Raw genomic sequence first — 57671 nt, forward strand, 5'->3', positions numbered from 1 at the left:
CCTTATTGAAGTATCTGTAAACGCTCTCTCTGATACAGATTCTAACTTGCTTTTAAGGATATCGCCAAGTTTAGCGTCTGGATTATGTGCTAAATCCTTAAGTTCGTTATACGTTATTACTTGTTCCAGAAATTCTTCGTTAGTTTTTTTATCTATGTTTTTAAGAACTTCAAATGTATAGGCCGCTACTTCTTCGGGAGTTTCAAATGCTTTGTCATTTGTTAAAACAGCGTTGTCTTTTTTATAAGATAAGGAAGCGAAAATTGTTACAACAAATAAGATTTTAAGGATTTTCATTTTGGGTTGCTTTTGAAATTATATTTGATTTTAATGTAAATTTTAAGATTGAATTTTTATTTATAACCCTAACGCTGTCCGAAGTCTCCCGACTTCGTACCCGCAAAGATAATCGATTCTATTATTTAATTTATATTGTCGAATATTTGAAAGAGGCGAAGTCGGGAGACTTCGCACAGCGTTCGCAGTATTTAAGAAACACTGTAGTAGAGCGGGGGCATAGATTGCAAATCCACACTATAGGGATGTTTTTGCACATTTTTTTATTCTAAAATAAAATCAAGTAAAATGCCTATAAAAATTGTAAACCAATTTTTCTTTTTTGGTTTTGTTTCGTTCATTTTTCAAAATTTTTATATTGGATGTGAATCAGCTTGTGTTTAAACAACAAAGTTTTGAATTAATTAAAATGTAAAAGTCAGAGACTTTTTAGGCGTTTACAATTTCTAAGAAATTATGGGTCTGCGCGAAGTCGGAGACATTCGCGCAGCGGTTATGAGGATACTTTGCGGAGCGGGGACGTTTTATTTTATTTATTCATTATTTGATAATTTTCAAACGTTCCTACGGAACGAATTGCAAACGGGATATCGTGCTACCAACCAAATGTTTCTCCGAAACAAATGTATAATCTGCATAAAAAATGTTCCATTGGAACATTTGGTCGGTAGAAAAAAAATGTATAACATGATTTTACGTTCCGTAGGAACGTTTGATTTTTATTTATTCATTATTTGATAATTTTCAAACGTTCCTACCGAACGAATTGCAAACGGGATATCGCGCTACCGACCAAATGTTTCTCCGAAACAAATGTATAATCTGCATAAAAAATGTTCCATCGGAACATTTCATCGGTAGAAAAAAAAATGTTTGCCGTGATTTTACGTTCCGGAGGAACGTTTGATTTAAAGATTGCAGAGATACATGTGAAGATTATGCATCGCAGATTTTACAAATCTTTTATCAATTCGCTTGGATGAATTTTTAAAGCTTGTGCAATTTTAAACAATGTGCTGATTTTCATTTCCTGGGAACCTTTAATATATTTTCTTAAACTCTCCACATCCATTTCAGCATCATGAGCTACCTCTCTTCGTTTGAGTTTATTGTCATTAATCAGATCTTTTATCTTGATTCCCAATTCTTTTACGACTTCTGGAATTTCACTTTTTCTTTCTCTTTTCATAGAAATGAAAGTACAAGTAATCGATTGTTTTTAAGTGAATGTAAAAAAGGGGGTGTATGTCACTGATTTTTTTATATATTTGCTTTTATTGTAAATTAAATCGTATAAAAAAATGAAGATAGAAAATGTAGAACAAGCCGAAACAATATTAGAATTAGTAAAATCAAACTATTTTGCGAAACTAAAACCAGAAAACAAAAAAGATCATTCTTTTACGATTCCGCTAAAAGTATCCGGTTATAACGAATTAAATCTAATGGTTTCAGATTTGCTGAAAGCCAGTATCGTTTTGCTCAATCCAGAAGCAAGTAGTTTGTCGATTATTACAGAATACAAAAATATTAACGTAATGACTTTACTCGAAATCGCTTTACAATTACTCCCAGAAGAAGAAATGGAATTGCTGGATGATTTGCATAAAATACATTTGAAAATGGAGTAGGTTCTCTGAGCGTTCGGTTCAGGCAGAAAGAGGTGAGAATGGATATTAGGGGAAGTAGATTTTTTCTTTTTTAATATAAAGGAAATGCGCAAAAGTGGTTTAATGCTTTTGCGCATTTTTTTATTTCCACATTAAAATAAAATCAAGTAAATTTTCTACAATTATTTTTAACCAATTTTTCTTTTTTGGTTTTGAATTTTTCATTTTAGCGATTTCTTCTCTTGAATTACGTGTATTAGCAGGAATTCTATATTGAATTGTTTGTATAATTAATATTAATTTTAATCAAGTCATCATTTTTCAAAATTGTAGTCCTTTTCGATTTTAAATTATAAAGAAATAAGAAATGTTCTGTTTTACCGACGTATTTAAGATTTTTATCGGTAAAATAAGTTTTTTCTTTAAATGCAATTATGTAACTTAATTTGTCTTTATTTTCGATGATTTTATAAGCGTCGGTATATCCATACATTATTGTGTATGAGATAGTACTCATCATTATATATAATAAAAAAGGTAAATTTACTTTTGTAGAAGACAAAAATATGCGAAATAGACTTAGAGAGATAAATAATCCAACACAAATAATTTCTATCATTTTGATTCTAGAGTCACAGTTGTATGAAAGAACAATCGTTAAAAATAAAATAAGAATTGATAATGTTGATGAAATTTTACGCTCATTTTTATAATTTTCTGGGGTATCACTTTTAAGAGTATAATTTCGATCTCTATTTTGAGCGAACTCAAATAAAAAAAGAAAAATACCAATTCCAAAAATGCACAAATAAAGTAATATGTCATCGATAAATGTGGTAATGAATTCTTGTATCCCAATATAATCTACAATAGAGATATTAAAAGTTTTGTAATAAATGACTAATTTAATTGAACTGCATAATAATATAAATATACTTCCAAGCGGGAGTAGTTGTATTAATTTTTCAATTTTTTCCATACTTATTGAGTTATTCTTTTTTAAAGACGAAACTAATTTTTATATACATTGTCATATCGATTACTAAAGAAAACTTTGTGGATCGGGGTTAAATGCAATTGGTTTATATTTATCAATATGAGATTGAAATGGAATTAGTTTTTTTTGTATATTTTTTAGAAAAGAATATCTCTCAACATAATCTTTAAACTTTTCTATACCGTTATCGCTTAAACAATTATAGAAAAGCCATAATAATTCATAATCTGATATTTGAGATCTAATAATACTTGTATATTTATATTTTATATCAAAAATTTCTTTTCCTGATACTTTAGTCGAATCATAGAAAAAATCGGTTTGTTCGACAATTTTAATCATTCTATATAAATTTCTAAAATAATGACCAAAGTCTGTTTGGGCTTTTCCATAATGATTCATATAAATTTCTTCATATTTATTTTCTTCAGCATCTAAATCATTATACATTTGGTTGTATCTATATCTAAAGACATCGCGCCCACTAATCACTACAACTTCTTTTTCTTCAGGTTTAGATCTTCCAATAGGTTCTGTTGATCTAAAATAATTTGATCTTTCTTTTTCTTTCTTTTTATAATATCGTAAATCTATTGCGTTTACTATTTGATGATGTTGATTTAATAAGTTAAAAAAAGTATTTTCAAAGCGTTGTAATTTTAAAGTCTCATTTTGAGTTTCAAACTCTTTTCTTGTATCCCTTAATTCCTCACGTTGTAATTTTAGTTCTTTTCTCTGTAGTAAAATAGTTAGAACGATTCCCGCTAATGCAAGTCCTGAATAAATTGCATTTACGGCACCAAACATATCACCAAAAGTTCCTCTTTCAGTTGGACTTAAATCTTTCAATTGATAATACGAAAGAAACCAAAATCCAATTATGATAAAAGAAACTACGATAGTGATTATTATGAAATTAGTATCTTTTTCTTCAATATTATTAATATCTTTCTTCATGTTTTTTTACTTTATAATTGTAGTATTCGATATCTTTGACATTTGAATTGAGTTTTAGAATAAGGGCAAAAATGATAAAAAAATGTAAATTATTCTAAATTTGCAAATATCTTGTAACAATTGTTTTGGTACTAATATATTCAATATCAATTTTTTTTTTAAATGCCGAATAAATTCATGTGGATCAAAAGTCTCTGTTGGTATGTTTTTAATTATTCCATCTCTAATTAAAACTATTTTTTTATCATAAACTCATTTACAATCATAATACGTTTTATTTAAATTAAGAATTATTCGATTTAAGATTCCAGTTTAGAATTAGATGCTTTAATAAAACAAACATCGCACTTAATTCAAACCAATCACCAAGTAAAAACACCTGATTTTAACCTTTGGAGAAAATAATAGGAAGTTTATTTTATTTCTTTTAGCATAGTAAGCAATTCTGGAATTTTGTTCACTTGAGATTCCGTCCAGAAATAATGCTCATTATCTGTAATACCGTTATCTTTTAAGTAGATAGATATACGTCTAGCATTTTTTTCAATGTAAAAACTAAATGTAATTTCCCTAGAATTGAAAATATAAGTTGTTGACTGTTTTCTTTCTGTTTTATCTTTAAGATTCGGAATGACGTATTGTTCTATAAATGTTATAAACTCATCTACTTCGTTTAAATCTATCCATGAAGATTTAAAATAGTTATAATTTCTTCCAGCAATTTGATAAATCACTGTCATATCCATTTGTAATGACTTCACTTTATTGGTTGATTTCAAGTCGATTGCTTCAACAGGAAAAAAAGATAAAACTTCTCCAAGTCCAGATCTGAATTCTGCTTTTACGTTCCAATCTTTATTAATTTGGGTAATCTCTGCATTTTCAATAAATTGTCTGGTTTCAGAGTTTTGCTTTGGTTTTTGAGCATAATTTAATGTAACAATTGAAAGCAATAAAAATGTACTAAGTAATTTTTTAAATTTCATAGCGAAAAGTTTATTTGATTTTTATTTTAAATTTTCGCTAAAACTAACTTCTTCAAAAACAATTTCCTTACGGAAATCCGTAATCATCGTAAAAAAACGAAAGCCCTAGCCCTGATAGAAGTGGAAATCCTTTTGTGGCTCGTTTCTTTAACGAGACACAAAAGATTGGAACGGATAGCAGGAAACAGCTCCAAATAAAACCGATAATCCCGTCAAATTATCATATTTACAATCTGTATACTTTAAACTGTGAACTGATTACTTTTTTTCGTAATTTTGCACTCCAAATAAAAGGGATTATACAATGTTAGATAAACTTCAATATGTAAAGCAGCGTTTTGACGAGATTTCGGATTTGATTATTCAGCCCGATGTTATTGCCGATCAAAAACGTTATGTGCAGCTTAACCAAGAGTATAAAAGTATTAAAGCTCTGGTTGACAAAAGAGAAGAATACATTCTTGTTTTAGCGAATATTGATGAAGCAAACGAAATTATTGCTGACGGAAGCGATGCAGATATGACCGAAATGGCCAAAATGCAGCTAGACGAAGCAAAGGAGCGTCTGCCTCAATTGGAAGAAGAAATCAAATTTATGTTGATTCCTAAAGATCCTGAAGATGCTAAAAATGTAATGGTGGAGATTCGCGCGGGAACGGGCGGGGACGAAGCGAGTATTTTTGCAGGAGATTTATACAGAATGTATACTAAATATTGCGAATCACGCGGTTGGAGAGCTTCTGTGGTTGATATGAACGAGGGTACTTCTGGAGGTTTTAAAGAGGTTATCTTTGAGGTTTCGGGAGAAGATGTGTACGGAACTTTGAAGTTTGAAGCGGGTGTACACCGTGTACAACGTGTTCCTCAGACAGAAACGCAGGGTCGTGTGCATACGTCGGCTGCTACGGTAATGGTTTTGCCAGAAGCAGAAGAGTTTGATGTACAGATCGATATGAACGATGTTCGTGTAGATTTCTTCTGTTCGTCTGGACCTGGAGGACAATCGGTAAATACTACGAAATCGGCGGTGCGTTTAACTCACATTCCAACTGGATTGGTGGCGCAGTGTCAGGATCAGAAGTCGCAGCACAAAAATAAAGATAAGGCTTTGATCGTATTGCGTTCTCGTTTGTACGAAATGGAATTGGCAAAGAAAGAAGCAGAAGATGCATCTAAACGTACGTCTCAGGTAAGTTCTGGTGACCGTTCGGCTAAGATTCGTACTTACAACTATGCGCAAGGTCGTGTAACCGATCACAGAATTGGTTTGACTCTTTACGATTTAGGAAACATCATGAATGGTGATATTCAGAAAATCGTTGCCGAGCTTCAGTTGGTTAACAATATGGAGAAATTGAAGGAAGCGTCTGAGGTGTATTAATCTGACGTGCTGAGGTTCTGAGGTTTTTAGGGGCAAAGGTGCAGAGGGACAAAGGGACAAAGTTTTTTGTCTTAGAGTTTTTTTTTAAGACGCTCAGTTTTTTCTTAAACTTCAATATTAAATTTACTTTACGGCTAAGTTTTTTTTCTTAGCAAACTATAAACAAAAAGGCCGAACTATGTTCGGCCTTTTTGTATTTATAAAGTTCTCTACTACATCTTTCTTTTAATAGGTAAGATTTATAATATTTTTAGAGCTGGAAAAGCATTTTCAGCATAAAACCTTTGTTCCTTTGTATCTGTGCACCTTTGTCCCTGAAAAAGGAAAAATTTTTTTCCGAAACTTTTTTGCTTCATATTTGCTTTACTAATCAACCAATTAACTTTTAGATATGAAGAAAATTTTACTCTTTTACTGCTTTTTTTGCAGTTTTTTTTATGCCCGATCGCAATCTTATTTCGGATTTAGGGATGATAATTATGCCGGGATTCAAGGTGTATTGTTTAATCCGTCTGCGATTGTCGATTCTAAATACAGAGCCGATATCACCATTTTTTCTGCAAGCGCAACAGTGCAGAACGATTTGTATGGAGTAAATTTTACAAATGCTTTAGGAAGCGGTTACGACTTAGAAACCGATGCAAAAAAGGATTTTAAGAGCAATAATCGAGGGAATTTTAATACCGATATTTTAGGACCTTCGTTTATGCTCAATATTACACCGCAGCAGAGTATTGCGGTTTTTTCGCGTGTGAGAAGCGTAACCAATCTTGTCGGCGTAAACGGACAGCTTGTTGATGAGGTGAATAAAGATCTTGATGTTTCTAATAGTTTTTTGTTCTCTGGAGGTAATCCGAATGGGGTGACGAATTCCTGGGCAGAAATAGGGGCGAGCTATGCCGCGGTTTTAATGGATCGCGACGAGCATTTTATCAAGGGTGGTATCAGTTTAAAGTATTTGATGGCGGGTGTAAACGGCTACATCAGTGGAAACGATTTGAGTGTGGCTTTTATAAAAAACAATGTTAATCCGTCTTTGAGTGAATATTTATCTACCGGAACTTTACGAACGGCTGCGAGTTACGATTACCAAAACGGAGAAGATCCGAAGTTTGATATGGCGTCGGCTGGTCTGGGTGTAGATTTGGGTTTTACGTACGAATACCGCACCAACTGCCACACTTGTATGGGAAATAGATATAAGCTTAAATTTGGAGCTGCTGTGACAGATATTGGCAAACTGAATTATAAAAACCTTACCGAAAACACCTATAACTTAAACGGAAGGGTTTCGCAGCAGGATATTGAAGATGCAGACGATATTTTCGAATTTTTTGATGCGAATTATACCAAAGTTTCTTCGAGAAAGGGAGTTAAGGCCAATCTGCCGACGGCTTTACACACTAATTTTGACTGGAATATAGACAATAAATTTTATCTGAATCTAAGCGGTGATTTTAGTCTGGTAAATGCCAACAAAGTAAACGGAACTGCAATTGCCAATTCGGTTACTTTTACACCAAGATACGAAAGAAGGCAGTTTAGTTTCTATGTTCCGGTTACGTATATGGAATACAGCGGTACGCAGATCGGAGCTGGTTTTAGAGCGGGGCCTCTATTTGTGGGATCTGGGACTTTGGTTTCGAATTTGTTTTCGAATAATTCGAAAGGCTGTAATTTGTACGCGGGTTTGAAACTTCCGTTGTATCAAAATTATAAATAAAAGTTTCTGAGGTTATAGGTGCTAAGAAACTAATTTTTAAGCTCTTGGAACTTCTGTAAAAAGAAAAGAGACTGTTTTACTAATCGTAAACAGTCTCTTTTGCAAGGTTGAGATTTTAAGTTTCTATATGTGTGGTAAAGACTTTATAAAATTTCGACGTATCGAAAATTAAAAACCTTATTAACTTAGAACCTTATTTTAATCAGAACCTTTAAAATATAGTGAAGGTCTTATCTTCATCAACCGCTTCCCCAAAAAGCGTATGATGAATGTTAGATACCTAGAAATACTCTCGTATATTCAAAACATTTATATAGATTAGAGTAAACGTAAACACCATTTTTTATAATCATTGTATTTAACTTTTCCATGATGAATGTATTTAAGTTAGACAATTACTCTTGCGATGGTTCATATTGATGTGATGCTTCTTCATCTGAAGCTTCACTAGAAGACTCCTGAGGTTTAGACACGATGTTGGTAATGATAAGCTGTACAATTGAGCCTAAAATTCCTTTAAACATCGAATCGCTTTTTCCTACGATGAATCTTTTTGCCAGATATCCAATTCCGATACTAATAGCAGATTGGGCTAAATGGCTTTTAAATCCGACAGTTTCGTTGATTTCTTCGATGGTATTGCGAATCAGGTTAAGAGGTTTTAAATTCTCTTTGATATCATCGATCTCGTCTTTAATTTCGCACCATTCCTGATCCTGACGGTTTTCTAAATATTGTATTCTCTGATTTAATTGATCAATAGTGTAAATAGGCTCCATAAATAGTCTTTTTTAAGTATTAATAGTTTTAAATCAGTTTTATTTTTCTTTTAAAATACTGGAAATTATCGAATTACCAATTGGAGTTTTAATCAGCCTATGGTGTGCTTTGTGCACAATAACAGCAACAATTAAGTAAAAAAGTGCCATTATAAAAAAGCCGAAATAATATTCTCCCAGTTCTTTTCCGATCCATAAACTTAGCCCCACATTAAGAAATAAAGTAAAAAATGCAACAACAATTCCGACAGCTATCTTAGATGCCAATGATGATATACCATCGGCCACAGAACATACTGTTTTGAGTTTCATTAACTCTAAACTCGTTTTAGTATAATTTTCGGCTTTTTCATAAAGATTAAGATTCTCGTTTGTTGTTGTTGCATTTGGTTCCATGATATAGGGTTTTATGGTTTGAAAAATTCACGTATTAATAGTTCGTTTTTACAGTCTTAGCTTCGTCTTTGATAGCATTAAAATCATCTTTAACTTGGTTAAGTTTAGATTTTCCTTCTTCGATAATATCTTTACCGTTTGAAGAGATAGTATTTACAATGCCGTCAAATTTTGTTTTTAGATTATCTTTGTAATCTTTAGATTTATCAGAGATTTTTTTTCTTGTGTTAGATCCTTTGTCTGGAGCAAACAAAACTCCGATAAATGCTCCCGCCGCTGCGGCTCCTAAAATTCCTAAAATTGTGGTACTAGCTTTCATAATAATTGATTTAATGATTAATATTTAATAAATTGTTGATTTAAATTTCACGACCTTTAATAAGTCTAAGCAATACTGCGATAATGGCAATTACGAGAAGAATATGAATAATGCTTCCGAAACTGTAAACAAAGAACCCTAAAGCCCAAAGTATCACTAGAATCACTGCTATTGTGTATAATAAGTTTGACATGGTTTCTTGTTTTAATGGTTTTTAATTAATTTTTAAAAATCTTAATTTAACTTATACGAAAGGTATAATGTTAGATTACTGTTTTTAGCGTCTGGAATAGTGTAAGTTGTACCTGCAACAGTTCTTTCTTTACCAACGGTTGTTAAACCATAGTTGTAACGTACTCCAATACTAATTGGGTCAAAATCAACTCCTACACCTGCTGCGATACCAGCATCAAATTTGGCTAGATCATCTCTGTCAATTTCTTCGTCAAAATCAAAAGTTCCGTCTCCAGTTACTTTAGAACTTACAAGATAAGATGCGTAACCACCGGCATGAATATTAAAGTTTTTTGTTACGTTAACTCTCACTAAAAGAGGAACTTCAATATAGTTTAATTTGAATTTTGTGCTTCCACTTGCAAAAGCATTGTTATATTCAAATTCGGCACCTTTAGTAGTAAACAAAACCTCTGGCTGAATGGCTACGAAATCTGAAATAGGAAGTGTAGCGTAAACTCCGGCATTAAATCCGTATAAAACATTGTTATCGTCTACATCTTCGCCGCTTCCATATAGGTTAGACATGTTGAATCCCCCTTTTACACCGAATTCGGTATTTACATTATTGTCCTGTGCGTGCAGCATTCCGAATGAAGCTGTTAAAAAAAGTGTTAAGGCGCATAAAAAATTAGATTGCATTTTCATAATAAAAAATTTAGTTAATAATAGAATAATAAGGCGTTTATATATTTTGTTTTTGTAAGGACTCCGTTTCTCGGAGCAGCTTATATTGCTGCGGTAAAAAAAATAACACTAATTGTAAGATCGTTTTGTCATTTGTTTCGTTAGAAATAGATTCTAAAAGCTCAATTTGATCTGTTAGAGACTCTTTTATAGAGCTCAAATATTCAGCATTAAATTCCTCTCCGCTGGCATCAATAAGGTTGTATAAATCTCTTTTGTGCGTGGCGTTTATTTCGGTTACCACAATGAGCTTTGTTGTGGCAATCTTACTTATCTCATTGAGTAATTGATCTTCTTGCATTTCGATTTTTTTACTCAATTCTTTTATCGTAACATCAGAACTTTTTTCTTGTGCAATTTTACTTTTAGAAATAATTCCCTTACTTATATTTGATGTCGAAATGAAGAAAAACACTTCAGATTCTTCTCTGTCATTTATTGCAAAAGTTTCGTTTTTAAAAGAACTTTCTATCGGTTTTATCTTCCTGCACGAGCTCATGCATAATAGTGCTGCCGATAAGAGAAAGACTTTAAAAAAGGATCCTTTAAAAGGGGAAATTGCTTTCATTATTACTTCCTAAAGTATTACATTACAAAGATGCTAACGAATGAAAGATTTTACTTTACAGCATAAAAAAGAAACGTTATATAATTCCCATAATGGATTTATATAACGTTATTTAAGTGTTTTTTTGGTGTTTTTCTAGGGCATTTAATCGGGAAGGAATACCGTAAAAACAGAGCCTTTATTGAGGGTGCTGTCTGCTGTAATATGACCTTTGTGGTTCTCTACGATTTTCTTACAAATTGCAAGTCCAATTCCAGTCCCGGGATAATCGGTTTTAGAATGCAGTCTCTGAAAAAGAATAAAAATAGTTTCTTTAAACTGAGGGTCAAATCCCATTCCGTTATCCGTAAAAGTAATTTTGTAAAACTTCTTTACCGACTGCTCTAAAATTTCTGGATAATCGGATGAATTTACTTTATCGCAGGAAATCGTTATTTCGGGTTCAACGCCTGGTCGGCTGTATTTTAATGAGTTTCCAATCAAGTTTATAAAAAGCTGTTCGATCTGATACGGAATAACCGCCAGCTTTGGAAGTTTTGACGCCTTGATAACCGCCCTTTTTTCGTCTATTATTTCAGTTAGTTCGGCTTCTGCATTGTCCAAAAGTTCATTAAGATTCATTTTAAGGAATTCTTTCTTAGTTGTGTTCGTTCTCGAAAACAACAGAAGATCATCAATTAAAACACGCATTCTTTTGGCAGAACTTTCAATCTTAGTAATATAATTTTTGGCACTGTCGGACATTACTGTCTTATCGGCATCAGAAATTCTGGAGATAAAGGTTTGTATTTTTCGTAAAGGTTCTTGTAAATCGTGGCTCGCAACATGATTAAAAGAAGCCAGTTCTTTATTGCTTTTTTCTAATTCTCGATTTCTTTCCTGAAGCTCAATATTCAATAAATGTTCGTCTGTAATATCAAAATTAATTCCGAGCAGGATTTTGCTTCCCTGCTGGTCAGTTAATATTTTTCCAGTCGACTTAAAATATCTTATTTCTCGATCAGGACGCATCACTTTGTAATAAACAAACGGAAGGTTTTTCTTTTCGATAATACCATCCATAGATTCAGAAACTACTTCTTTATCATCGGGATGCACAAAATCTAAGAAAGTTTCTCTTACAGGAACAAAAGAGTTGGGCTCGTGGCCTAATAAACGATATTGATTATCAGAATAATCTATTTTATTGGTGTCTAAATCCCATTGCCAAGTACTGAATTTTCCAATAATTTCTGATTCAGCCATTAAACCGTTTGAGATCAATAATTTTTTGTTGAAGATTTTCATGCGCTCAAAATCGCGGCTGATTTGGCGGTAGGCTAGTAATATGAAGCTTAAAGCGACTAAAAATAAGGAAATAGAAAACAAAGGACTTAACGAAATTTCGGCATCATAAATTTTAAGCCTTTTTTTCAAATAAGCTTTTTCCATATCGTTCATTTCGTCGACTTTAAAACGAATGTTTTCCATCAAGATACGACCGCCAAACATATGATTGTCTAGTTTTCGTTTGTCGTATGTTTTAGGATCGCTGTATTTCAGGCAGTTTTCAAAAGAAACAAAACGCTGAATAATGAGTTTGAAAAGTTTTTGGAGATTTTCCTGCTGTGCAGGATTATCAGCAGTAAGTTTTTTTAAGGTAATAAACGACGTATTGACTTTGTCGCGAGAATAAATATAAGGAGTCAAAAAACGGGCATTGCGAGTGATAATATACCCTCGCTGACCCGTTTCTGCATCTTTTATAGCTGACATTAAACGTTCGAGCTGAATGTTTATTTCGTACGTATGCATTACAAGCTTACTGGATTCGTTTAAATCCTGGTTGTGTTTGTAAGCAATCGAAGAAAGAAATAACAGAATGAAAACTGCGATTACAAAAATAACTCTCAAAGAGTTTGAAGAATTAAAATTTGGTATCCATTTCATTGATATGCTATTATTTTAGTCGCAGCAAGAAATTATCACGATTTAACCCAGAGGTATGATAGTGCCAGTTTACGGTCACGACTTCATTTATTAATTTTTTAAGCGTATTAAAATCACTTGGCTTTTTAATATAAATATTGGCGCCTTGAATAAAGGTATCTTCAATATCTTCTTCTGAAGAAGAAGTAGAGTAGATCGCAATAATAATATCCTTTAAGTGATCCGTCTTTTTGATTTCGATTAAACATTCTTTACCCGTTTTCTTAGGCATGTTTAAATCTAGAAACAAAATATCGGGAAGTTTATTGCCGGGATTTTGCAAGTGATCCATTAATTGCATACCATCATGTACGAAATCAACGTTGGTTTGGATTTTGATCTCTTCAAAAGCATCTTTAAAGAAAAGACGATCATCTTCATCATCATCGGCCAATAAAATGTTTAATGCGTTTTTCTGCATTTTAATGTAGTGTTTTTGGGTTTTATTTTAAATTCTCTCTTCGCTTTTTTATTATTCGCTGAAATGCAGAAGGAGTAATTCCGGTAGTGTTTTTAAACTGTGTACTCAAATGTGCAACACTCGAGTAGTTTAATAAAAACGCGATTTCGGTTAAACTCATTTCGTTAATAATAATAAGCTGTTTTGCTCTTTCAATTTTCTGTAAAATTATAAAGTTTTCGATAGAAGAATAAGTTACTTCTGAAAAAACATTCGAAAGATACCCATAACTGTGATTTAGTTTTTCGGCTAGAAAAACAGAACTTTTGTAGTTATTGCTGTCGTCCATAAAAACCAATTCGATAATGGCATCTTTTATTTTTTGAACTAATACACTTTTTTGATTTTCTACTACTTCAAAACCACAGGGACTTAATTTGTTTTTTAAGTTTTCGAGTGCTTCGGCATCAATATTATCCTCAATTTCAATTTCGCCAAAACCCAGAGTAGTAAAATTAATATTATTCTGTTCTAAATTTTGCTTCAGGTAAAGAGAGCAGATGGTGTTGATATCAAATTTGATGAATAGCTTCATTTTTATAGAAATTTTGTTAAAGATACTTATTTTATTTTTGGTTACAGCGTTTAAATAATGCAGAATTGCAAGATGAAGGTAATTTTTTAAATAAAAACCCTAAAAAAATACCGTCTAATATTTTTACTAGACGGTATTTCCTGATTGAGTTTGAGGGATTTACAAATCTGACAGGATTTGATGAAATTCTTCTTTTGTTTTTCCTAGTTTTTGCTGGAGTTTTCCGTACATTTCGTCTTCTTTTCCTTCAGCAAACATCAAATCGTCATCTGTAAGTTCAGCATATTTTTGCTTCAATTTCCCTTTTAACTCATTCCAGTTTCCTTTTATCTCTGTAGTATTCATGATGTTTTTTGTTTAGTATTATTAATATTGTAAAGTTCCTAATTACGCGCCAGATCCTTGTTACATTTATTTTTACAGCAGCTGCATAATTTTCATTTTTTGAAGTTTTAGATTTCAAGTTTCAAGTTTCAGGTTTCAAGTTGCTTTACTTTGAGATTAGTTTAGATGTAGAGATCGCAAAGTTTTTTTTCATCGTTCGCGAAATTTCTAAAATCTATCCCGAAGCTTCGGGACTAAAATCTGCATTCTAAAATCTATCCCGAGGCTTCGGGACTAAAATCTGCAATCTAAAATCTAAAATCTTAGGCCTGGTACCTTCTAAGAATCCATGCCATTTTTTCGTGTTGCTGTAGTAAACCTGTAACGAAATCCGCAGAACCGATATCATTTGTTTCACTTTCAAAAACAGGAATATAATCTCTAAATTCGGTTACCAGCTGTTCGTGGTTTTGCAGCAATTCAGAAAGCATGCCTTTTTGCGATGCATATTCTTTTGGTGCCTCTTTAAGTGTAGAGTTTTCTATAAATTCGCTCATAGTACCAATTGTTTTTTCGCCCAGCTGATTGATGCGTTCTGCTACTTCATCAATATTTGCTTCCAAAACTCTGTATTGTTCTTCCAGCAATTTATGTAATTCCATAAAACTATTACCTGAAATATTCCAATGAAATTTTCTTGTTTTTACGTATAATGTCATTTCGTTAGATAAAATCGTGGCTAGTAATGAGGCGCTTTTCTTTAAATTTTTTGGAGATATTCCGATATGTGGTGTCATGGGGATTTTTTTACTGTTTGTTTCAAAATTACCTTTACTGCGGCTGTTTTTCTTTACACAATTTTTTTAAGATGTTACAGGACTTCAATGTTTACCCGTTTTTTAATTAGATAATTAGGTTAATTAGATAATTAGATAATTTGTCAATTAGATAATTAGTCAATTTGGAGTGTTAATAAGAACAGTGTGTAGTTTAACCCAAAGCTTTACGATCTTTGCATAACCTAATCTCAAAGTAAAGCAACTTGAAACATGAAACATGAAACATGAAACATGAAACCCGAAACTTGAAACCTGAAACTTGAAACCTGAAACTTGAAACATGAAACCTGAAACCTCAAACATAAAACCCAAAACTTAAAATCTGAAATTTGAACATATTATTCGTAATTTTGCCGCACTAGCAAAATACAATATGACAACACAACAACTACACGAACAAATTCTTCAAAAAAAATCATTTTTATGCGTTGGTCTGGATCCAGATTTAAGCAAGATGCCGCAGCATTTATTAGAAACAGAAGATCCAATTTTCGAATTCAATAAAGCAATTATTGATGCCACGCACGATTTGACTGTTGGATACAAACCTAATACTGCATTTTTTGAGGCTTATGGAATAAAAGGCTGGATGTCGCTTCAAAAAACGATTAATTATATCAACGAAAATTACCCTGCTATTTTTACAATCGCAGATGCAAAACGCGGCGACATCGGTAATACTTCGAGCATGTATGCCAAAGCTTTTTTTGAAGATTTGAATTTTGACAGTGTAACTGTTGCTCCTTATATGGGGAAAGATTCGGTTGAACCTTTTTTAGCTTTCGAAAATAAACATACCATCATGCTGGCCTTGACTTCTAATGAAGGTGCATTCGATTTTCAGACTTTGACAACGAACGGAACAGAATTGTACAAACAAGTTTTGGAAACTTCTAAAACATGGAAAAACAGCCAAAACCTAATGTATGTTGTTGGTGCTACAAAAGCAGAATATTTTACAGAAATCAGGAAAATTGTTCCAGACAGTTTCTTACTGGTTCCAGGAATCGGTGCTCAAGGCGGCAGTTTGTCTGAAGTATGCAAATACGGAATGAACGAGAAAGTAGGATTATTGGTAAACTCGGCAAGAGCAATTATCTATGCTTCTAACGGAACTGATTTTGCAGAAAAGGCTAGAGAAGAAGCTTTGAAAGTGCAACAGGAAATGCAAGAAATTCTTGATTTAAAGTTTCAGTCTTAATAAATGTTTGCCGCGAATTCACGAATTTCTTTTTTAATTTTTGGAATTCATGAATTCGCGGCCAAAAAAAACTTCTTCCAAAATAAACATGAAACAATTTACAGACCAAATAGGAACCGTTCATTCTTTTGAAACGACTCCAAAACGGATTATTTCGCTTGTTCCTTCTCAAACCGAATTACTATACGATTTGGGCTTAGAAGAAAAAATTATCGGAATAACGAAGTTCTGTGTGCATCCGTTTCATTTTAAAGCGACTAAAAAGATTGTTGGAGGAACCAAGAAAATTCATTTCGAGAAAATAAAACTTCTTGAACCCGATATTATCATTTGTAACAAAGAAGAGAATACAGAAGAAATTGTAAACCAACTTAGTGAAATTTGTCCAGTATGGGTTACCAATATAGTGACGATTGAAGATAATTTTCAGATGATCTCAGACTTCGGTCAAATCTTTAACTGTAGAACCGAATCTCAGAAATGGAATGACAAATTGGCTTTCGCCTTGAGCGATTTCAAAAATTATATAAAAGATATTCCGTCCCAAAAAGCGGCTTATTTTATTTGGAAAAATCCTTATATGGCTGCAGGAAATGATACTTATATTAATGAGATATTAAAACTGAATCATTTTAAGAATATTTACGAAGACAAAGGCCGTTATCCCGAAATAGAATTAAAGAAGATGCGTTTGGATGGAGATCCGGATATCGTTTTTCTTTCTTCAGAACCGTACCCTTTTAAAGAAGAAGACGCTTTTGAGATTGGTAGATTTACGCATCACGCGAAGACCATCTTCGTTGACGGCGAAATGTTCTCTTGGCACGGAAGCCGGCTTTTAAAGGCTTTTACATATTTTAAATTACTGCACGAACGTTTAAAAAATTAATTTTTTTGTTTCAGGTTTCAAGTTGTAGGAGCGCGTATGTTTAACCGCAAAGAGCGCAAAGGTTTACGGAAAGTTCGCAAAGTTTGTAATACAAGCTTTGCGAACTTTGTGTTTTATATAAAGCTTCGTACATAAAAAACTTTACTTCTTTGCGATAAGATTAAGTGCAAAAGAAAGGAACATAAAACCCGAAAAAAAGAAAACTTGAAACCTGAAACTTGAAACTTGAAACAAAAGAAAACTTGAAACAAAACTGATATAAAAAAAGAATGCCGGCATCTCTAAGACGCCGGCACTTATTTAACTAACCAAAACCAAAATAATAAATAACCAGTTTATTACAGTACAAAGATCCGACATATATCAATCTGATGGTGTTAAGGTCTTGTTATTACTTTGTTGGATATAAGTTAATGTTAAGCTTTGCCAGCTTGTACGGTCTTTTTTTTACTGCGAATTGCAAGAATTGAATAAGTGCAATTAGGGCAAAAAAAAACTTAGCAGCTTTGCGATCAAAATTAAGTTCCAAGAAGCACCTGAAACCTAAAACCTAAAACCTGAAACCTGAAACCTGAACCTGAAACAAAGAAAAACCTGAAACGTGAAACAAAACTGATATAAAAAAAGAATGCCGGCATCTCGAAGACGCCGGCATCATTTAACTAACCAAAACCAAAATAATAAATAACCAGTTTATTACATTACAAAGGTCAGACATATATCGAAGTTTTGCTGTTAAGGTTTTGTTATTACTTTGTTGGACATAAGTTAAGATTTTTGAGATCCCTCTTTTGAGCATTCTACAGCGTTAAATAATTTTTGGTTATCAAAATATAATTATAATCAATTTTGTTTATGAATATCATAAAGATAAGTTTGTATATTTGATAAAACATTAAAAATCAGCAAAATGGATTCAAACAAAAAATTAACAACTGCAACAGGAACTCCAGTTCCTGATAATCAAAACATTCAGACAGCCGGCCCTCGCGGACCTGTTTTATTACAAGATTTTTGGTTTTTAGAAAAAATGGCACATTTTGATCGCGAAGTAATTCCCGAAAGAAGAATGCACGCCAAAGGGTCTGGTGCATACGGAACTTTTACCGTAACCCATGACATAACTAAATACACAAAAGCCGATTTATTTTCGGAAATTGGTAAGAAAACAGAAATGTTTGTTCGTTTTTCGACCGTTGCAGGAGAAAGAGGTGCTGCTGACGCTGAAAGAGACATTCGTGGTTTTGCCATGAAATTTTACACGAACGAAGGAAATTGGGACTTGGTAGGAAATAATACGCCTGTCTTCTTTTTCCGTGATCCGATGAAATTTCCAGATTTAAATCACGCAGTAAAACGTGATCCAAAAACCAATTTAAGAAGTGCTGATAACAATTGGGATTTTTGGACTTTACTGCCAGAGGCTCTGCATCAGGTAACAATTGTAATGAGCGACAGAGGAATTCCGAAAACGTATCGTCAGATGCATGGTTTTGGAAGTCATACTTTCAGTTTCATTAATGCACAAAACGAAAGACATTGGGTTAAATTTCACTTAGTCTCACAACAAGGAATTGAAAATCTTTCTGACGAGGAGGCTGCTTTATTGGTTGGAGGCGATAGAGAAAGTCATCAAAGAGATTTATTCAATGCGATTGAAGAAGGAAATTTCCCAAAATGGAAAATGTTTGTTCAGATCATGTCAGAAGAGCAGGCAAAAACGTATCGTTTCCATCCTTTTGATTTGACAAAAGTTTGGTTAAAAGGAGATTTTCCGCTTATTCCGGTGGGAGAATTTGAATTAAACAAAAATCCAGAAAATTATTTTGCAGAAGTAGAACAAGCTGCTTTTAATCCAGCGCACGTGCCGCCGGGAATTGGTTTTTCTCCAGACAAAATGCTTCAAGGACGTTTGTTTTCTTATGGAGATGCACATCGTTACCGTTTAGGAGTGAACAATTATCAAATTCCGGTTAACGCTTCTAGATGCCCTTATAATACGTTCCATAGAGATGGAGGAATGCGTGTTGACGGAAATAATGGAGGCCGTAAACATTACGAACCAAATAGTTTTGGAGAATGGCAGGATACACCAGAATTAAAAGAACCGCCATTGGCAATCTACGGAGATGCTTATGCATACAACTTTAGAGAAGACGACAGCGATTATTTTACACAACCTGGACTTTTATTCCGTTTATTAACAGACGAAAAGAAGCAGCTATTATTTAAAAATACCGCTGGACAAGTTGGAGGAGCTCAGAAATTTATTCAAGTCCGTCATATTAGAAACTGCTACAAAGCAGATCCAGCGTATGGAGAAGGTGTAGCAAACGCACTAGGAATGACAATGGAGGAAGTAAACAGTTTTGACGATCCCAGATTGGCGATTGTAGCTCGTTAAAGAGGCAAAGTCTCAAAGTAAGAAACATTCAAAGGTTTTAACCTGCGATTATAAATAAACCCGACAAGTTGTAAACCTGTCGGGTTTTCTATTTCATACTAAAAAAAGCTTCATTTGCTTGGACTTCGCCCAATCCAATAAAAACTTAGAATCTCAGTTCCTCAAAACCTTAAAGAAAAAAAATCTTCAAGCCCTAGTGCCATCGCTGCAAAAAAACTTAGAACCTTAGTATCTCGGTTCCTCAGAACCTTAGAATATAGAACCTCAAAAACTCTAAGAAAAAACCACCGTCTTATTACTGTAAACCATTGTTTTACGCTCAGCATGTAATTTAATTGCCCTTGCTAAAACGATACGCTCTAAGTCGCGTCCTTTCATTATAAAATCTTCAATAGAGTGAATGTGCGAAACCCTTGCGATGTCCTGTTCAATAATCGGACCTTCGTCAAGCTCTTCTGTAACATAATGGCTGGTCGCACCAATAATTTTCACACCGCGTTTAAATGCCGAGTGATACGGTTTTGCACCAGGAAAAGCAGGTAAAAACGAATGATGAATATTGATGATTTTGTTTTCGTAAAGCGAAATCAGTTTTGGCGTAATAATCTGCATATAGCGCGCTAGAACAATAAAATTGATATCGTATCTTTTTAAAAGCTCGATTTGTTTGGCTTCGCCTTCTTCTTTATTGTCTTTTGTAAAAGGAACAAAGTGAAACGGAATATCAAAACGTTCGGCAATCGATCTCAAATCATTATGATTGCTGATAATAACCGGAATCTCAACATTTAATTCACCAGCACTGTAGCGTCCTAAAATGTCAAATAAACAATGATCATATTTAGAAACAAACAAAGCCATTTTGGGTTTTTGTTCTTGGCTGTATAAATCCCAAGACATATTGAATTGAATTGCAAGAGTGCTGTTAAATTCCTCTTTAATGCTTTCTATACTTTTTAGCGAATTGGTAAACTCGCATTCTAGACGCATAAAAAATACATTTTGTTCTACATCAACATGCTGATCTATGTAGGTAATATTTCCTTCGACCTTAGCAATAAAAGTTGTAACAGAAGCAATAATATTTTTTTGATCTGGGCAATGAATTAAAATGGTTATTTTTTGCATTTTGGTTGGTTTTTGGTTGGTTAACTGCAAAGGTTCAAAAGGCCCAAAGATACAAAGGTTTTTGTACTGAACCTTTGTATCTTTGGGCCTTTGTGACTCAAGAAAAAATTATTTTCCGTCCTGCAGAGCAAAAACGCTTTTTAATAAAGGCGATGTTCTTGCAGAAATGTTATTACGTATTTCTTTTTCTTCAACTGCGATCATTTTAAAAACACCAGACAAGGCTTGATTAGTTGTATAATCGGTCAAATCTGGATTTATCTTTTTTACCAATGGAATAGTGTTGTATTTTGTAATTATATTTTTCCATACAACATCAGCACCCACTTTTTCAAAAGAACTTTTAATTACGGGATTAAATTTTCCGTACAAAGATGTAGTAGTGCTTCCTTGTAAATAAGAAGTTGCAGCAGAATCATTTCCAAGTAAAATATTTTTAGCATCTGTAAAAGACATATTTTTAACTGCAGAAACAAATATTGGTGTAGCTTCTTTAACAGCATCTTCGGCAGCGCGGTTCAACATTTTGATACCTTCATCTGCTAGAGAACTCAAACCTACTTTTCTTAAAGTAGCGTCTACTTTTTGTAATTCTTCTGGCATTAAAATTTTTACGGCTTCATTTTTATAAAATCCGTCTACAGCAGTTAATTTACTTACTTGCTGCGTAATACCTTTATTAAGAGCTTCTTTTAGGCCAGAAGCAATATCTACGGTGCCAGTAGTTCCCGGAATTTGAGAAGCAATTTGAGGCAGTTGATTTAAAATCTGTGGAACCTGAGCACAAGAGTTAAGCGAAAATGCTATTGCAAGAATAAGAATCTTTTTCATTTATTGGGGTTTGTTTAAGTTTCAAAAATACTATTTATTCAAAAACAACGCCACAATTTTTATTAAGCTCCCTAAAGATTTTGTTTTAGAATTAACAAAAGGGCAGGAACTTATTGTATACGCAGTATTTTCCTTGATATGAATAGGTATATTTATAATTTTTAGAATTCTCTCAGGCTGTTTAAATCATATAAATCATATAGAGCATTATTGTAAGTATTGTTTTTTTTATTTAAATCTTCCAGCATTGCAAAAGTATAATCTTTGCCTCCTTTTATTAAAAAATAAAGCGATTCAATAGCATATATTGGTCCGTACGGAAAAACGCGTAAGCTAAAATTTAAATTCATAAAAAAATGTTTTAAAGCATATTTAAATGATTTTTCTTCTGGACGCACAAAGTAAATGTTAGTCGTCGTAATTTTTTTTACTAAACCTCGTAAATAAGGAAATTTTACAAATCGTGCTCCTTGTTGTACTAATACATTTATCTCAAACATAGTTAGTCCCTCAGTATTATTTGCTTTCATGACATTAACTTTTAATAGTAATATTTAGTGGTACAAATTAGGATACAAAGGTCTTAGTTTTTGGAATTTTCTTTTGCTTGTAAAAGATTTAATATTAATAAAATAGGCTTTTTTTGGAAATGAACTTACCAATTGATTCACGCTTTCTATGCTGCTGCATCTATATAAAAAAGGGGCAATTTAAGATTTGGGATTTAAGTTTGAAAGTTTTTATTCTTTCAAAATTAGAAACCAATTTTAAAAATTGCCCCTAAGACAAGTAAAATTTATTAGAAATATATTTTTTTATTGTGATACCACAGCATCCTCTGCAGTTGATGAGGCATCTCTTTCATACACATCTTGAAAGAAACCAATTTCACCATTTTCATTTACTAATGAAGTAAAGTAAGTAATATAAATTGGGACCTTTTTAGTTAGTTTAAAACTATTTTCTGTTTTTCCGGCCATCGCTTTATCAATTTTTGCAGGAGTCCATTCTGGATAATCTTTAAGCATTGCATAAGCTAATTCTTTTGCCATTTTAAGATTGATACATCCGTGGCTGAAAGTTCTTTTTTCAAAATCGAATAATGTTTTTGATGGTGTATCGTGCATGTAAATGTCATCAGAATTTGGAAACATAAATTTCACCAATCCTAGAGAGTTATCTGGACCTGGTTTTTGTCTTACCTGGCCATTAATCATTTCCATATTTTTCTCCGCAAGATAATTTGGATCTGCTGCGATTTTAGATCTTAATTCATTTTGTACAATACTTTGTGGAACTGTCCAATATGGGCTGAATACGATTCGATCAATTTCACCATTAAAAATGGTTGTTTTAGTTAAAGGCGCACCCACAAAAACTGGAGATTTCAACTGAACTTTTCCGTTTTTAACATAAATCATTTCGTATGATGGCACATTAACCAGCACATACTCATCACTATTCGCCATTTGTGCTGCAATTTCACGGCATCTTTCCATGTTTAACTTCAAAGTTGCAATTTTATCCGATACCGGAATATTCATCTCTTTAATATGGTCTTCTGATAAAATATAGTTAGGTTTAAAACCATTACGAACTTTATATTTCATTACAGCATCCATTAATTCACGGTCGTATACCTTGCTTTTAGAATCATTTTTTAAATCTCCTAGTAGATACAAACGAGTTCTAACTTGTGCAATTGTACTAGATTCAGCATCTGGACGTAAATCTTTGTATGGAGTTTCTTCTGGAACAATTGGTTTCCATTTATTCGATCTGTCAAGTTTTTTATATTGTTTTAAAGCATCTTCAAGTTTATAATATTGCTCAAAGCTTACTTTTTCATTAGTTGTACTTACTTTTTCGGCTGCTTCTTCAAGAGTGCTGTAGTTTAAAAAATCTTTCAGCATCGTATCATAAGATACTTTTTTCTTAGTTTCTGTAGTGCTTTTTTTGGCGTATAGGATATATAAAGAGCTTAAAAGCATATCAGCATCTGTTTTAGAAAGCGTAGTTTCTGACGAAGAATCAAACAGCTGATCGATTTCTTTTTGGTAAGGAATAACTAGATCGTTTGTTTTTTTAGCTTTTTCATACAATACAGAGCCAAATTCGTTAACTTGTTCTTCATCAAACCAAATAGAGCCAAGAGATCTGTTTTTGTACAATGACATCACGTCAGATTTGTATTTTTTTAAATCAGAATATCTTTTAAAGAAATCATTAGAAGTTTTCTCTAAATCTAAATCGGTGTTATTGTTAGCTTTTGTTGCAGCTGAAGTTTTTTTATATAAAGAATTACTAGCGTCAATTCTATTAAAAGATGATATAAAAAAACTCAAACTTAAAATTACGGTGAATAGATTAAATGTTCTCATTTTTTTTAATTTTTACGTTTTTACTTTTCCTCTACGTTGTTTACTTTTTCATTAAAGTCTGGGGTAAAAATTTGGGGCTTTTCTACACTGCTAAATTACATTAGAAGCCTCTCAGACATGTTTTTATATTTTATTTAAATGTTGCGAAATTGCCATGTCTTTAAGCTTTCTTTAACTATATCAGATACTTAGGTGAATTGTTACCCTAAAAAATCAAAAAAATGAAATTTTTTTTGTTAACATAAAGCCAGCGGGATAATCAAACTTTAAAATATTTTGTAAATTGCCCCTGAAAATTATCATATTCATAAAATGGAACAACAAAAAACATATATTCCTAAAAATAAAGTAAGAATTGTTACTGCTGCGTCTTTATTTGACGGACATGATGCTGCCATTAATATCATGCGCCGTATCATTCAGTCAACTGGAGTTGAAGTAATACACCTTGGCCACGATAGAAGTGTAGAAGAAGTGGTAAATACGGCGATTCAAGAAGATGCTAACGCCATTGCGATGACTTCTTATCAAGGCGGACACAACGAATACTTTAAATATATGTATGATCTGCTGCGCGAAAAAGGAGCGGGGCATATTAAAATTTTTGGCGGCGGCGGCGGTGTAATCCTGCCAAGCGAGATTTCAGAACTGCATGAATATGGGATTACCAGAATATATTCTCCAGACGACGGACGATCTTTAGGTTTGCAGGGAATGATTAATGATTTGGTGCAGCAATCGGATTTTCCTATTGGTGATCAACTAAACGGAGAAATCGATCATATCGAAGATAAAACGCCCACTGCAATTGCCCGATTAATTTCGGCTGCAGAGAATTTTCCAGAAATTGCCAAACCGGTTTTTGATAAGATACACGAAAGCAACACCAATTCCAAGATTCCGGTTTTAGGAATTACTGGAACAGGAGGTGCAGGAAAATCTTCTTTGGTTGATGAATTGGTTCGTCGTTTCTTAATTGATTTTCCAGAAAAAACTATCGGGTTAATTTCTGTCGATCCATCCAAAAGAAAAACGGGAGGTGCACTTTTAGGAGATAGAATCCGTATGAATGCGATTAATAATCCTCGTGTTTATATGCGTTCGCTGGCGACACGTCAATCCAATTTGGCTCTTTCTAAATATGTCGCCGAAGCGATTCAGGTTTTAAAAGCCGCAAAATACGATTTGATTATTCTGGAAACTTCTGGAATTGGACAGTCTGATACCGAAATTATGGATCATTCTGATGTATCCTTATATGTAATGACACCAGAATTTGGAGCGGCAACACAATTGGAAAAAATCGACATGCTTGATTTTGCCGATTTAGTAGCTCTAAACAAATTTGATAAACGTGGCGCGCTTGATGCCTTGCGCGATGTAAAAAAACAATATCAAAGAAACCATAATCTTTGGGATAAAAATCCTGATGAAATGCCGGTTTTCGGAACGATTGCTTCGCAGTTTAACGATCCTGGAATGAATACGCTTTACAAAGCGATCATGGATAAAGTAGTCGAAAAAACCGATTCTGATTTGAAATCGACTTTTGAGATTACGAAAGAAATGAGCGAGAAAATCTTTGTGATTCCGCCGGGAAGAACGCGTTACTTATCTGAGATTGCAGAGAATAATAGAAATTATGATGAAACGGCTGTTTTACAGCAAAAAGTAGCTCAGAAATTATTCGGAATCTACAAAACCATAGAATCGGTTTCTGGAAAAGTGCCTCAGATTGCAAAAGCAGGAATAGATGATTCGACAGTTTTACCAAGCGGAATTGTAGAACACGACGAAAATAGAATCTTTTTGAACCTTTTATTAAATCAATTTGATAAAGTAAAAATGGACTTAGATCCATACAATTGGGAAATTATCCTGAATTGGGAGGAAAAAGTCAATAAATATAAAAATCCAGTTTACTCGTTTAAAGTTCGTGATAAAGAAATCAAGATTGCAACACATTCCGAAAGTTTATCGCATTTACAGATTCCGAAAATTGCTTTGCCTAAATATGAAGCTTGGGGCGATATTCTGCGTTGGAATTTACAAGAAAATGTTCCTGGCGAATTTCCGTTTGCTTCAGGATTGTATCCGTTTAAAAGAGAAGGCGAAGATCCATCAAGAATGTTTGCCGGCGAGGGCGGACCAGAAAGAACCAACAAGCGTTTTCATTATGTGAGTGCGGGAATGCCTGCAAAACGCCTTTCGACAGCCTTTGATAGTGTAACGCTGTACGGAAACGATCCAGATTTGCGTCCCGATATTTATGGGAAAATCGGAAATGCCGGAGTTTCAATCTGCTGTCTGGACGATGCTAAAAAGCTTTATTCAGGTTTTGATCTGGTTCATGCATTAACTTCGGTAAGTATGACCATAAACGGACCAGCACCGATGCTTTTAGGTTTTTTTATGAATGCGGCGATCGATCAGCAATGTGAGATTTACATCAAAGCCAATGATTTAGAAAAAGAAGTTGAAGCCAAAATCAATAAAATATATAAGGACAAAGGAATCGAAAGACCAAAATACCAAGGCGATTTGCCTGCAGGAAACAACGGTTTAGGATTAATGCTTTTGGGCGTTACGGGAGATCAGGTTTTACCTTTGGAAGTATATAACGAAATTAAGGTAAAAACACTTTCACAAGTGCGCGGAACTGTTCAGGCAGATATTTTAAAAGAAGATCAGGCGCAAAATACGTGTATTTTCTCAACCGAATTTGCACTGCGTTTAATGGGCGACGTTCAGGAATATTTTATTACCAAAAACGTTCGTAATTTCTATTCGGTTTCGATTTCAGGATATCATATTGCCGAGGCAGGAGCAAACCCAATTACGCAATTGGCCTTTACGCTTTCGAATGGTTTCACTTACGTGGAATATTATTTGAGCCGAGGTATGAACATCAACGATTTTGGACCAAACTTATCGTTCTTCTTCTCCAACGGAGTAGATCCAGAATATTCAGTAATTGGTCGTGTGGCGCGTAAGATTTGGGCAAAAGCCATGAAAAACAAATACGGCGCCAACGAAAGAGCACAAATGCTGAAATACCATATTCAGACATCTGGTCGTTCGTTACACGCGCAGGAAATTGATTTTAACGATATTAGAACGACTTTACAAGCATTGTATGCGATTTACGACAACTGTAATTCGTTGCACACCAACGCTTACGATGAGGCGATTACAACACCTACAGAAGAATCAGTTCGTAGAGCAATGGCGATTCAGCTGATTATCAATAAAGAATTAGGTTTAGCGAAAAACGAAAACCCAATTCAAGGTTCTTTCATCATCGAGGAATTAACCGATTTAGTTGAAGCAGCTGTTCTACAAGAATTCGACAGAATCACAGAACGCGGCGGTGTTCTGGGCGCAATGGAAACGATGTACCAGCGTTCTAAAATTCAAGAAGAAAGTTTGTATTACGAAACCCTAAAACATAACGGCGATTTCCCAATCGTGGGTGTAAATACTTTCTTGAGTTCAAAAGGATCGCCAACGGTAATTCCAGCTGAGGTTATTCGTGCTACAGAAGAAGAAAAACAATATCAGATTACCATGCTGGATAATTTGCATCAATTCCACGAAGCAAAAGTAAACGAGCATTTAAATACTTTACAACAAGCCGCTATTAAAAACGAAAATTTATTCGATCATTTAATGGAAGCGACAAAGGTTTGCTCTTTAGGTCAGATTACTTCGGCATTGTTTGAAGTTGGTGGGCAGTATAGAAGGAATATGTAGATTTTTTTTTTTAATTATATGAAAAACCTCTCAGAAATGAGAGGCTTTTTTTTTGAAATAAATTTGAAATCATTTTTTCCATTTAAAAAATTATTCCCCAAAATCTCCAGCTCTGCGAAGTCTTCTATAGAATACGAATAAATTGTTCCATCGGAACATTTCGTTGGTAGAATGTAGAGATTATCCATTCAACATCGTCCTGTAGGGACGTTTGAGTTCATATAAATAGGTGAAAACATTTTAGAATGATTGAATTAAACGTATTAAAATGACAACAATCACACGTTCCTACGGAACGTAAAAACGTTGTGTTGATTATTTGGTTCTACCAACGAATTGTTCCGATGGAACATCTGCAAAAGATTTTGTTAGTTAGAAATATTTCAAAAAATATTCTGTTGCATCAGAACATTTAGTTTCTGTAAAAAGAGACATATTCTATAGAATATAAATTGTTCCATCGGAACATTTCGTCGGTAGAACGTAGATATCACCAGTCCAACATCGTCCTGTAGGAACGTTTGAGTTCATATAAATAGGTGAAATTATTTTAACGATTGAATTAAACGTATTAAAATGACAACAATCACAAGTTCCTACGGAACGTAAAAACATTGTGTTGATTATTTGGTTCTACCAACGAATTGTTCCGATGGAGCATTTTAAACGCTCCCCTGCAAAACAACAAAATTTCATATAGTTTGTCATTTCGATCCCGAGGCTTTGGGAGAGAAATCTCCAAAAGAAGTTCCATACAGAATGTCGCCAATCTTTGTAGAGTTACTTGCGGGGATTTCTCCTTACGTCGAAATGACAAGATTGTCGTTAATTTTAAATGTAGATTAATTTCTTTTGAAAAATTATTCCCCAAAAATCTCCAGCTCTGCGAAGTCTTCTATAGAATACGAATAAATTGTTCCATCAGAACATTTCGTCGGTAGAACGTAGAAATTATCCGTCGAACATCGTCCTGTAGGGACGTTTGAGTTCATATAAATAGGTGAAATTTAGAACGATTGAATTAAACGTATTAAAATGACAACAATCACACGTTCCTACGGAACGTAAAAATATTGTGTTGATTATTTGGTTCTACCAACGAATTGTTCCGATGGAACATTTAAACGCTCGCACCAGCAAAACAACAAAATTTTAATTTTCAGTATTAATTTCTTTAACAAACCCCAAAAACTCCATTTCATCCGAAGGAAAAATAGAAAGAACCGTTTCTAAAATAAGCGACACATTAATAGCCGAACTTTTGTTTTCAGAATTTGGCGGATCGTGATCTAGAGCCAAAATACAGAGTTTTAATAAATCTGTTATAATACATCCCAATTCAAGATAATTTACCACTTTGATCTGCGCGGTGTATTCTTTAGAATTATCTTTGGCAGGTTTTAGGGTTTTAAAATACAAGGCAGTTAATTGTTTCAGACGCTCTAAGCTTTTAGTTTCATTTACTTCCATAATTTTTGTTTTTAATTGGCTTATAATTAATTGCTTTACAATTTGATTTTTATAAATTAATTATAAGAAAAATTGTACTTTTGTTTTGATTCGGCGAAGGAAGTAATAGATCGAATTTTACGAAACCAGATTAAATGGTATTAAACCTATTAAATAAGTTTTTTACCATTGAAAATTTTTTACACTTAATTAGTATCTTTGAATTATGAGCACACTTACAAAACCAAATCATATAGGACGAAAAATAAGCCGTATCCGCGAACTTCGTGATATGAAACAAGAAGCTTTGGCGTATGCGATGGGAATAAGCCAGCAAACTATTTCGGCTATCGAAAACAGCGAAACTGTCGATGAAGAAAGACTTACCGAAATAGCAAAAGCATTAGGTGTGACAGTTGAAGCAATTAAGAATTTTTCGGAGGAAGCAGCTATTAATTATTTTAATAGTTTTCATGAAGCTGTAAACAATAGTCATTTTGGTAATAATAACAATTGCACTTTCAATCCATTAGATAAATTGGTTGAATCCTTCGAAGAAAATAAAAAATTATACGAGCGTTTGCTAAAAGCGGAACAAGATAAAATCGAATATTTAGAAAAGCTATTAAATCAAAAATAAAAACTATTCTTAAGGAATAAAAAAAGCATCCGCGGCCGTGGATGCTTTTTTGTTTTTTGATCAGAAAAATTGCTAATTTTAACCAAAACCAAAAAATATAATTTTAACCAAAAAACAAACGAATGAGAAAAAGCATTTTTATTTTCGGATTACTATTTATGATCATTTTGGGATTCAGTCAGAAAAAAACTGACGAAAAAACAAAGGTTGATTCAGTAGATAAAACGGTATTAGAAAAAAAGGAATCGGGAATCAAAACCTACGATTCTAAATTGGTCGGATGCTGGCGTGGCTCTGAGGTTGGACAACAGCAAGAGGGAATAAGTAAATACTGGGTTTCCTGCCGATTTGAAGACGGCAGAAGCACTTTGTTGTTTATTATGATTGATAAAAAAGGCAAAGTAACGCAGGAAACCGAAAATGGAAAATGGTGGGTAGAAAATGGTAAATATTATGAGCTGCACAATTACGACGGCGTTATTGATGTTTATAACTATCAGGCCACAGATGAGACTGTAGATTTTAAATCGGTAGAATTAATGGGAAAAAAAGACAGCAGCTACAAGTTTACCGATTATAGAATTCAAGAAGATTAAGATTTAAATACAATAAAAAAAGACAGTCAAAAGCTGTCTTTTTTTGTATAAGATTAATTCGCTCTAAAAGCTTTCTTTTTAATGATTAAATCGCTGTGCAAAGTTTCCTGCTTCACTAAAGTTTATTGGGTTGCTTTTTTATAAATCAAAATTTCATTTACTCTAATCAATTTATCCATTTTATCCCGATTCCATTGATTTGGTTTTAGAATTACTAAACTACTGTCATTAATTTCAATAACGTCTAAGTTTTCGCATTCCTGAAAAATAGTATCTTTTCCACTAATTATCTTATCAGGAATTAATGATAATGTCATTCCTGTTCTGTTTTCATTTCTATTAAGGTGGAACTTTCCGCTTGAGATCCCTCTAAGATCATCGTCGCTATATTTTTTAGTGTAATTTCCATCTTTTAAAATAATATCTTCATGATAATATTGTTCTTGTAAAATCCATTTTCCGTTATACTTGCTTTCAGTGATTTGATTACACGCAAAAGCACAAAATAAGAGGAGGAAAAAGAAAGGTAGAAATCTGCTCATAAATTATAATTGAATATTTCGTTTTGTTTGTCTTTAATTATCTAATATAGAAATAATTCCTAAATCAAGCGTTCCTTAAGAACGTGAAGATTGCAGCTTTAAATTTCTGATGAACAAAACTTCTATTTATAACAAAAAAAGACAGCCATACAGCTGTCTTTATCTTTTTTGGGCAAAAAAGGCGGTAAATACGATTAATTAACGACGGAATCCAGGACTTTGGTTCACAGATTCGTCCATTTTAATAGTTTTTGCCTTTTTGGCAGCAACTTTAATTTCGTGTGTAGCAACTTTGTCGTTTGCTTTCACTTCTAGAACATAAGTTCCGGCTGGAAAACCTTCTAAACTTATTGTTTTAGAAATTTCTAATTTGTTTGCTGCAGATTCTCCCGCATAAAGTAAATTGTGGTTTTCGTCAAAGATAGAAAACGAAGCATTTTCAACTGTGTCTAAGGTAAAGCTCACAACTTTTCCGTTTCCAGTTTTAATGTTTAAAATGTAATCCCCATTTCCATCAATGGCGTAAGAAAATAATGTTGCTAAAAAAAAGGCAGCAACTAACCCGGCTTTGGTAAAATTTGTCATGTTTTTTTTAATGTTTATTACTAAATGTGGAACGTTCAAAACTACAAATACAAATTTAATTTTTAGCAATAAAAAGACGTTTTTTAATCGTTAAACTGCTGAATTAAAACTAATTCTGTACTTTGTTTACGCTATCTACGTAAATACAAGGGATGCGGATTTATTTTTTAGAATGTTTTTTTTAACACTTATCATTCTCAATCTTTAATTTATAAGAATATTTTTTCAAAATGTTAAAATTTACTTTCAAAGAATCGATTAAGAACAAAAAAAAACAGCTCTAGAACCATCTGAGAGCCGTTTTTTAAGTCAAAAAAAATAAATAAATCTTCTTCAAATCGAGTCAATTTATTTTTAGCGTGCAGCTACGTTTGTACTTTTAGCAAAACCAGATTTGTAAACAGATGAAACTGCAGTTCGTGATAAAACAGAAATTTCGTTGTTTATCGTAATTTCATATTTTGCTTTTTTAACATTGTCTTCTACTTCTAAATAGTAAGTTCCTTCTGGAAATTCTTCTAAGCTGAAAGATCTTAAAATTCCCTCTTTTCCTGAAGCATTTTCAGAATAAATAAGAGTGCCGTCTTTGTCGTAAATAGCTAAGTTCGCTTTCTGCGTTTTATTAAGCGCGAAAGTGATTAGTTTGCCATTAGCTTTTAATACATGAAGATTAAATTCTCCAGTTCCATCAATTGCGTATGTGCTGATTCCTGTGAAAAGCAACGCCGCAGCTAAACTTAATTTTGCAATCTTTTTCATGATACTTAGTTTTTAAATTAATAGTTCTAATTCTCTGATGCTAAATTACTTATACTATATAATGAACAACACATCTGTATTTTCTTATTTATATGCTGTATTCTCATTTACGAAACCGTTATAGGTTAAAATTTGAATTATTTTCATCGTTTTGGTTAAAACGGTAATTTTAATTTAACGTTTTAGTAAAATTACGCTTGTTTTATGTTGCGGAGAGTTGCAAATAAAAAAACGCAGAGATGCACAAAGTTTTTTGTTTAAAATCTTTGTGCATCTCTGCGAAAAAAGCTGTCTCTCTCTGCGAAATAAATTCCTTCGCAATAGGGCAAAAAAAAACAGCTCAGTAACCACAAAGAGCTGTTTTTAAAACTTTTGAAAGTTTTTAACTTACTAACTATCTAACCTCACTTTTATACTTTATGAGAGTATAAACTTTTTTAGCGTGCTGCCACGCTTGTATTTTTAAAATCTGATTTGTAAACAGACGAAACTGCATTTCGAGATAAAACAGCATCTTTTGTTATATTGATTTCGTATTTTGCTTTTTTCATATTGTCTTCAACTTCTAAGAAATAAGTTCCTTCTGGGAATTCTTCAAAGCTAAAAGTTCTTAAAATTCCTTCTGCGCCAGAAGCATATTCAGAATAGATTACAGAACCGTCTTTATCGTATATAGTCAAATTAGCTTTCTGCGTTTTGTTAAGTGCAAAAGAAACCAATTTCCCGTTGTTTTTAATTACATGAAGATTAAACTCTCCAGTTCCATCAATTGCGTAAGTGCTGATTCCTGAAACAAGCAACGCTGCTACTAAACTCATTCTGATAATCTTTTTCATAATATTTAGTTTTTAGATTAATAGTTCTAATTCTCTGATGCTAAATTACTTCTGTTGTATGTTTTAATACACAACTGTATTTGCCAATTTATGTGCTATATTCTCATTTACGAAACCGTTATAGGTTAAAATTTGAATTATTTTCAACTTTTTTGCAAAAACGGTAATTTTAATTTAACGTTTTGGTAAAATTAGGCTTCTTTTATCTTTTAGCGATTGTAAATAAAAAAACGCAGAGATGCACAAAGTTTTTTGTTTAAAATCTTTGTGCATTTCTGCGAAACAGATTCCTTCGCAATAGGGCAAAAAAAAACAGCTCAGTAACCACAAAGAGCTGTTTTTAAAACTTTTGAAAGTTTTTAACTTACTAACTATCTAACCTCACTTTTTATACTGTATTAAAGTATAAAACTTTTTAAGTGTCGTGAAGAAACACTTATATTGAAAATCTCTTCTTAGTAAACTGTAGTAGTTCCTTTAGAAGACAATACAGAATTGTTTTCTGTAACTGTGATTTCGTATTTTACTTTTTTGTAATTGTCAGCAACTTCTAAGAAGTAAGTTCCTTGTGGAAATTCTTCTAAACTAAAAGTTCTTAAGATTCCTTCTTTTCCAGAAGCGTTTTCTGTGTAAAGAACGTTTCCGTTTGTGTCATATATACTAATAGAAGCTTTTTGTAATTGGTTGATACCGAAAGTGATTGTTTTTCCTTTTCCTTTCAATACATGAAAGTGAAGAGATTCGTTACCGTCGATTGCATAAGTACTCATTCCTGTAAAAAGTACTGCACATACTAAACTTAATTTTAAAGCCTTTTTCATAATCATTATATGTTTAAATTTTTAGTTCATTTCTCTGATGTAAAATTACTGCAGCAACTGTGTTTTTTTAACAACTGTATTTTCCAATTTATGTGCTATATTCTCATTTACGAAACCGTTATAGGTTAAAATTTGACTTTTATTTTATGTTTTTGTTAATTTGATTGTTATTCTTCAAAGTTTTATTATAAAGTCTTGTTTGTTAAAATCTACCAGCTTTCTTACAAATTTGCCATATCTGTATAAAAAGTAGGTGTAAAATGTATTATCAAAAAAAATAGTTGATTAAAAATAAGAGACTGAAAAAAAAGCGCTGTTTTGGTGTGAATTGTAAATTGTTATTTTTTGGTTTTTAGTGAAAAATTCTCAGTTGCGAAACCGATATAGGTTAAAATTTGAATTATTTTAGGTATTTTTGTTAATTTTGCTATTATTATTTAAAGAAATTATCATGAAGACGATTGCCCCAGCTCTTGAAGTGATAACTAACTCATACGGAAGTTCTTTTACCTACACTAAACACGCCGAAAAGACCAATAGCAAAGCTCATTTATGGCATTATCATCCAGAGATTGAGTTGGTTTATATAAATGGCGGGGCTGGAAAAAGACAAATAGGAAGCCATGTTTCTTATTATACCAATGGTAGTTTACTTTTAATAGGAGCCAATTTACCGCACTGCGGTTTTACGAACGAACAAACGGGAAATACAAACGAAACTGTAATTCATATTAAACCTGAGTTTTTGGGCACTGAGTTTTTTGCTGCTCCAGAAATGAAAAAGGTTCAGAATATTTTGAGTCAGGCTAAAGGCGGTATCGCTTTTGGAGGCGAAACTAAATCGAGGATCGGAAAGAAAATCGAAATGATGGAAAACGAACTTCCGTTACAGCGTCTGCTTTCTCTTTTAAGTATTTTGGATGAATTAGAATCTTCGGAAGAATATACTATTTTAAATGCTGACGGTTTCTCAATGGAGTTACAGACGCAGGATAATGATCGTATCAATGTGGTTTTCAATTATGTAAAAGATCATTTTCAGGAATCTATTTCTGTAGACGAGGTTTCGAGTCTGGTTAGCATGACTACCCCTTCGTTTTGTCGTTATTTTAAGAAGATTTCCAACAAAACATTTACCGAATTTGTAAACGAATACCGTTTGGTGCATGCTTCTAAGCTTTTGGCAGAACAGCCAATCAGTATTAATGAGGTATGTTATGAAAGCGGTTTTAATAATTTCAGCCACTTTAGCAAATCATTCAAGCAATATACCGGTAAGAGCGCTTCGCAATACCGTTTGGAACATAAGATTATAATCAGCTAAATTTTGCTGTACAATTTTTTTTTAGCCACGAATTCACGAATTTAATTACTAGTTCGTGAATTGGTGGTTTTTTTATGCTGCAGATTTCGCAGATTTTTAATCCTTTAAATGAGTGGCTAATTAAAAGTAAATTTGTGTTCATTCGTGTAATTCGTGTTTTTTGTTATGCGGCAGATTTCGCAGATTAAAATGATTTTTAGGTTTGGATTTGAGAACATCATTAAATGATTATTTTCAATCCTATGATTAGTGGCATAAAAAAAATACACAGTCGGATTTTTCATATGTTTTATTGTGAAAAGGGTTATATTTACAAATCTTAACCAGAAAAAAAAACTATCAAAAAATGAAGAAATTTAAAATGTTTTTGTCGGCTTTTGTATTATGCATGACCACAATGACCTATGCGGCAAAAGTAGATACGCTGCAAGTTGCCAGCACTGCAATGGGGAAAACTTATAAGGCAGCAGTTGTTTTACCAAATTCTTATGCCAAAAGTAAAACTGCTTTTCCGGTAATGTATTTATTGCATGGAGCATACGGACATTTTAGTGATTGGCTTAAAAGCACACCAAACAAAAAATTAGTACACAATCTTGCCGATCAATACAATATGATTATTGTAATGCCTGAAGGTGAAACGTTCAGTTTCTATTTGGACAGTCCAGTAAACAAAGAAAGTCAGTTTGAAACTTTTGTTACTCAGGAAGTAGTACAAAAAGTAGATAAAACGTATAGAACAATCAGTAATAGAAACGGAAGGGTGATAACGGGACTTTCGATGGGCGGGCACGGCGCTTTGTACCTGTCTGCCAAACATCCCGACTTATTCTGCGCAGCAGGAAGCATGAGCGGTGCTGTAGATATGGGGACGATGTTAAACAGGGATTCAGCGGCTCAGGTTGTAAAATTAATGCAGCCCGTTTTTGGAGATAAAAGCGGCAGTACCGAAATGTACGAACAGCATGCTGTTATAGGAATGATCAATAAATTAAAAGCCAATAAGCTTCCGTTAATTATAGACTGCGGCGTCGATGATTTTTTAATTGAACCGAATAGAGAATTACATAGAAGATTAGTGTATACAAAAGTAGATCACGATTATACAGAACGTCCAGGAGCGCATACTTGGGAGTATTGGGAGAATTCACTGCCTTATCATGTTTTATTTTTCAATAAAATTTTGCTTAAAAACCAGCAGGTTGCGAAAAAATAGTATGGTTTCTAATGTAATTTTAATTCAATTTGCTTTTTTTGGTTTGATTTTTGAAATACCTTTATAGTAGAAACCTTAAAAAAAACAAATATTATGAAAAAGATACTTACCTTATTTGCTGTTGTTGGATTAATCGTATTTTCAAGCTGTGAAGGACCAGAAGGGCCTCCGGGAGCTCCGGGAGAACCAGGGCCACTTGCTGAAGTTTTTCAAGTTAAAGGTGTTAATTTTACAAGTGATAATAATTATAATCCAATAATCCCCTTGGATCCTGCTATTTTTGCTTCAGACATGGTATTGGTTTATAGACAAGATGGGACTGATGCGGGGGCGCCAGTTTGGAAAATGACACCAGAATTATATTATTTGCCTGATGGAACTTTAGATTTTGGTTATAACTCTAATTTTACTGCTAGGGATGTTAGTATTTACATGGATGGAAATGATTTAGGAAGTGTACTGAGTGCTTTTAGATTAAATCAAACATTTAGAATTGTAATTATTCCAGGATATTTATCAGGAACAGCAAAATCTGTTAATAAAACAGATTTTTCAGATTATAAATCTGTAATTGCGAAGTATGGAATTGATGAAAGTAAAATAAAGGAACTAAAAGTTAAGTAAAACTTGCTAAAAGTAGACTAATTTTTATTTTAAAAAGACAAAAAAAGGAAATCGCAAGATTTCCTTTTTTTATATCTATATGTTAAGCTGCTTATTCTTCACTAGAAGAATCTGTTAATACTTTTTCTTCTCCAAATTTTAAAGAAACCAGAATTCCGATTAAAAGGGACAGGGCTATAAATCCTAATGAAGCCCATTCTGGAACTTGAATCCAATCGTGTAGAAGCATTTTTAAACCTACAAAAGCTAAAATAGCGACTAAGCTGTATTCTAAGTAACTGAATTTTGCCAGCATATTGGCCAAGAAGAAATACATAGAACGCAAACCAAGAATGGCAAATATATTAGAACTGAATACTAAAAAGGGATCTTTTGTTATGGCTAAAATTGCCGGAACGCTGTCTACTGCAAACAGGACATCCATAACTTCGATTACGATCAAGGCTACAAATAGGGGAGTTGCAGCTTTTTTTGCGGTTTTGGTGGCGATAAAGAATTTTTCGCCTTCCATTTCAGAGGTGATGGGGATTATTTTGCCTAATGTTTTGTATACAAAAGAATCTTTTGGATGAAAATCTTCATCTTCACCAGAAAACAACATTTTTATTGCGGTAAAAACCAAGAAAATTCCAAACACATAGGTCGTCCAGGTAAATTTATTGATTAGCATTACGCCGAAGAAAATCATTAAACCGCGGAAAACAATGGCGCCCAGGATTCCCCAGAACAAAACGCGGTGCTGGTATTTTTGCGGAATTTTAAATGAAGCAAAGATAATAGCGATTACAAATATGTTGTCCACACTTAGTGATAGTTCAATTAAATAACCTGTAATAAATTTCATTGAGGCTACAGCAGGTTGTAAACCATCAGGATTATCAATGTAATCGGTGCCGTATAGCCAATAAATTACTCCTGAAAATAAGAAAGATAAAGTAACCCAGACCAAAGTCCATTTGCTGGCTTCTTTTGTACTAATAATATGTGGTGTTTTGTTAAAGACTCCTAAGTCTAAAGCAAGGATAAAAACTACAGCAAGTAAAAAGAGGGACCAGACTATCATAATTTTTAATTTTTAATGATCTACAAAGATAAGTTATGAAATTTAACTAAAAGTTAATTATTATGAAAGTTCGTTTCAAAATTTCAATGTCTGGCGGTTTTATTGCACAAAGTTTCTCATTTTTACCGAAGAGAATCTGGAAAAAAAAGCAGCTCAGTTTAAAAGAATTTGCAGAGATTTTTTGTTTCTCACAGATTTTGAAGATTTAGCAGATTGCTAATTTCTTTCATATGACAAAAAAAGAGCATAAAAAAAGTGCCGGCAATAAATACCGGCACTTTTAGAATATATTGTAAGCTTTGAATTAGATAGCTGAATTAACAGTTTTAATAATTCTAGCTGCAATTTTGTAAGGGTCTCCGTTTGAAGCTGGTCTTCTGTCTTCTAACCATCCTTTCCATCCTTTTTGAACAGTCATTAAAGGAATTCTGATAGAACATCCTCTGTCTGAAACTCCATAAGAGAAATCGTGAATAGAAGCAGTTTCGTGTTTACCAGTTAAACGCTGGTCGTTGTAAGCTCCGTAAACTGCGATGTGCTCAGCAGTAACAGGACGGAAAGCTTCGCAGATTCTTTCGTAAGTTGCTTGATCTCCACATGTTCTTAATACAGTGTTAGAGAAGTTAGCGTGCATTCCAGAACCATTCCAGTCAGTATCTCCAAGAGGTTTTGGGTGGTATTCAATATAGTAACCGTATTTCTCTGTCAAACGATCTAGTAAGTAACGAGCAACCCAGATTTCGTCTCCAGCTTTTTTAGCACCTTTAGCGAATAATTGGAATTCCCATTGTCCGCAGGCAACTTCTTGGTTGATACCTTCAAAGTTAATTCCAGCAGCGATACATAAATCAGCATGCTCTTCAACTAATTTTCTACCGTGAGTGTTTTTTCCACCTACAGAACAGTAGTACATCCCTTGTGGAGCAGGGTATCCTCCAACTGGGAAACCAAGTGGAAGTTGTGTTTTAGTATCCATAATGAAATACTCTTGTTCGAAACCAAACCAAAAATCATCATTATCATCATCAATTGTAGCTCTACCGTTAGAAGGGTGCGGAGTTCCGTCAGCATACATAACTTCAGACATTACTAACCATCCGTTGATACGAGTTGGATCTGGATAGATTGCAACTGGAACTAAAAGACAATCAGAAGAACCACCTTCAGCTTGTTTTGTTGACGAACCATCAAATGACCAATTTCCAAGTTCTTCTAATGTTCCTTTGAAATTTTCATGCTCTTCAACTTTAGTTTTACTTCTAAGATTTTGAGTTGGTTCATATCCGTCTAACCAAATGTACTCTAACTTAATTTTAGCCATAATAATATAAATTAATTTTTTTGTTTTTTTTCGTTGGGTCAAATATAGATTTATTTTTTTAGTCCTAAAAATTAGGGGGCTATTTTGTTTAGTGAAGTATAATTTTTTGGATAAGCGCAATTTTGAGAGGGGTATATTTTTAAAAAAGCAATTTTAATCAGCTTAAAAAAATAAATTCGTAATAATTACGGCACATTTTTGAATTTATGGGTTAAGAAATTATGAAAAAATGTTTATTTAATCAATATTACCGCACACTTTTGTTATATTTCTGAGATTTGAATTCATTATTCTTTAAAAAAAGCTCCATATGTTGCAAAATCCTCGACTAAATTTATCGAATTAATATTTAAAACAGGGAGTTTTATTTTTTATATTTGTTGCTTATTTTTTTAATGAAAATTAGTACGAATTTAAATATACATACCATGTCTACACTACGTTTCCAAGCTTTACAACAAGCTTCTACAAGAAAGCCGGTGCATTTTGAAGAACTAGATAGAAAATCAAATCTTTTTGGTTCGAATGTGTTTAATGAAAAAGCAATGAAGCAGTATTTGACTTCAGATGCTCTTAAAGGAGTAAGAGATGCAATCCAGCACGGAACCAAAATAGAGCGAAAACTAGCAGATTATATTGCTATGGGTATGAAGGAATGGGCGCTGGCAAAAGGAGTAACGCATTATACACACTGGTTTCAGCCTTTAACAGGAACAACAGCAGAAAAACACGATGCCTTTTTTGAAACTTCTTATGATGGAAGTGATCCTGTAGAAAAATTTGGCGGTGCACAATTGGTACAGCAAGAACCGGATGCTTCTAGTTTTCCGAACGGAGGGATCAGAAATACATTTGAAGCAAGAGGATATACAGCTTGGGATCCGACATCGCCTGCTTTTATATACGGTACTACTTTATGTATTCCAACCGTTTTTATTGCTTATACAGGCGAAGCTTTAGATAATAAGATACCTTTGTTAAGAGCCTTATCTGCAATTGATGAAGCGGCTACAGAAGTTTGTAAATATTTTGACAAAAATGTAAAAAAGGTTACGGCTACTTTAGGCTGGGAGCAGGAATATTTTTTGATTGACAAAGCTTTGGCAAATTCGCGCCCAGATTTAATGATGACGGGAAGAACATTATTAGGACATACATCTGCAAAAGGACAGCAGCTAGACGATCATTATTTTGGATCTATCCCGACACGTGCGCTTACTTATATGAGAGATTTGGAACAGGAATGTATGCTGCTGGGAATTCCTGTAAAAACGCGCCATAACGAAGTGGCACCCAATCAGTTTGAGCTGGCACCTATTTTTGAAGAAACGAATTTAGCAGTCGACCATAACTCTTTATTGATGGATGTGATGCAGCGTGTTGCGGAGCGTCATGATTTTAAAGTATTATTTCATGAAAAACCATTTAAAGGCGTAAACGGTTCAGGAAAACACAACAACTGGTCATTGGCAACCGATACGGGAGTAAATTTGTTGAGTCCGAGCAAAACGCCAATGAGCAATTTACAATTCCTTACTTTCTTTATCAATACGATAAAAGCGGTAAATGATAACGAAACGTTATTAAGAGCTTCTATCGCAACAGCAAGCAACGATCATAGGTTAGGGGCAAATGAAGCACCACCTGCAATTATGTCTGTTTTTATTGGAGCGCAGTTAACCAAAGTTCTGTCTGAATTAGAAAGTGTTACTACAGGTAAACTTTCGCCAGAAGAAAAAACAGATCTTAAATTAAATGTAGTTGGTAAAATTCCAGACGTATTATTAGACAATACAGATCGTAACAGAACTTCGCCATTTGCTTTTACAGGAAATAAATTTGAGTTTAGAGCCGTGGGTTCCAATTCGAACTGTTCGAATGCAATGACTACTTTAAATGCAATTGTAGCAAAACAGTTAATTGACTTTAAGAATGAGGTTGAGAATCTGATCGAATCTAAAGACATGAAAAAAGATGACGCAATCTTTAATGTTTTAAGAGAATATATTAAGCAGTCTAAAAAAATTCTTTTTGAAGGCGACGGTTACAGCGAAGCTTGGGAAAAAGAAGCGGCGAAAAGAGGATTAAGCAATTTTAAAACAACGCCGGAAGCGATTAAGGCTAAAGTTTCTAAACAAGCTTTGGATTTATTTGCAGAACTGGGGATCTTTAATCACATTGAAGCCGAAGCGCGCTACGAAATCGAATTGGAAGAATATACTAAGAAAATCCAGATTGAAGGACGTGTCTTAGGAGATATTGCTAGAAATCATGTAATTCCGACTGCAATTCGTTATCAAAATACTTTAATTGAAAACGTAAAAGGTTTAAAAGAGATCTTCGGAAAAGAATTTGAAACCTTTGCAAAAGAGCAGATTACTTTGATTAAAGAAATCTCTGGACATATTGAAGGCATTAATTCTAAAGTATTGGCAATGACCAATGAAAGAAAAAAAGCCAACCAGCTGACCGATGCTCAAAAAATGGCAGAGACTTACTGTAATACTGTAAAACCTTATTTTGAGGATATCCGCAACCACTGTGATAAATTAGAATTATTAGTAGATGACGAAAGCTGGACATTGACAAAATACAGAGAATTATTGTTTACAAAGTAAAATAATCCAAATGTACTCCTAAAAGCCCATCTCATAAAGATGGGCTTTTTTTGTTGTTATGTTAAAATAACCCATAATGAATATTGTTTTTAATAAATCTTTGAGGGTAAATATAAGGAAATCGCAATAATAAAGTAATTTCTTACTTTAAATTTTCGGCAATTCAGTAGTTCATCGAGATAGTTTTACATTTCATCGAAAAGAGGTTAACTAATTGAAAAATAGGTGTTTTTACATGAATCGTATATTAATAAGTTTTCTAATTTTGGTCAAGAGAAAAGAAAATAAGATTCGATTTTATTTTCGAATGAAGATGTAAAGCCCCCCAGATTTTCGCCCCCCCCCAAAAAAAAAATCAAAACCTGCATAATAAGTTGTATTAATAACCAATTAAATATATTTATTATGAAAAAAGTAATTTTAAGCATCTCAGCGATGCTGTTTGTAGGAGTAGCGGCAATCGCTCAGGGAAACACTTCTTCAGTAAATCAGGTAGGAAATTCTGATACTGGTATTGTAAACCAAAATGGACAAACGAATGATTCTAAAATTGATCAGTTAGGAGATTCGAACAAATCAGAAGTTTATCAAGGAATTCAGCCAGGGGTTTACAATGCTAAAAATAATGCAGCAGATGTTAAACAAAAAGGAAATACCAATACTGCTTTTATTTCTCAAAGTAACCATGACAACAAAGCGTATCAAACTCAAACAGGAGATTTGAACAAAGCTACAATTTGGCAGGATCAAATCGTTGAGTCTTCTATCCCAAGTGCTTTAGGAGGAAATGACAAAGCGTGGCAGACTCAAACAGGAAAAAGCAACACGGCAACTGTTGACCAAGGAACTACCGGTAACGAAAAACCAACTGGACTTCCGTTTAATGCTGTTCAATTAGGTCACGTTAATGCAGTAAATGTACCTTTTGGACCTCACAACAACAATGAAGCTACTCAAACTCAAAATGGAGACAACAATGTAGCTTACGCTAGTCAAGGTGGTGTTAAAAACAAATCTTGGCAGACTCAAACTTCTCCAAGCGGTACTTCTGCTGGAGATAAAAATACTTCTAATCACTACCAATATGGTGAAGAAAACCAAGCTACTTCTGTACAAAACGGTACTAAGTTAACCGAAAACACTTTACAAATAGGAAACAAAAATACAGCTACAGTAACTCAAACTGGTGCTGCACACAGCAGTATTGCATTTTCTAAAGGTAATTTAAATACAATTACTGTTACTCAGTCAGGAATGTAAGAGTTAAAAAAAAATGTGATAGCCGTAGAACGGTTATCACATTTTTTAATTTAAATCAATCAAGATGAAAAATTTCATTTTAAATAGTGTATTTCTGTTTGTTCTTTGTCCTTTGCTTTTGGCACAGGGAAAAGAAGAAAACTCAGAATTTAAAAACTATAGTTCCTCACTTTTTAATTCAAAAGAAAAAGCTTTCAGCATTGTTTCTAATTTGGATAAAAAAGAAAGAGAAGAATTAAATTCTAGAATTCAATCGGGTGTAGTGATACAGCAAATAGGAGATTTTAATAAAGTATATGCTTCTTTAAAATCGAATGATACTAAGGTGGCAGTAGATCAAAAAGGCGACAGTAATGCGCTGTTTTTAGATAAAAATGCCAAAACAATTACACAGAGTGTTATACAACAAGGTGATCACAACAAGATTTCTGATTTTACATTATATACCAATTATAATGTAAATATGGAAATGATTCAAAAAGGGGATAACCAGAATATTCAAAATATTGGAACCAATTCGCTGTCAAAAAACATGAAAATTACGCAGACCGGAAATGGGGCTTCAATAATTCTAATAAACAACTAAAACAGCATGCTTTTTAGAAACAGACATATTACCATCTTTTTAGCACTTTTTTCTTCTTTCATTTATGGGCAGGTGCCTCAGGATAAGATCAAAGCCAAATTAGAAATTGTACAAGTAGAAGGTACCGTAAAAATTACGGGTACAGCCGAAAATCTTACCGATGTAATTCGGAGTGCTGCTTATAAGATGTCTGTCATAAAAAATAATAATAAAAGTAATAATCAGTCTAACAACGATCAGGTTGGCGCTTTTACTTTACAGCCCAACGAAATACAGAAATTATCAACATCTCAGATTAATTTATCTGCCAATGATGAAGTAATTGTGCTGCTTTTGTTTTATGATGAAGACAAGCAGATTATAGCAAAAGATCGTATTGTTCTTGGTGAGGAAAAAAAAAAGACGATGTAATAGTTCTTCCTGTTGATGGATTTGTTTTAAGAGGGATCATAACAGATGATACAAAAACAAAGATGGGAAAAGATTTTTACGATAGGTATTATTACAAATACAATGAACTTGGGATAAATGCAGAAAAAATAGTCACAATAGGTGAAGAATATAGTTTTGCCAGAAATACAGCCATATCTATCTCCATAGATAACGAGGTTATTTATGAATTTTTAGCAAGACCGGACGACGAATTTTTAGAAGCAGTTGCAGAAGAATCTGTAAACGCAACCTTTACTTATTTGAAAGAGAAAGAAAAAGAACGCAAATATTTCACTCAGTATTAATTTTATTATCAGCGCCATGAAATTTATTTTAACCTTCACAGTAGTACTTTTTATCTCTTCGTTTACAAATGCACAAGCTTTAGTTTATAAACCAGTCAATCCAGCTTTTGGAGGAGATACCTTTAATTATCAATGGCTTTTGAGCAGTGCCGAGGCACAAAATAAGCAGAAAGATAAAACCGCTGTAACTACGCAGCAAACTGACTTAGAAAGATTTAAAGCCAATTTAAATGCGCAGTTATTAAGTCAGATTTCAAGTTCTCTTTATAAACAGCAATTTGGTACAGACGGTATCAAAGAAGGCTTTTATACTTTCGGAAGTTATTCGGTAGACGTTTACCCGTCAGCAGATGGATTAACGCTCAATATTTTAGATACCAATACAGGAGAACAAACACAAGTAATCATCCCAAATAAATAACATGCGCTTACATTACTCTTTACTCATTTTATTTGGATTTCTTTTTACTGGCTGCGGCGCTTATTACAATCAACCCACTGGAGTTCAAAAAGCTGTTTTGGGAGAGGGTACGCCTGCGACTTCATTACTAAAAGAGCTTCCAAAACCAAAAGAACAGGTTGTGGTGGGTGTCTATAAATTTAGAGACCAGACCGGACAATACAAACCTCAGGAAAACGGAAGCAGTTTTAGCACAGCTGTTACACAAGGGGCAACTTCTATTTTGATCAAAGCTTTAGAAGATTCTAAATGGTTTATTCCGATTGAACGTGAAAATATTGGAAATCTGCTTCAGGAACGAAATCTTATTCGTGCAACGAGACAAGAATATGTCAAGAATGCCAATCCGAACGAACCGCAGTTAACACCGCTTTTGTATGCTGGGGTTTTATTAGAAGGCGGTATTGTTTCGTATGATTCTAATATTATTACGGGCGGGTTTGGAGCTCGATATTTTGGAGCCGGAGCGTCTGTAAAGTACCGTCAGGATCGTGTTACGATTTATCTTCGAATGATTTCTACTTCGAACGGAAAAATCCTAAAATCAGTTTATATATCCAAAACCATTTTATCTCAGGCCATTGACGAAAGTCTTTTTAGATATGTCAATTTTAAAAGACTTTTAGAAGTAGAAACCGGTTATACTACAAATGAACCCGTTCATATGGCTGTGACAGAAGCGATAGAAAAAGCAGTTGAATCGCTTGTCATAGAAGGTTTACAAGATAATATCTGGGAAGCCGATGCTCCAAAATGGCAGGTCGATAATTTGCTCAAAGCCTATAACGAAGAAACAAAAACTGCTGAAGTAACAGAATTGTACGGAAGAACTCTTGAAAAAAGAAGAAGCAAATTTGGAATAGAAATTTCTGGAGGCGCAGCATTAATTGATGGTGATTACAAAGACCCGCTGATGAGACCGTTTGGAAGAGGAGCTTTAAAATTTATGCTGACACCGAGTTTCACTTTAAGTGCTTCTACGAATGTTGTTAATCTGGCAAATAAAAACCTTTTGGATGTCGGCTACATTACTTACGATTTAAATTTAGAATGGATTTTACTTCCTAAAGACCGATTTACACCTTATCTCTATGGAGGGGGCGGTTTTGCAATGAACAGGAAATTTGAAAATACGTATAGTAAAGTTCAGTTTGGTGCAGGTTTAGAATATATGGCTGCAGATTATTTAGGAATAAAATTGTTTGCAGAACAAAACATTAATTTTAGCGATAATGTTGACTATAAAATAACCGGAACCAGAGATGATTACTATTATAAATTCGGATTAGGACTGACGTTTTATTTTGGAGTAAAGAAGAAATAAAACAGCATTTGGGAATTTATAAGTAATGGAGTTTAAAATTTAAAACAAACAGCAATGAGGTATTTATATAAAATAACCAGTATACTTTTTTTATTGTTTTTGGTTTCTTGCAGCGAAGAAAAAATTGGAGATACTGAGTTCGGAACTGTTACAGGTAAAGTGGTTAACAGCGATACTTTTGAACCAATGGAAAATGTAAAGATATTATCGAGCCCGACAACAAGTACAGTATTTACTGATGCTGACGGAAAATTTACAGTTTCTGGTGTAAAAACCGGAGAATATTCATTTCAGGCTCAAAAAGATGGTTTTGTAGCAAAGTTTGAAGCAGTAACCGTAACGGCGAACAATACATCAGAAATTGTTTTTGAATTAAGCAAATCTACAGCCAATAACAAGCCGCCGACAGTTCCTGTATTGGTAACTCCGGCAGACAACAGTACCAATCAAGCGGTGGCGTTTGATCTTACCTGGACGGTTACAGATCCTGATAATGATGTGATGACTTATACCGTTACATTGCGAAATGACAAAAACAGCGAAGTAAAAGTTTTTGCCGATATAAAAGATAAAAAACTAAGTGTTACAGATTTAATTTACGGGACCAAATATTATTGGCAGGTTGCGGTAAGCGATGGTATAAATACGCCGGTTTTAAGTACCATCAGTTCGTTTTCGACTCTGCCGTTTCCAGTAACAAGGCATTTATTTGTAAAAACAATCAACGGGAACAATGTGATTTTTACAGCAGACGATGCCGGAAAACAATACCAGTTAACCAGTTCTGATAAAAATTATTGGCGTCCCAGAAGAAATAACCAAGCGCAGAAAATTGCTTTTATCGGAACAAGCGGTTCACAAAATGATCTTTATACCATGAATTATGACGGAACAGGAATTATGAAAGTGACCAATTCTGTTCCAATTGCAGGGTTTAATTCTAATTATTTAGGATATTCCTGGAATGCCTCAGGAAGTGAATTTCTGTATCCCAACTTTGATAAATTGTATCGAATCAAAAGTGATGGAAGCGGTTTGGCAAAAGTCTTTCAGACACCTAATGGTAAGTTTATTTCAGAATGCGATTGGAGTGCAGACGGGACTAAAATTGCGCTTAAAGTAAATGATATTAACGGATACGGAGTAGAAATATATGTGATAAATCCATCAGGAGTTGTAGAAACACCCGTTTTAGGTGGAGTTTCGGGAGCTGTAAGCGGATTAAATTTTTCAGTATCAGGACAAAAACTGGTTTACACACGAGATATTACCGGTTTTGAAAACAGTAGTTACAGACAATTAGATTCCAGAATTTTTGAATACAGTTTTATTCTGGGAAATTCATACGAAATTGCAACCGAAAAAACCGCTGGGACAAATGATCTGGATGTTCGTTATTCTCCAAATGAAGCAGAACTTATTTTCACCAATACTTCAAACGATGGAATTTCGGTTAAAAATACAGTCAAAATGGGGATCGGTGTAGCAAACTCCAGAGCAGTATTATTTACAGGAACAGCAATGCCCGATTGGGAATAAAAATAACAAGCCAATTGCTTTTATAACCAATTTTATTTTGAGGAAATCGGCAGAAGATCTTTCTGTCGATTTTTTTTTAACAATCAAACATCTGAATCAATCAAAGAATTAAAAAAAGGGATTATCTTTGCACCACATCAACACAAACTAATTTTCATGAGTTCAGATTCTAGCAAAAGGTACGCACAAAGAGGTGTTTCGGCATCAAAAGAAGACGTACACAACGCCATAAAAAATATTGACAAAGGTTTATTCCCGCAGGCATTCTGTAAAATTGTCCCAGATTATTTAACTCAGGACGATGAGCATTGTTTAATTATGCACGCAGACGGCGCAGGAACAAAATCGTCTTTGGCTTATATGTATTGGAAAGAAACCGGAGATCTTTCGGTTTGGAAAGGAATCGCTCAGGATGCTTTAATCATGAATATTGATGACTTGTTGTGTGTAGGAGCAACGGACAATATATTGCTTTCATCTACTATTGGAAGAAATAAAAACTTAATTCCGGCTGACGTTATTTCGGCAATTATCAACGGAACAGAAGAATTAATCAACGAATTAAAATCTTTTGGAGTTACCATTCATTCAACAGGAGGAGAAACGGCAGACGTTGGAGATGTTGTTCGAACTATTATTGTAGATTCTACCGTAACGGCGCGTATGAAACGAAGCGATGTGGTAGACAATGCAAATATCAAAGCGGGAGATGTGATCGTTGGTTTGGCTTCTTTTGGACAAGCTTCTTATGAGAAAGGTTATAATGGAGGAATGGGAAGTAACGGACTTACTTCTGCACGTCACGATGTTTTCGGAAAATACCTGGCTAAAAAATACCCAGAAAGTTACGATGCCGCAGTTCCAGAAGATTTAATCTATTCGGGACAGGTAAATTTAACCGATGCCGTAGAAAACAGCCCCATAAACGCAGGACAATTAGTGCTTTCTCCAACAAGAACTTATGCGCCGATTATCAAGAAAATTTTAGACCAGTACACTCCAGAAGATATTCACGGAATGGTGCATTGCAGCGGTGGTGCACAGACTAAAATTTTACATTTCGTAAAAGATTTACACATTATAAAAGATAATTTATTTCCAGTGCCGCCCTTGTTTAAATTAATTCAAGAGCAGTCAAAAACAGATTGGAAAGAAATGTATCAGGTTTTCAACTGCGGTCACAGAATGGAGCTTTATGTTCCTGAAAATATCGCGCAGGATATTATCGAAATTTCAAAATCATTCAATGTTGAGGCACAAATTGTAGGTAGAGTAGAAGCATCAGATTCTAAAAAACTTACCATTACCAGCGAATACGGAACATTTGAATATTAATTTTTGAAATATTGTAGGCGTAGAGACGCACAGCAGTGCGTCTAACATTTCCAAAGACGCACTGCTGTGCGTCTCTACAAAAATCATCAAATACCATAAATTATGTACGAATTACTTTTTTGGAGATATCTAGACGAAATTTACTTAAACAATCAGGAAGTTTATGAGGCTCTTCTTGAAAAAGAAGAAATAGATGGTTTGGCTGTGCTTCAAACAGAAGTAATCGTCAACCGTATCAATTCTGTTTTCTCAGACTGGGAAAGGGTAGACGAAAACAGCTGGAAAAATCCAAAAGGCAAAGGTGCATTTCAAGTAATCACAACGCCGCAAAGCATCAAAATTGACTGTTACGGAACAGAAGGAAAAACTATGAATAAATTGGTTGAGGTAATGGAAGAATTCAAATTACCGCTTTACGATCCGCAGGTTCCAGAACGTTATGACGAAATGAACGAATAGGTTTTTTGTTTAAGGTTTTTTTTGTTTCAAGTTTCAGGTTTCAGGTTTCAGGTTTTTGCGATGTTTGTTTTGAAATTTACTATTTGAAATTTAAAAAATTATCCGTCTTTCAAAAGAAGGTTTTGTTCTTTTCTAAGTTTAATAACCAATTGATCTACATAGGTTTTGACTTTCTGCGGAAGCGTATTCCAAGCAGCATCTTTCTTAAAACTTCTGCAATAATCTAAGTCACATTCAACGGCACGAATAACGTATTTTTTATTCTTGTAAACCGTAATAATTTTTACTCTGCGTACTTCACCATATTCGGTTTTAGAGCCGTAAACAATTATCGGTTCAATATAACCATCGCCGTCAAGATCTTTAAGTGTGCAGTATTTTGTCCAGAACCAAATATTGGTTTCCTTTGGCTCGTACGCTTCAAGAAGATCATTAATGCTCCATTTTTCTAAAAAACCACCGTGATCATTCATTGCGCAAATGGCTTTTATTTTGGTGTTTAGAGTATCTTTTTTCGTGATTTTCTGCTGATTTTCTCCTAAGACCAAATTGTAAACGCCGCCTTTATCGCTAAATTCATAAGCTTTATAAATCGGGAAATTACTTAAGCTGTTAAGTTCTCTTTGCGAAATCTCTTTTTTATCCAAAAGATAGTCTGTGGTCTTTTGTGAAAATAGAATTGTAGAATAAAGTAAGAACAAAAAGATAAAAGAATTTTTCATGAGCAAAGGCGTTTAATAAATCAAAGGTATTCAAAACGTATTTACTTTGCTTCGATTTATATTTTTTATAAAACATATTTATTGTAATTTTCTCTCAAATAAAAATATTCCCCAAAAATAACCATTAAACAATGAATATGAGAGCAGTCTTTCTAGGTTTATTAGCTTTTTGCAGTCAGATTATTGGAGCACAAAATATAATCACAACAGAAGTTCATGAACCCGTAGATTTTGTAAATCCGCTAATGGGAAGCGATTCGAAACCCGATCTTTCAAACGGAAACACCTATCCGGCAATTGCGCTTCCGTGGGGAATGAATTTCTGGACACCGCAAACGGGAAAAATGGGAAACGGCTGGATTTATTCGTACGCAGCCGATAAAATCAGAGGATTTAAACAAACCCACGAACCCTCTCCGTGGATGAACGATTACGGTCAGTTTTCGATTATGCCGACTACAGGAAAAATGGTTTTTAATGAAAATGACAGAGCCAGCTGGTTTTCGCATAAAGCCGAAATTGTAAAACCTTATTACTACAGCGTTTATCTAGCCGATTATGATGTAACAACCGAAATAACACCAACAGAAAGAGCGGCTTATTTTCGTTTTACTTTTCCAGAAACCCAAAAGGCTCATATTGTTATTGATGCCTTCGATAAAGGATCTTATATTAAAGTAATTCCAAAAGAAAATAAAATTATTGGTTACACGACCAAAAATAGCGGAGGAGTTCCTTTAAATTTCAAAAATTACTTTGTGATCCAATTCGACGAACGATTTGATGTAATAAATACCTTTAGCGGTACAGAACTCAAAACGGCACAAGAACTTACTGCAGATCATGTTGGAGCTGTAGTTGGTTTTAAAACAAAAAAAGGCGAAGTTATTACGGCAAAAGTGGCTTCATCTTTCATAAGTTTTGAACAGGCTGAATTAAACCTAAAAGAAATAGGATCTGATAGCTTTGAAACCATAAAAGAAAAGGGAAGAAGTATTTGGAACAAAAGCCTTAGTTCTATTATAACTGAAGGCGGTACAGTAGAACAAAATCAAACTTTTTATTCTTGTCTGTACCGAACAATGCTTTTTCCGAGAAAATTCTATGAATATGATAAAGATGAAAAACCGGTACATTACAGCCCGTACAACGGAGCAATTCTTCCAGGCTATATGTATACCGATACCGGATTTTGGGACACTTTTAGAGCATTATTCCCTTTGCTGAATTTGACGCGTCCAGATGTAAATGCAGAAATTCAGGAAGGACTTCTTAATGCTTACAAAGAAAGCGGCTGGCTGCCAGAGTGGGGCAGTCCAGGTTTACGAAACGTTATGGTCGGTAATAATTCGGCTTCAGTTGTTGCAGAAGCCTATTTAAAAAATAAAGAAAAATACCAATATGATATCGAAACCTTGTACCAAGCTTTGATTCATGGGGCCAATAACGAAGGCCCGCTAAAAGCAGTAGGACGTTTTGGTGCCGGATATTACAATACTTTAGGTTATGTTCCGTACAATGTTTTGATTAACGAAAGTGCTGCCAGAACCTTAGAATATGCCTATGATGATTTCTCTATTTATCAGCTGGCAAAAGCTCTGGGGAAACCAAAAAATGAAATAGAGTTATATAAAGAGAGAAGTTTTAATTATAAAAACTTATTTGATCCCGAAACCAAATTAATGCGCGGCAAAAACAAAGACGGTAAATTTATGAGTCCGTTTAACCCTTTTAAATGGGGAGATGCTTTTACAGAAGGAAACAGCTGGCATTATACCTGGTCGGTTTTTCATGACATTGATGGCTTGATAAAACTAATGGGCGGTAACAAAAAATTTGTACAGCAACTTGATAAAGTCTTTTCAGAATCTCCCATTTTTGATGAAACCTATTACGGACAGGTGATTCACGAAATCCGCGAAATGCAGATTGCTGATATGGGTCAGTATGCGCACGGAAACCAGCCGATCCAGCACATGATTTATTTGTACAATTATGCCGAAGAACCGTCTAAAACACAATATTGGGTCCGCGAAACCATGAATAGAATGTACAAACCAACACCCGACGGCTATTGCGGCGACGAAGATAATGGGCAGACATCTGCCTGGTATGTTTTTTCGGCTTTAGGATTTTATCCTGTTTGTCCTACCTGTAATGAATATGTTATTGGGGCTCCCTTGTTTAAGAAAATCACAGTGAATTTAGAAAACGGAAAACAACTTATAATTAATGCTCCAGACAATTCTGCAGATAATAAATTCATTGATAAAGCATTTTTAAATGGAACTGATTATGATAAAAATTATTTTACACACCAAGATTTAATAAACGGTGCCGTAATTGATTTTGAAATGAAAAACAAACCCAATACCAGAAGAGGAAATGATAAAAAAGATGCTCCGTTCTCACTTTCTAATGAATAATAAATTACCACTATAATGATTAAAATAAGCCATTTAAAAACTCTAAACTATTATAAAGCACTGTTTGTATCCGCAGTAATAGTAATAGGAAGTTTCTCTTCTGCGAAAGCACAGGGAAAGAAAATCGAACTTAAAAACTTGATTCAATACGTTGATCCCATGATTGGAACGGCAAGAATGGGGCATACCTATCCAGGTGCAACAGTGCCGTTTGGCAGTGTGCAATTAAGTCCAGAAACCGATACTATTGCATATGGTTTGAACGGAAAATACAATGGTGAAGTCTATAAATACTGTGCAGGATATCAATACGAAGATAAAACGATTGTCGGTTTCAGTCATACTCATTTCAGCGGAACTGGGCATTCTGATCTAGGCGATTTTTTAATCATGCCGACCACAGGAAAACTGCAATTGAATCCCGGAGTGGCTTCAAAACCAGAATCAGGTTACAGATCTGCATTTTCTCACAGTACAGAAAAGGCTGAACCGGCGTATTACAGCGTATTTTTAGAAGATCATAAAATTAAAGCAGAACTTACCGCCACGACACGCGTTGGAATGCACCAATATACTTTTCCCAAATCAAATGATGCTCACATTATTTTAGATTTAACGGCGGGAATTTACAATTACGATAAAAAGAATGTCTGGACTTTTGTACGGGTAGAAAATGATACTTTGATAACAGGATATCGCCAGACAAACGGCTGGGCGCGAACTAGAACCGTTTACTTTGCGATGTCTTTTAATAAACCAATAAAAAGTTACGGACAAGCGCCTTTAGAAAAAAATGTCTACGGCGGTTTTTGGAGAAAATTTGATCAAACCAAGAATTTTCCCGAAATGGCAGGTCAAAACTTAAAATTGTTTTTTGATTTTGATACCAATGAAGGAGAAAAAATCAAGATAAAAATGGCACTTTCACCTGTAAGTTCAGCAGGAGCATTAGAAAATATGAAAAAGGAAACGCCGGATTGGGATTTTGAAAAAGTAAAAAAACAAAGTCAGGAAATTTGGAACAAAGAGTTGAATAAAGTTCAGGTACAGACGATCCAAAAAGAGGATTTGATCAATTTTTACACTGCCATGTACCACGCCTTTCTGGGACCGACAGAATACATGGATTTAGACCGAAATTATAAAGGTTTGGATATGAATGTTCATCAAGCAGAAAACTTTACCAATTATACCAGTTATTCGCTTTGGGACACTTATCGAGCCTTACATCCCTTATTTAATATTGTACAGCCAAAACGAAATGCCGATATGGTAAGTTCGATGCTCGCACATTCTGATCAAAGTGTGCATAAAATGCTTCCGGTTTGGTCGCATTACGCCAACGAGAATTGGTGTATGATTGGTTATCATTCGGTTTCAGTTGTTGCTGATGCTATTGTAAAAGGCAATATTTCGTTTGACGCCGAAAAAGCATTGCAGGCATGTGTAAATACAGCAAAAGTTCCCTATTACGACGGTTTAGAATATTATATGAATAAAGGCTATGTTCCCGAAGATAAAAACGGTTCTTCGGTTTCTAAAACTTTAGAATATGCTTATGATGATTGGGCAATTGCACAGGCAGCCAAGAAATTGGGGAAAACTGAAATATATAATGAATTCCTTAAAAGATCTGAAAACTACAAAAACGTGTACGATGCTAAAACGGGTTTTATGCGTCCTAAATTAAATGACGGTACTTTCAAAAAAGAATTCGATCCGCTTGATACACACGGGCAAGGTTTTATTGAAGGAAATTCTTGGAATTACAGCCTATACGTTCCGCAAGATCCTGCCGAAATGATTAAAATGATGGGAGGAAATGAAAAATTTAAAGTTCGTTTAGATTCATTATTTAATATGCACCTTCCGGATAAATATTTCGAAAATACGGAAGATATCACGAGAGATGGAATCATCGGAAATTATGTTCATGGAAACGAACCTTCGCATCATGTAGTGTATTTATACAACTGGACTAATTCTCCGTGGAAAGCGCAGGACAAAATCAGAATGATCTTGAAAAAAATGTACCGAAATGGTGCCGATGGTTTAGGAGGAAATGACGATTTCGGGCAAATGAGTGCGTGGTACATCTTTAGTAGTTTAGGTTTTTACCCTGTAGCACCAGGTTCTAACGAATATGCTTTAGGAAGTCCGCTTGTAAAAGATGCCGTTTTAAATTTAGAAAACGGAAAAACGTTTGAAATCCAAACAGTAAATCAATCGGATAAAAATGTGTTTGTTTCAAAAGTACTTTTAAACGGAAAAGAGCTTTCCAGACCTTTTTTGAAACATGAAGATGTTATCAATGGAGGAAAAATTACTTTTTATATGAGTTCAAAACCGAATAAAAGTTTTGGATTATAGAATTAATATTGTCTTTGTCAAAGTTTTAAACTTTGACAAAGACTGAAGGTTGTTTAATTAAAGTCTAATTCGTGAAAATTAATTTAGCAAAGTAAAATTTGTGTAATTCGTGAAATTCGTGGCGAAAAAAAAGCGAAATTTGCATTTCAAATAAAGACAAGAACTATGAAAATAAATTTAAAATCAGGAATTGACAAACTGCTTTTCGGAATGAAACAGAACGATGTAACGGCTGTTTTAGGAAAACCTGATAAAAACTATAAGGATGAAGATGATAATGTAATTTTTGTTTATAATTCATTGAAAGCTAGATTGACATTTTATGAAGAAGAAGACTTAAAATTAGGTTATATCGTAGCGTCAAGCAATAATCTGGAAGTTTTTGGATTCCAATTGATTGGAAGAAACATTGCCGATGTAAAGAAAGATTTTGCTGCAAAAGGCATTACAAAATATACTCAGGAAACATTTGATACTTTTGAAAATTATTTCAACGAAGAAAACTGGTTTATTCTTCAAACAGAATTTGATGAGGTTGTTAAGTTTGAAATTGGTGCGATTATCAATAGCAAAGACGAGTTTGACTGGAAGTTTCCGGTAAAGAAATAAAAGATTAAATACTAAGCACTTACCTATAAAAAAAAACCGACAATCACTTGTCGGTTTTTTTTATAAGTCTAACGGAAATTATCCTTTCAACCATGCATTTTTAAGTTTCTCTTTTGAAGCGTCTACTGCTTTAAAAGTTTCTGCTTCTTGGTACGGAAGTTTTACAGTTCCTTTAATAGTTTCTTCTTTTCCGCCGCGTTTTACTTTAAGTGTAATTGCATCATTTTCTTTCCAGTTTTCACTTTCAGTAATTAAATCGTAGATATTATCTAAAGTATATGCTTTGTTGTTGATAGAAAGAATTTTATCGCCTCCTTTTAGGTTTAAATTTTTAAAGAAATTGTTGGGTTCGATATCAGAACGAACAGCAATCTCTTTGGTAGCTTTATCAATAGTGATAAATGGTGTCTGTCCTTTAATAAACGGATTTCCAGCTTTTTTCTCAGTAGCTTTTGCAACACCAACTTTTGCTAAATAAAAATCGTAAGGAATTGGAGTAGTCCCTGCAACATATTTGTTTAAGAATTCGCCCACTTCAGGATACGTCAATGACGTTATTTTTGCAAAAAGCTCATTGTCATTAAAAGGCTTTTCAACACCGTATTCATTAGATAATTTGTGCATTAGATCCAGAATACCTCTTTCTCCGTTGCTTTTTTCTCTAATGATGATATCGATACACATCCCGATCAAAGCCCCTTTTTGATACACATTTAGGTATTGGTCTTTGTACGGCTGTTCTAATACATTTTTACTCATTAAAGTAAAGGACATTGTATCATTTAAACCTTTAGCCTGCTCAATTTTATCTGCAATACGAGTATAAAATTCAGCCTCATCGATTAAACCTTGATTGATTTGAAAAAGGTTCGCAAAATATTCTGTAACCCCTTCATACATCCATAAATGTTCAGACATTTTTGGGGCATTATAATCAAAATATTGAATCTCTTTAGAGTGAATTGTTAAAGGCGTAACGATGTGGAAAAACTCGTGAGAAACCACATCTTTCATCGATTCTACCAATTTTTCTTTTGGCATAGATTCTGGTAAAACCACAGTTGTAGCGGTAGGATGTTCCAAAGCTCCAAACCCATGTGCATCGTCTTTTGCCATACTTGATAAGTACAATAAGACAGTATATTTTTTAGTAGCATTTACTTTTCCTAAAAAGTTTTTCTGCGCCGTCATCATCGTTTTCATTTCCGGCGTAATACTTTCAGCAGTAAATTTTCCTGTAGGAGAATAAACAGCAATTAAAATATCCATTCCGTTTACGTTGAAAGTGGTATAATCCGGCTTAGAATACATAATCGGATTTTCTACTAAAATCGCATAACGAGAAGTTGTAAATACATCCGATGTTTTGCTGGCATCTTCGTCTGTCATAGAAGTTGCGCCCCAAAGGGTTTCAGGATGCGTAATGGTAACTTTGTACGGTACTTCTAACTTATCTTGAAAATACCCCACAAAACCATGTGTATTCACCATAAAGTTTTTACCAGCGTCGATATTGGTTCCAGCTGGAGAAAAAACATCGTCATTACCAAATCCGGTTCCTTTTTCAGTATCAAAAGTATCGTTTACCAGATAAGTGATTTTTTTTAGTGTTTTGGCATTAGAAATAGACCAAGAGTTATCGTCGATTCTTTTTACAGTCAATGCGGTGCCTTTAGCATCAAAAGCTTTAAAATCTTCTGAGTACTTTCCGTAGTTATCAGTCGAGTAAGTTCCAGGTACTGTCTTCGGAATACTGTAAGTTACTTCATCGGTTTTAATAGCCGGCGGCGTTACTGTTACTAA

At 33.9% G+C, this 57671-nt stretch carries 55 protein-coding genes (2 of these 55 cut by a window edge); 25 read left to right on the top strand and 30 right to left on the bottom strand.

The features are described from left to right. Together C4F50_RS01915 and C4F50_RS01920 are read right to left on the bottom strand one after the other, a co-directional pair. Nucleotides 1–297, bottom strand: the 5' portion of a protein-coding gene (locus C4F50_RS01915; protein WP_193844741.1) for a hypothetical protein. The gene continues 249 nt to the left of window position 1, outside the view; the window shows 297 of its 546 coding nt (coding positions 1–297); the start codon lies at nt 295–297; its stop codon lies beyond the left edge, outside the window. A 952-nt stretch (nt 298–1249) separates the two neighbouring features. Beyond that, nucleotides 1250–1486 (bottom strand): helix-turn-helix domain-containing protein, encoded by a 237-nt coding sequence (locus tag C4F50_RS01920; RefSeq protein ID WP_193844739.1) that lies wholly within the window; start codon nt 1484–1486, stop codon nt 1250–1252. A gap of 112 nt (nt 1487–1598) precedes the next feature. Here C4F50_RS01920 and C4F50_RS01925 point away from each other — a divergent pair, with 112 nt between their 5' ends. Beyond that, nucleotides 1599–1928 (top strand): hypothetical protein, encoded by a 330-nt coding sequence (locus C4F50_RS01925; RefSeq protein WP_193844740.1) that lies wholly within the window; start codon nt 1599–1601, stop codon nt 1926–1928. Nucleotides 1929–2175: 247 nt separating this feature from the next. Here the strand turns inward: C4F50_RS01925 and C4F50_RS01930 are convergent, their stop codons facing one another. From C4F50_RS01930 to C4F50_RS01940, 3 genes are all read right to left on the bottom strand, one after another. Next, nucleotides 2176–2886 carry a hypothetical protein gene (locus C4F50_RS01930; protein ID WP_193844742.1) on the bottom strand — a complete coding sequence of 237 codons (711 nt, stop codon included), beginning with the start codon at nt 2884–2886 and terminating at the stop codon, nt 2176–2178. 63 nt (nt 2887–2949) lie between these two features. After that, on the bottom strand, nt 2950–3861 hold the full coding sequence (locus C4F50_RS01935; protein WP_193844743.1) for a putative phage abortive infection protein: 912 nt from the start codon (nt 3859–3861) through the stop codon (nt 2950–2952). Nucleotides 3862–4274: 413 nt separating this feature from the next. Beyond that, nucleotides 4275–4847, bottom strand: a complete 573-nt coding sequence (locus tag C4F50_RS01940) for a hypothetical protein (protein ID WP_193844744.1) — start codon at nt 4845–4847, stop codon at nt 4275–4277. A 304-nt stretch (nt 4848–5151) separates the two neighbouring features. Between C4F50_RS01940 and prfA the strand changes: the two genes are divergently transcribed. Next, nucleotides 5152–6228: a peptide chain release factor 1 gene (prfA, locus tag C4F50_RS01945; protein ID WP_193844745.1), complete on the top strand. Its 1077-nt coding sequence runs from the start codon at nt 5152–5154 to the stop codon at nt 6226–6228. Between the two features lie 391 nt (nt 6229–6619). Then, nucleotides 6620–7951, top strand: coding sequence for a DUF5723 family protein (locus C4F50_RS01950; protein WP_193844746.1), 1332 nt, complete (start codon nt 6620–6622; stop codon nt 7949–7951). Between the two features lie 395 nt (nt 7952–8346). On the opposite strand, the gene C4F50_RS01955 is transcribed toward C4F50_RS01950, so the two are convergent. The 11 genes from C4F50_RS01955 to C4F50_RS02005 form a co-directional block, all read right to left on the bottom strand. Next, nucleotides 8347–8730: a hypothetical protein gene (locus tag C4F50_RS01955; RefSeq protein WP_193844747.1), complete on the bottom strand. Its 384-nt coding sequence runs from the start codon at nt 8728–8730 to the stop codon at nt 8347–8349. Nucleotides 8731–8769: 39 nt separating this feature from the next. Continuing rightward, complete coding sequence (locus tag C4F50_RS01960; RefSeq protein ID WP_193844748.1) at nt 8770–9126, bottom strand: hypothetical protein; 357 nt, start codon at nt 9124–9126, stop codon at nt 8770–8772. A gap of 34 nt (nt 9127–9160) precedes the next feature. Next, nucleotides 9161–9445, bottom strand: a complete 285-nt coding sequence (locus tag C4F50_RS01965; protein ID WP_193844749.1) for a YtxH domain-containing protein — start codon at nt 9443–9445, stop codon at nt 9161–9163. A 40-nt stretch (nt 9446–9485) separates the two neighbouring features. Next, the gene (locus tag C4F50_RS01970; protein ID WP_109192514.1) at nt 9486–9638 is read right to left on the bottom strand and encodes a lmo0937 family membrane protein; all 153 of its coding nucleotides are present in this window, start codon (nt 9636–9638) and stop codon (nt 9486–9488) included. A 41-nt stretch (nt 9639–9679) separates the two neighbouring features. Next, nucleotides 9680–10327 (bottom strand): porin family protein, encoded by a 648-nt coding sequence (locus tag C4F50_RS01975; protein ID WP_193844750.1) that lies wholly within the window; start codon nt 10325–10327, stop codon nt 9680–9682. A gap of 37 nt (nt 10328–10364) precedes the next feature. Beyond that, on the bottom strand, nt 10365–10934 hold the full coding sequence (locus C4F50_RS01980) for a DUF4142 domain-containing protein (protein ID WP_193844751.1): 570 nt from the start codon (nt 10932–10934) through the stop codon (nt 10365–10367). A 144-nt stretch (nt 10935–11078) separates the two neighbouring features. Beyond that, on the bottom strand, nt 11079–12863 hold the full coding sequence (locus C4F50_RS01985) for a CHASE3 domain-containing protein (protein ID WP_193844752.1): 1785 nt from the start codon (nt 12861–12863) through the stop codon (nt 11079–11081). A gap of 10 nt (nt 12864–12873) precedes the next feature. Then, nucleotides 12874–13323: a response regulator gene (locus C4F50_RS01990; protein ID WP_193844753.1), complete on the bottom strand. Its 450-nt coding sequence runs from the start codon at nt 13321–13323 to the stop codon at nt 12874–12876. Between the two features lie 22 nt (nt 13324–13345). Next, the gene (locus C4F50_RS01995) at nt 13346–13897 is read right to left on the bottom strand and encodes a helix-turn-helix domain-containing protein (RefSeq protein WP_144214767.1); all 552 of its coding nucleotides are present in this window, start codon (nt 13895–13897) and stop codon (nt 13346–13348) included. A 159-nt stretch (nt 13898–14056) separates the two neighbouring features. Continuing rightward, a complete protein-coding gene (locus C4F50_RS02000) occupies nt 14057–14242 on the bottom strand; it encodes a CsbD family protein (RefSeq protein WP_071636919.1) in 186 nt (61 codons plus the stop codon). 302 nt (nt 14243–14544) lie between these two features. Next, nucleotides 14545–15018 carry a Dps family protein gene (locus C4F50_RS02005; protein ID WP_193844754.1) on the bottom strand — a complete coding sequence of 158 codons (474 nt, stop codon included), beginning with the start codon at nt 15016–15018 and terminating at the stop codon, nt 14545–14547. A 415-nt stretch (nt 15019–15433) separates the two neighbouring features. Between C4F50_RS02005 and pyrF the strand changes: the two genes are divergently transcribed. The 3 genes from pyrF to C4F50_RS02020 all read left to right on the top strand — a co-directional run bounded on the left by pyrF (nt 15434) and on the right by C4F50_RS02020 (nt 19554). Next, nucleotides 15434–16261: an orotidine-5'-phosphate decarboxylase gene (gene pyrF / locus C4F50_RS02010; RefSeq protein ID WP_193844755.1), complete on the top strand. Its 828-nt coding sequence runs from the start codon at nt 15434–15436 to the stop codon at nt 16259–16261. Between the two features lie 88 nt (nt 16262–16349). Continuing rightward, entirely contained in the window at nt 16350–17150 is an 801-nt protein-coding gene (locus C4F50_RS02015; RefSeq protein ID WP_193844756.1) for an ABC transporter substrate-binding protein, read from the top strand. Nucleotides 17151–18060: 910 nt separating this feature from the next. Beyond that, nucleotides 18061–19554: a catalase gene (locus tag C4F50_RS02020; protein WP_193844757.1), complete on the top strand. Its 1494-nt coding sequence runs from the start codon at nt 18061–18063 to the stop codon at nt 19552–19554. Between the two features lie 273 nt (nt 19555–19827). Here C4F50_RS02020 and purU read toward each other — a convergent pair whose 3' ends face one another. The 4 genes from purU to C4F50_RS02040 form a co-directional block, all read right to left on the bottom strand. Then, nucleotides 19828–20682, bottom strand: coding sequence for a formyltetrahydrofolate deformylase (gene purU / locus C4F50_RS02025; RefSeq protein WP_193844758.1), 855 nt, complete (start codon nt 20680–20682; stop codon nt 19828–19830). A 108-nt stretch (nt 20683–20790) separates the two neighbouring features. Further along, nucleotides 20791–21513, bottom strand: a complete 723-nt coding sequence (locus tag C4F50_RS02030) for a DUF4197 domain-containing protein (RefSeq protein ID WP_193844759.1) — start codon at nt 21511–21513, stop codon at nt 20791–20793. A gap of 161 nt (nt 21514–21674) precedes the next feature. Further along, nucleotides 21675–22043, bottom strand: coding sequence for a hypothetical protein (locus C4F50_RS02035; protein ID WP_193844760.1), 369 nt, complete (start codon nt 22041–22043; stop codon nt 21675–21677). Nucleotides 22044–22328: 285 nt separating this feature from the next. Continuing rightward, complete coding sequence (locus tag C4F50_RS02040; protein ID WP_193844761.1) at nt 22329–23894, bottom strand: L,D-transpeptidase family protein; 1566 nt, start codon at nt 23892–23894, stop codon at nt 22329–22331. Between the two features lie 312 nt (nt 23895–24206). Here C4F50_RS02040 and C4F50_RS02045 point away from each other — a divergent pair, with 312 nt between their 5' ends. Next, nucleotides 24207–27647 carry a methylmalonyl-CoA mutase family protein gene (locus tag C4F50_RS02045; protein WP_193844762.1) on the top strand — a complete coding sequence of 1147 codons (3441 nt, stop codon included), beginning with the start codon at nt 24207–24209 and terminating at the stop codon, nt 27645–27647. Nucleotides 27648–28799: 1152 nt separating this feature from the next. Here the strand turns inward: C4F50_RS02045 and C4F50_RS02050 are convergent. Further along, a complete protein-coding gene (locus C4F50_RS02050) occupies nt 28800–29117 on the bottom strand; it encodes a hypothetical protein (RefSeq protein WP_193844763.1) in 318 nt (105 codons plus the stop codon). A gap of 205 nt (nt 29118–29322) precedes the next feature. Between C4F50_RS02050 and C4F50_RS02055 the strand changes: the two genes are divergently transcribed. Together C4F50_RS02055 and C4F50_RS02060 are read left to right on the top strand one after the other, a co-directional pair. After that, entirely contained in the window at nt 29323–29736 is a 414-nt protein-coding gene (locus C4F50_RS02055; RefSeq protein WP_193844764.1) for a helix-turn-helix domain-containing protein, read from the top strand. A gap of 122 nt (nt 29737–29858) precedes the next feature. After that, a complete protein-coding gene (locus C4F50_RS02060; RefSeq protein ID WP_193844765.1) occupies nt 29859–30332 on the top strand; it encodes a hypothetical protein in 474 nt (157 codons plus the stop codon). A 122-nt stretch (nt 30333–30454) separates the two neighbouring features. Here the strand turns inward: C4F50_RS02060 and C4F50_RS02065 are convergent, their stop codons facing one another. The 5 genes from C4F50_RS02065 to C4F50_RS02085 all read right to left on the bottom strand — a co-directional run bounded on the left by C4F50_RS02065 (nt 30455) and on the right by C4F50_RS02085 (nt 33875). Further along, on the bottom strand, nt 30455–30874 hold the full coding sequence (locus tag C4F50_RS02065; RefSeq protein WP_193844766.1) for a hypothetical protein: 420 nt from the start codon (nt 30872–30874) through the stop codon (nt 30455–30457). A gap of 198 nt (nt 30875–31072) precedes the next feature. After that, nucleotides 31073–31459 (bottom strand): secretion protein, encoded by a 387-nt coding sequence (locus tag C4F50_RS02070; RefSeq protein WP_193844767.1) that lies wholly within the window; start codon nt 31457–31459, stop codon nt 31073–31075. Nucleotides 31460–31813: 354 nt separating this feature from the next. Then, a complete protein-coding gene (locus tag C4F50_RS02075; RefSeq protein WP_193844768.1) occupies nt 31814–32218 on the bottom strand; it encodes a T9SS type A sorting domain-containing protein in 405 nt (134 codons plus the stop codon). A gap of 437 nt (nt 32219–32655) precedes the next feature. Then, nucleotides 32656–33054 carry a T9SS type A sorting domain-containing protein gene (locus tag C4F50_RS02080; RefSeq protein WP_193844769.1) on the bottom strand — a complete coding sequence of 133 codons (399 nt, stop codon included), beginning with the start codon at nt 33052–33054 and terminating at the stop codon, nt 32656–32658. Nucleotides 33055–33509: 455 nt separating this feature from the next. Then, a complete protein-coding gene (locus tag C4F50_RS02085; RefSeq protein WP_193844770.1) occupies nt 33510–33875 on the bottom strand; it encodes a T9SS type A sorting domain-containing protein in 366 nt (121 codons plus the stop codon). A gap of 451 nt (nt 33876–34326) precedes the next feature. On the opposite strand from C4F50_RS02085, the gene C4F50_RS02090 reads away from it, so the two are divergent. The 3 genes from C4F50_RS02090 to C4F50_RS02100 all read left to right on the top strand — a co-directional run bounded on the left by C4F50_RS02090 (nt 34327) and on the right by C4F50_RS02100 (nt 37039). Then, nucleotides 34327–35199 carry an AraC family transcriptional regulator gene (locus tag C4F50_RS02090; RefSeq protein ID WP_193844771.1) on the top strand — a complete coding sequence of 291 codons (873 nt, stop codon included), beginning with the start codon at nt 34327–34329 and terminating at the stop codon, nt 35197–35199. A 346-nt stretch (nt 35200–35545) separates the two neighbouring features. Then, entirely contained in the window at nt 35546–36415 is an 870-nt protein-coding gene (locus C4F50_RS02095; RefSeq protein WP_193844772.1) for an alpha/beta hydrolase, read from the top strand. A gap of 93 nt (nt 36416–36508) precedes the next feature. Beyond that, nucleotides 36509–37039, top strand: a complete 531-nt coding sequence (locus C4F50_RS02100; RefSeq protein WP_193844773.1) for a hypothetical protein — start codon at nt 36509–36511, stop codon at nt 37037–37039. Between the two features lie 91 nt (nt 37040–37130). Here C4F50_RS02100 and C4F50_RS02105 read toward each other — a convergent pair whose 3' ends face one another. Beyond that, on the bottom strand, nt 37131–38102 hold the full coding sequence (locus C4F50_RS02105) for a TerC family protein (protein ID WP_193844774.1): 972 nt from the start codon (nt 38100–38102) through the stop codon (nt 37131–37133). 304 nt (nt 38103–38406) lie between these two features. Further along, nucleotides 38407–39423, bottom strand: coding sequence for a glutamine synthetase beta-grasp domain-containing protein (locus C4F50_RS02110; RefSeq protein WP_111286892.1), 1017 nt, complete (start codon nt 39421–39423; stop codon nt 38407–38409). 428 nt (nt 39424–39851) lie between these two features. Between C4F50_RS02110 and C4F50_RS02115 the strand changes: the two genes are divergently transcribed. From C4F50_RS02115 to C4F50_RS02160, 10 genes are all read left to right on the top strand, one after another. Further along, nucleotides 39852–42041: a glutamine synthetase III family protein gene (locus tag C4F50_RS02115; protein ID WP_193844775.1), complete on the top strand. Its 2190-nt coding sequence runs from the start codon at nt 39852–39854 to the stop codon at nt 42039–42041. 405 nt (nt 42042–42446) lie between these two features. After that, nucleotides 42447–43301: a hypothetical protein gene (locus C4F50_RS02120; protein WP_193845828.1), complete on the top strand. Its 855-nt coding sequence runs from the start codon at nt 42447–42449 to the stop codon at nt 43299–43301. Between the two features lie 64 nt (nt 43302–43365). Continuing rightward, a complete protein-coding gene (locus C4F50_RS02125; RefSeq protein WP_193844776.1) occupies nt 43366–43887 on the top strand; it encodes a hypothetical protein in 522 nt (173 codons plus the stop codon). 6 nt (nt 43888–43893) lie between these two features. Further along, on the top strand, nt 43894–44298 hold the full coding sequence (csgH, locus tag C4F50_RS02130) for a curli-like amyloid fiber formation chaperone CsgH (protein ID WP_193844777.1): 405 nt from the start codon (nt 43894–43896) through the stop codon (nt 44296–44298). A gap of 38 nt (nt 44299–44336) precedes the next feature. Beyond that, nucleotides 44337–44624, top strand: a complete 288-nt coding sequence (locus tag C4F50_RS02135) for a CsgE family curli-type amyloid fiber assembly protein (RefSeq protein ID WP_348536984.1) — start codon at nt 44337–44339, stop codon at nt 44622–44624. 16 nt (nt 44625–44640) lie between these two features. Next, nucleotides 44641–45045, top strand: a complete 405-nt coding sequence (locus C4F50_RS02140) for a curli production assembly/transport component CsgF (protein WP_193844779.1) — start codon at nt 44641–44643, stop codon at nt 45043–45045. A gap of 1 nt (nt 45046) precedes the next feature. Then, the gene (locus C4F50_RS02145; RefSeq protein WP_193844780.1) at nt 45047–46408 is read left to right on the top strand and encodes a CsgG/HfaB family protein; all 1362 of its coding nucleotides are present in this window, start codon (nt 45047–45049) and stop codon (nt 46406–46408) included. Nucleotides 46409–46462: 54 nt separating this feature from the next. Continuing rightward, nucleotides 46463–47947, top strand: coding sequence for a carboxypeptidase regulatory-like domain-containing protein (locus tag C4F50_RS02150; RefSeq protein ID WP_193844781.1), 1485 nt, complete (start codon nt 46463–46465; stop codon nt 47945–47947). Between the two features lie 156 nt (nt 47948–48103). After that, entirely contained in the window at nt 48104–49282 is a 1179-nt protein-coding gene (locus C4F50_RS02155; RefSeq protein ID WP_193844782.1) for an AIR synthase related protein, read from the top strand. A gap of 102 nt (nt 49283–49384) precedes the next feature. Continuing rightward, nucleotides 49385–49741: a hypothetical protein gene (locus C4F50_RS02160; protein ID WP_193844783.1), complete on the top strand. Its 357-nt coding sequence runs from the start codon at nt 49385–49387 to the stop codon at nt 49739–49741. A 98-nt stretch (nt 49742–49839) separates the two neighbouring features. Here the strand turns inward: C4F50_RS02160 and C4F50_RS02165 are convergent, their stop codons facing one another. Further along, nucleotides 49840–50463 (bottom strand): M949_RS01915 family surface polysaccharide biosynthesis protein, encoded by a 624-nt coding sequence (locus tag C4F50_RS02165; protein ID WP_193844784.1) that lies wholly within the window; start codon nt 50461–50463, stop codon nt 49840–49842. A 137-nt stretch (nt 50464–50600) separates the two neighbouring features. Here C4F50_RS02165 and C4F50_RS02170 point away from each other — a divergent pair, with 137 nt between their 5' ends. From C4F50_RS02170 to C4F50_RS02180, 3 genes are all read left to right on the top strand, one after another. Then, nucleotides 50601–52889 carry a GH92 family glycosyl hydrolase gene (locus C4F50_RS02170; protein ID WP_193844785.1) on the top strand — a complete coding sequence of 763 codons (2289 nt, stop codon included), beginning with the start codon at nt 50601–50603 and terminating at the stop codon, nt 52887–52889. Nucleotides 52890–52904: 15 nt separating this feature from the next. Continuing rightward, nucleotides 52905–55259 (top strand): GH92 family glycosyl hydrolase, encoded by a 2355-nt coding sequence (locus C4F50_RS02175; RefSeq protein WP_228011941.1) that lies wholly within the window; start codon nt 52905–52907, stop codon nt 55257–55259. A gap of 165 nt (nt 55260–55424) precedes the next feature. Further along, entirely contained in the window at nt 55425–55868 is a 444-nt protein-coding gene (locus C4F50_RS02180) for a hypothetical protein (protein ID WP_193844786.1), read from the top strand. Nucleotides 55869–55946: 78 nt separating this feature from the next. On the opposite strand, the gene C4F50_RS02185 is transcribed toward C4F50_RS02180, so the two are convergent. After that, nucleotides 55947–57671: the 3' portion of a M61 family metallopeptidase gene (locus C4F50_RS02185; protein ID WP_193844787.1), read on the bottom strand. 132 nt of this gene lie beyond the right edge of the window; the window shows 1725 of its 1857 coding nt (coding positions 133–1857); the start codon falls outside the window, past its right edge; it ends in the stop codon at nt 55947–55949.

Source organism: Flavobacterium hungaricum, from assembly GCF_015182285.1.
Classification (GTDB): domain Bacteria; phylum Bacteroidota; class Bacteroidia; order Flavobacteriales; family Flavobacteriaceae; genus Flavobacterium; species Flavobacterium hungaricum.

What these genes read in the sequence shown, in the direction of transcription:
- C4F50_RS01920 (WP_193844739.1), bottom strand. Translation starts at nt 1,486, where the DNA reads ATGAAAAGAGAAAGAAAAAGTGAAATTCCAGAAGTCGTAAAAGAATTG.
- C4F50_RS01925 (WP_193844740.1), top strand. Translation starts at nt 1,599, where the DNA reads ATGAAGATAGAAAATGTAGAACAAGCCGAAACAATATTAGAATTAGTA.
- C4F50_RS01930 (WP_193844742.1), bottom strand. Translation starts at nt 2,886, where the DNA reads ATGGAAAAAATTGAAAAATTAATACAACTACTCCCGCTTGGAAGTATA.
- C4F50_RS01935 (WP_193844743.1), bottom strand. Translation starts at nt 3,861, where the DNA reads ATGAAGAAAGATATTAATAATATTGAAGAAAAAGATACTAATTTCATA.
- C4F50_RS01940 (WP_193844744.1), bottom strand. Translation starts at nt 4,847, where the DNA reads ATGAAATTTAAAAAATTACTTAGTACATTTTTATTGCTTTCAATTGTT.
- prfA (WP_193844745.1), top strand. Translation starts at nt 5,152, where the DNA reads ATGTTAGATAAACTTCAATATGTAAAGCAGCGTTTTGACGAGATTTCG.
- C4F50_RS01950 (WP_193844746.1), top strand. Translation starts at nt 6,620, where the DNA reads ATGAAGAAAATTTTACTCTTTTACTGCTTTTTTTGCAGTTTTTTTTAT.
- C4F50_RS01955 (WP_193844747.1), bottom strand. Translation starts at nt 8,730, where the DNA reads ATGGAGCCTATTTACACTATTGATCAATTAAATCAGAGAATACAATAT.
- C4F50_RS01960 (WP_193844748.1), bottom strand. Translation starts at nt 9,126, where the DNA reads ATGGAACCAAATGCAACAACAACAAACGAGAATCTTAATCTTTATGAA.
- C4F50_RS01965 (WP_193844749.1), bottom strand. Translation starts at nt 9,445, where the DNA reads ATGAAAGCTAGTACCACAATTTTAGGAATTTTAGGAGCCGCAGCGGCG.
- C4F50_RS01970 (WP_109192514.1), bottom strand. Translation starts at nt 9,638, where the DNA reads ATGTCAAACTTATTATACACAATAGCAGTGATTCTAGTGATACTTTGG.
- C4F50_RS01975 (WP_193844750.1), bottom strand. Translation starts at nt 10,327, where the DNA reads ATGAAAATGCAATCTAATTTTTTATGCGCCTTAACACTTTTTTTAACA.
- C4F50_RS01980 (WP_193844751.1), bottom strand. Translation starts at nt 10,934, where the DNA reads ATGAAAGCAATTTCCCCTTTTAAAGGATCCTTTTTTAAAGTCTTTCTC.
- C4F50_RS01985 (WP_193844752.1), bottom strand. Translation starts at nt 12,863, where the DNA reads ATGAAATGGATACCAAATTTTAATTCTTCAAACTCTTTGAGAGTTATT.
- C4F50_RS01990 (WP_193844753.1), bottom strand. Translation starts at nt 13,323, where the DNA reads ATGCAGAAAAACGCATTAAACATTTTATTGGCCGATGATGATGAAGAT.
- C4F50_RS01995 (WP_144214767.1), bottom strand. Translation starts at nt 13,897, where the DNA reads ATGAAGCTATTCATCAAATTTGATATCAACACCATCTGCTCTCTTTAC.
- C4F50_RS02000 (WP_071636919.1), bottom strand. Translation starts at nt 14,242, where the DNA reads ATGAATACTACAGAGATAAAAGGAAACTGGAATGAGTTAAAAGGGAAA.
- C4F50_RS02005 (WP_193844754.1), bottom strand. Translation starts at nt 15,018, where the DNA reads ATGACACCACATATCGGAATATCTCCAAAAAATTTAAAGAAAAGCGCC.
- pyrF (WP_193844755.1), top strand. Translation starts at nt 15,434, where the DNA reads ATGACAACACAACAACTACACGAACAAATTCTTCAAAAAAAATCATTT.
- C4F50_RS02015 (WP_193844756.1), top strand. Translation starts at nt 16,350, where the DNA reads ATGAAACAATTTACAGACCAAATAGGAACCGTTCATTCTTTTGAAACG.
- C4F50_RS02020 (WP_193844757.1), top strand. Translation starts at nt 18,061, where the DNA reads ATGGATTCAAACAAAAAATTAACAACTGCAACAGGAACTCCAGTTCCT.
- purU (WP_193844758.1), bottom strand. Translation starts at nt 20,682, where the DNA reads ATGCAAAAAATAACCATTTTAATTCATTGCCCAGATCAAAAAAATATT.
- C4F50_RS02030 (WP_193844759.1), bottom strand. Translation starts at nt 21,513, where the DNA reads ATGAAAAAGATTCTTATTCTTGCAATAGCATTTTCGCTTAACTCTTGT.
- C4F50_RS02035 (WP_193844760.1), bottom strand. Translation starts at nt 22,043, where the DNA reads ATGAAAGCAAATAATACTGAGGGACTAACTATGTTTGAGATAAATGTA.
- C4F50_RS02040 (WP_193844761.1), bottom strand. Translation starts at nt 23,894, where the DNA reads ATGAGAACATTTAATCTATTCACCGTAATTTTAAGTTTGAGTTTTTTT.
- C4F50_RS02045 (WP_193844762.1), top strand. Translation starts at nt 24,207, where the DNA reads ATGGAACAACAAAAAACATATATTCCTAAAAATAAAGTAAGAATTGTT.
- C4F50_RS02050 (WP_193844763.1), bottom strand. Translation starts at nt 29,117, where the DNA reads ATGGAAGTAAATGAAACTAAAAGCTTAGAGCGTCTGAAACAATTAACT.
- C4F50_RS02055 (WP_193844764.1), top strand. Translation starts at nt 29,323, where the DNA reads ATGAGCACACTTACAAAACCAAATCATATAGGACGAAAAATAAGCCGT.
- C4F50_RS02060 (WP_193844765.1), top strand. Translation starts at nt 29,859, where the DNA reads ATGAGAAAAAGCATTTTTATTTTCGGATTACTATTTATGATCATTTTG.
- C4F50_RS02065 (WP_193844766.1), bottom strand. Translation starts at nt 30,874, where the DNA reads ATGAGCAGATTTCTACCTTTCTTTTTCCTCCTCTTATTTTGTGCTTTT.
- C4F50_RS02070 (WP_193844767.1), bottom strand. Translation starts at nt 31,459, where the DNA reads ATGACAAATTTTACCAAAGCCGGGTTAGTTGCTGCCTTTTTTTTAGCA.
- C4F50_RS02075 (WP_193844768.1), bottom strand. Translation starts at nt 32,218, where the DNA reads ATGAAAAAGATTGCAAAATTAAGTTTAGCTGCGGCGTTGCTTTTCACA.
- C4F50_RS02080 (WP_193844769.1), bottom strand. Translation starts at nt 33,054, where the DNA reads ATGAAAAAGATTATCAGAATGAGTTTAGTAGCAGCGTTGCTTGTTTCA.
- C4F50_RS02085 (WP_193844770.1), bottom strand. Translation starts at nt 33,875, where the DNA reads ATGAAAAAGGCTTTAAAATTAAGTTTAGTATGTGCAGTACTTTTTACA.
- C4F50_RS02090 (WP_193844771.1), top strand. Translation starts at nt 34,327, where the DNA reads ATGAAGACGATTGCCCCAGCTCTTGAAGTGATAACTAACTCATACGGA.
- C4F50_RS02095 (WP_193844772.1), top strand. Translation starts at nt 35,546, where the DNA reads ATGAAGAAATTTAAAATGTTTTTGTCGGCTTTTGTATTATGCATGACC.
- C4F50_RS02100 (WP_193844773.1), top strand. Translation starts at nt 36,509, where the DNA reads ATGAAAAAGATACTTACCTTATTTGCTGTTGTTGGATTAATCGTATTT.
- C4F50_RS02105 (WP_193844774.1), bottom strand. Translation starts at nt 38,102, where the DNA reads ATGATAGTCTGGTCCCTCTTTTTACTTGCTGTAGTTTTTATCCTTGCT.
- C4F50_RS02110 (WP_111286892.1), bottom strand. Translation starts at nt 39,423, where the DNA reads ATGGCTAAAATTAAGTTAGAGTACATTTGGTTAGACGGATATGAACCA.
- C4F50_RS02115 (WP_193844775.1), top strand. Translation starts at nt 39,852, where the DNA reads ATGTCTACACTACGTTTCCAAGCTTTACAACAAGCTTCTACAAGAAAG.
- C4F50_RS02120 (WP_193845828.1), top strand. Translation starts at nt 42,447, where the DNA reads ATGAAAAAAGTAATTTTAAGCATCTCAGCGATGCTGTTTGTAGGAGTA.
- C4F50_RS02125 (WP_193844776.1), top strand. Translation starts at nt 43,366, where the DNA reads ATGAAAAATTTCATTTTAAATAGTGTATTTCTGTTTGTTCTTTGTCCT.
- csgH (WP_193844777.1), top strand. Translation starts at nt 43,894, where the DNA reads ATGCTTTTTAGAAACAGACATATTACCATCTTTTTAGCACTTTTTTCT.
- C4F50_RS02140 (WP_193844779.1), top strand. Translation starts at nt 44,641, where the DNA reads ATGAAATTTATTTTAACCTTCACAGTAGTACTTTTTATCTCTTCGTTT.
- C4F50_RS02145 (WP_193844780.1), top strand. Translation starts at nt 45,047, where the DNA reads ATGCGCTTACATTACTCTTTACTCATTTTATTTGGATTTCTTTTTACT.
- C4F50_RS02150 (WP_193844781.1), top strand. Translation starts at nt 46,463, where the DNA reads ATGAGGTATTTATATAAAATAACCAGTATACTTTTTTTATTGTTTTTG.
- C4F50_RS02155 (WP_193844782.1), top strand. Translation starts at nt 48,104, where the DNA reads ATGAGTTCAGATTCTAGCAAAAGGTACGCACAAAGAGGTGTTTCGGCA.
- C4F50_RS02160 (WP_193844783.1), top strand. Translation starts at nt 49,385, where the DNA reads ATGTACGAATTACTTTTTTGGAGATATCTAGACGAAATTTACTTAAAC.
- C4F50_RS02165 (WP_193844784.1), bottom strand. Translation starts at nt 50,463, where the DNA reads ATGAAAAATTCTTTTATCTTTTTGTTCTTACTTTATTCTACAATTCTA.
- C4F50_RS02170 (WP_193844785.1), top strand. Translation starts at nt 50,601, where the DNA reads ATGAGAGCAGTCTTTCTAGGTTTATTAGCTTTTTGCAGTCAGATTATT.
- C4F50_RS02175 (WP_228011941.1), top strand. Translation starts at nt 52,905, where the DNA reads ATGATTAAAATAAGCCATTTAAAAACTCTAAACTATTATAAAGCACTG.
- C4F50_RS02180 (WP_193844786.1), top strand. Translation starts at nt 55,425, where the DNA reads ATGAAAATAAATTTAAAATCAGGAATTGACAAACTGCTTTTCGGAATG.